Genomic DNA, 53,975 nt, shown 5'->3' with positions numbered 1-53,975 from the left:
ACCCGGGACCCGGCCACGGCCCTGGCCACGGCGGAACTCCCCCCGGGGGACGGGGACGCACGGTGAGGGTCACGCCCGGCGGGCGGACGCGGAGGTGAGCCGAAGCCGACGTCGAGGATCCGCGGCCTGACGTGAGCCGCCCGCCCGGCCGGTCACGAGGATCGGCCGGGCGGATTGCCGCGCGCGGCCGATCACGCCACGGTCCACGCGCGCGTGCGGCCGGCTTCGAGCCCCGCGCGCGTGGGGCTCGAAGCCGACCGGCGCCGCCGCCCGGTCCCTCGGTGGGACCGGGCCGCGCGCGCGTGAGGCTCAGCCCCGGGCTGCCAGCAGGTGGTCCATGGCCAGCTGGTCCAGGCGCTCGAAGGCCATCCCGCGCGCGGCGGCGGCCTCGACGTCGAACGTCTCGAACGCCGTCCGGTCGGCGAGCAGGGCCTCGAGGCCGTCCGCCGCCGTCGGCTGCGCCAGCTCGTCCAGCCGGGCCGCGCGCAGCGCCTCCTGGACCTCCGGGTCGGCGCGGAAGGCGGCGGCGCGCTCCTTGAGGATGAGGTAGTTGCGCATGCAGCCGGCCGCCGAGGCCCACACGCCGTCGAGGTCCTCGGTGCGCGGCGGCTTGAAGTCGAAGTGGCGCGGTCCGGCGTAACCGGCCGACTCCAGCAGGTCGACCAGCCAGAACGCGGCGCGCAGGTCACCGGCGCCGAAGCGCAGGTCCTGGTCGTACTTGATGCCGGACTGGCCGTTGAGGTCGATGTGGAACAGCTTGCCCGCCCACAGGGCCTGGGCGATGCCGTGCGGGAAGTTGAGCCCGGCCATCTGCTCGTGCCCGACCTCGGGGTTCACGCCGTACAGCTCCGGACGCTCCAGGCGCTCGATGAACGCCAGGGCGTGACCGACGGTCGGCAGCAGGATGTCGCCGCGCGGCTCGTTCGGCTTCGGCTCGATCGCGAAGCGCAGGTCGTAGCCCTGGGAGGTGACGTACTCGCCGAGCAGGTCGAATGCCTCCTTCATCCGGTCCAGGGCGGCGCGGACGTCCTTGGCGGCGCCGGACTCGGCGCCCTCGCGCCCGCCCCAGGCCACGTAGACCTCGGCGCCGAGTTCGGCGGCGAGGTCGATGTTGCGGATGGTCTTGCGCAGGGCGTAGCGGCGCACGTCGCGGTCGTTGGCGGTGAAGGCGCCGTCCTTGAAGACCGGGTGCGTGAAGAGGTTGGTGGTGGCCATCGGGACCTTCATGCCCGTGGCGTCCAGCGCCTGCCGGAAGCGCTTGATGTGGTTCTCGCGCTCGGTGTCGCTCGAGCCGAACGGGATCAGGTCGTCGTCGTGGAAGGTGACGCCGTGGGCGCCGAGCTCGGCCAGGCGCTGCACCGTCTCGGCCGGGTCCAGGGCGCTCCGCGTGGCGTCGCCGAAGGGGTCCCGTCCCTGCCAGCCGACGGTCCACAGGCCGAACGTGAACCTGTCCTCGGGGGTGGGCTGGTAGCTCATGCCGCGGCTCCTTGCTCGCTCAGAACTATTTCGTCATGCCGGTTTACAAATTAGTATGCTCACACGTCCTGGGAAGAGACAAGGTGCCTGCGACCACAGGCACGTGCCGCGCGGAGTAGGGAGAAACCCCATGTCAGCAGCCGAGGGGCCGCTCGTCGTCGGCGTGGATTCGTCCACCCAGTCCACCAAGGCACTGGTCGTCGACGCGGCCACCGGCCGGGTCGTCGCGAGCGGCCAGGCGCCCCACGCGGTCACCTCGGGAGCCGGACGCGAGAGCGATCCGCGCCAGTGGTGGGACGCGCTCCGCGAGGCGCTGCACCAGTGCGGCGAGCCGGCGCACGAGGCCGCCGCGGTCTCGGTCGGCGGACAGCAGCACGGTCTGGTCACCCTGGACGGCCGGGGCGAGCCGGTGCGGCCCGCCCTGCTGTGGAACGACGTGCGCTCGGCGCCCCAGGCGCGCCGGCTGACGGAGGAGCTGGGCGGGGCGAAGGTCTGGGCCGAACGCACCGGAAGCGTTCCGACGGCGTCCTTCACGGTCACCAAGTGGGCGTGGCTGGCCGAGCACGAACCGGAGGCGGTCCGTGCCACGAAGGCCGTGCGCCTCCCCCACGACTACCTGACCGAGCGGCTCACCGGGCAGGGCACGACCGACCGCGGCGACGCCTCCGGCACGGGCTGGTGGTCCTCCGGCAACGAGGGGTACGACGAGGACATCCTGGCGCGCGTGGGCCTGGACCCGGCGCTGCTGCCGCGTGTGGTGCGGCCGGGCGAGATCGCCGGTACGGTCCGCGACAGCCATGATCTGCCGTTCTCCAAAGGCACCCTGGTCGCTCCCGGCACCGGCGACAACGCCGCCGCGGCTCTGGGTCTCGGGATCCCCCCGGGTGTCGCGGTGATGAGCCTCGGCACCTCGGGCACGGTGTACGCGGTGTCCCGGCGGCGGCCCGCCGACCCGACGGGTACGGTGGCGGGCTTCGCCGACGCGCGCGGCGACTGGTTGCCGCTGGCCTGCACCCTCAACTGCACGCTCGCCGTGGACCGGGTCGCCACGCTGCTGGGTCTGGACCGCGAGGCCGTCGAACCGGGCACGGCCGTCACACTGCTTCCGTTCCTGGACGGCGAGCGCACCCCGAACCTGCCCCACGCCGCCGGGCTGCTGCACGGCCTGCGCCACGACACCACGGCCGGCCAGCTCCTCCAGGCCGCCTACGACGGTGCCGTGCACTCCCTGCTCGGTGCTCTCGACCTGGTGCTCGACGAGGACGCGGACCCCGCGGCGCCCCTGCTGCTGATCGGCGGGGGCGCCCGGGGCACGGCCTGGCAGCAGACCGTGCGCCGCCTGTCGGGGCGTCCGGTGCAGGTGCCCGAGGCGAAGGAGCTGGTGGCCCTGGGCGCCGCCGCCCAGGCCGCCGGGCTGCTGACCGGCGAGGACCCGGCGGCCGTGGCGCGGCGCTGGGACACCGCCGCCGGTCCGGTGCTCGACGCCGTGGAGCGGGACGAGGAGACGCTGGCCAGGATCGCCGGGGTACTCTCCGACGCGGCTCCGCTGCTGGAGCGTCCCACCCGCACCGACTGAGGACTGGCTCAGGCATGACCGCACCGCTGCACGAGGCCCGCTCCACGGGGCGGCGACGCGCGCTGCCCGACACGCAGCAGGGCATGCGCCGCCGCAATCTCGCCCGCGTCATGCACGCGGTGCGGGCCGAGGGCCCGCTGTCGCGCGCCGCCGTCGCCTCCCGGATCGGCCTGACCCGGGCCGCCGTCTCGACGCTCGTCGACGAACTCGTCCGCGCGGGACTGCTGGAGGAACTGGGGCCCGAACGGCCCGGCCGGGTGGGCCGGCCCGGCTCCGCGCTCGCCGTCAGCGGACGCGGGCCGGCCGGGATCGGAGCGGAGGTCGGCGTGGACCACCTCGCCGTCTGCGCCGTCGACCTCACCGGCGCGACCCGTGCACGAGCGATACGGCAGGGGGCGAACCGCGGCCGCTCCCCCGAACCGGTGATCGCGGAACTGACCGGACTGATCCGCCGGGTCGTGTCCGAGGCGGAGAACGAGGGGCTGTGGCCGGCGGGTCTGGCGGTGGCCGTGCCGGGTCTGGTGGCACGCGACGCCCGGACCGTGGTGCGCGCACCGAACCTCGACTGGCACGACATCGACCTCGGTGCGCTGCTGCCGGCGGACCTGGCGCCCACCGTGGACAACGAGGCCAACTTCGGCGCTCTGGCCGAACTCTGGCTCGGTGAAGGTGAAGGTGCAGGTGCAGGTGCAGGTGCAGGTGAAGGCAGACCGCGCGACTTCCTGCACGTGTCGGCGGAGATCGGCATCGGCGCCGCGCTCGTCGTGGACGGCGGGCTGCTGCGCGGGGCTCGCGGTTTCGCGGGCGAGCTGGGTCATGTGCCGGTCCGTCCCGACGGGCCCGCCTGCGTGTGCGGCGGTCGCGGCTGCCTGGAGCAGTACGCCGGTGAGGAGGCCGTGCTGCGGGCGGCCGGCCTGGAGCCCGGCCGGGACCGCGTGGGAGTGCTCGCGGGCCGTGCCGCCGAAGGCGACGAGAACGTCCGGCACGCCCTGCGGGACGCCGGGTCCGCGCTCGGGATCGCCCTGACCGGAGCAGTCAACCTGCTGGATCCGGAGAGCGTCGTGCTCGGCGGGGAACTGTCCGGGCTGGCGCCGTGGCTCCTGCCCTCCCTGCGGGACGAGCTGGCGCGGCGCACGGCCGGCCCCGCCTGCCCGGTGTCCGTGTCGCGGCTCGGCCCCGAAGGCCCGCTGCTGGGGGCCGCGCACTCGGTGGTGCGGGCGGTTCTGGACGACCCGGCGGCGTACGCCGGGCGGCCTTGAGATGTTCTGAGGCGGCATCGAGGGCGGTTCCCGCCCCGCACGCACCCCTCACCCGAGGCCCGCAATGCCCCGTACGGGTGAGGCAGTTGTCCACATCACCGGCCCTGTCCACGGCTTCGTGACGCTTTCCTCCGGCCACCCGCCGGGCGCCGTAACTTGATCGACGCGAGCCGCACCCAGCGCGGCCCGCAGCCACCCTGTCGATCGCACGGCACCGTCCGCCGGACCCGGAAGGACTCCGCATGAACCGCACGACACTCTGCCCCAGCAGGCGAGGCGTCCTCATGGGCGCCGCCCTGACCGCCGTCCCCTCCGCCTTGTTCCCGGGACGGGCCGCCGCAGCCGGGCCACGGACCGTCGACCACCCCGGATCCGCGTGGCACCCGGCGAGCCGGTCCAACTACACGCCGTCGAACCGTCCTCGGGGCCGTCCGGTGGACCACGTCGTCATCCAAGTCGCGCAGACGACCTACGCCGGCACCCTGCGGGTCTTCCGCGATCCGCGCGAGAACGTGTCCGCCCACTACGTCGTGCGGTCGTCGGACGGGCGGGTGGCGCAGTGCGTACGCGAGTCCGACATCGCCTGGCACGCGGGGAACTGGGACTACAACACCCGCAGTATCGGCATCGAGCACGAGGGGTGGGTGGACCGGCCCGGGTACTTCACCGACGTCATGTACGAGCGGTCGGCCCGGCTCACCGCGGCGGTCTGCGCCCGGTACGGCATCCCCCGCGACCGCGCGCACATCATCGGCCACCACGAGGTACCCGGCAGCGACCACTCGGACCCCGGCCGGCACTGGGACTGGAAGCGCTACCTCAGACTCGTCCGCGACCGCCCCTGACCTCGGGCCCCCGCGCTCCCGACCACCTCACGGCCCGGTTACGAATCGCTCAACCCCTGGTTGCGGCCCGGTGATCGAGCGACGATAGGGCCATGAGTCTGGCCCAGCGCGCCATGGAGCGCCTGCAGGCCTGGCCCGACCTCACGGCGGGCCCGGCGAGTTGCGGTACCGGACGGGCGCTCCGCTCCGTCCACGACGAGATCGTCCACTTCCACTCGGCCCGGGACGTCGATCTCCATCTCACGGACCGGGCCATACGGCGGTTCCACCACAACCTCTCCGGATCGAGCGCGATCCACCTGGTGCCGGGATCGGGCTGGGTGACCGTCCACCTCGACTGCGAGGCGGACGTCGACCTGCTGCTCAGCCTGCTGAGCATCGCCCTCAAGGCCCACCAGAGCCCGTCCGCCGACCGGGGGCCGCGGCTGGCCGGGTGCAACTTCCACAGGGTGAGGGTGCTCCCGCGGGACGCCGTCGCGGGCGGCTGAGCCTTGCCGGAGAAGGGGGAGGACATGGCGGACCCCGTCCACGCGGAGGACGTCAACGCGCAAGTCTGGGAGGCATACGGGGCACACCACCTGCGGCGGGGCACGGAGCTGCCGGAGGCGGAGCGGATCGACTGGGGCTTCGAGGGCGGCGGGCCGGGCACCGGCATCCTCGGGCAGCTGACGGGGCGTCGCGTGCTCGACCTCGGATGCGGCACGGCGCGGCACGCCGCCCACCTGGCCCGGACCCACGGCGCGCAGGTGGACGCGGTCGACAGCTCGAAGGGGCAGTACGAGCGGGCCCGCACCAGGTACGGCTCGGTGCCCGGACTGCGGCTGATCCTGGCCGACGCCGTGCAGCACCTGCACGCGGCGGAGCCGTACGACGTGGTCTACTCGGTCAACGCCGTGCCGTACATCGATCCGCACCGGCTGCTGCCCGCCCTGGCCGGTGCGCTGAAGCCGGGCGGCAGACTCTGCTTCACGGTGCTGCACAGCAACTCGGCCGGTGACGGGCCGTCGGACCGGGTCCGCGCGCGGCCCGAGACGCTGCGGCCGGCCGGCGGCGATGACGTCACGGTCCACATGTGGGTGCTCACACGGGAGCTGTGGACGGAGCTGCTCACCGAGTACGGACTGCGGGTGGAGCGGGTCGACGTCCTCGACACGCCGCAGGAGGACAACCAGGCGTCCTACCTGCTGTTCCAGGTGACCCGTCCCGTCCGTGTGTCCTCCCGGCCGCGCGTGGGCAAGCCGCCGCCCGCCCACGCGGCACTCGGGGTCGGTGCCGTGCTGCACGGTCCGCGCGGTCTGCTGCTGGGCCGGCACCGGCGCGGGACGTGGGAGCTGCCCGGCGGGACGGTGGAGCCGGGCGAGTCGCTGCGGGAGACGGTCGTGCGCGAACTGCGCGAGGAGACCGGGGTCGAGGCCCGGCCGGGGGACGTCCGGCTGCTGGGGACGCTGCTGGACGAGGTGGGCGGTGTGGTCCGGATGACCGTGGCGGCCGAGGTCACCGCCTGGCGGGGCGAGCCGGCGGACCAGCCCGGGGAGAGCGTGGGCCGCTGGCGCTGGTTCGCCCTGGACCGGCTGCCGGAGCAGTTGTTCGTGTGCAGCGCGCAGGCCCTCACCGCGTGGCGGCCCGGCCTGCCCGTCGACCACGCCCCGGCGCACTGGACGCCGTACGCCACCGGGACGGGCGACAGCTGACGCACCCGGAGGGGTGTGATTTTTCAGCCGTTCCCGCGTGGCCGCCGTCGAGCCGGCCCCGCCCGCCCCCCTGGTCTGGTGCACTGCCCCGGAAGGTCCCGACGGTCGACGAGGCATCAGGGGGCACGGTGGCAGGTCGTCACAAGCGGTACGGGGCAGGCAGATCGGTCCTGGCGTTCCTCACGGCGTTCGGTGCGCTGGCCGGTGCGGGCCTGGCGGGGGCGGCCCCGGCCGACGCCGTCCAGAAGCGCGCGCGGGTGGCGCCGGGCGTCACCTACGAGGAGTTCGACATCGACGCGGCCAAGGGGGTGGCGCACGCGCACGTGCTCAGGGTGGACCTCGCCCACCCGCAGGTGCGGGTGGACCTGCTCCACCCCGGAGCGGTGGCCTCCCGGGCGCAGGTCTCCCGGATGGCCGACGCCCAGGGGGCGGTCGCCGGTGTCAACGGCGACTTCTTCAACATCAGCGAGGCGCAGCACCCGGGCGTGGAGGTGACGGGGGCGAGCGTGGGGCCGGCGATCGCGGCGGGACGGAGCCTCAAGGCGGCGGTGCCGCAGGGGCAGCGGTTCGGACCCGCGCTGCCGCCCGGCACCACGACCGAGGACGTGTTCGCCGTGGACACCGACGGGCGGGCGCGTCTGGACCGGCTGGCCCTGGACGGCTCGGTCCGCACGGCCGACGAGCAACTCCCGCTCGGCGGGCTCAACCAGTACGCGCTGCCGGTCGGTTCCGTCGGCGCGTTCACCTCCGAGTGGGGAAGCGTCTCGCGCAAGCGCGCCACGTGCGGCACGGACACGGACCGGGCGGCGCCGTGCAGCACCGACACGTACGAGGTGACGGTCCGCGACGGGGCCGTGGTGTCGGCGGCCGACACTCCGGGTGGCGGGCCCATCGCCGCGGGGACCACGGTGCTGGTGGGGCGGGAGGCGGGCGCCCGGCAGTTGCGTGAGTTCGCCGTCGGCGAGGAGGTCGGGATCGAGCACCGTCTGGTGGCGGCCACGGACGGCGCCGCCTACCGCCTCGCGCTGGGCGGCTATCCGGTGCTCAGCGGCGGGAGTCCGCTGCCGGGCCTGGACGACACCACGTCGGCCGTGCGGACGGCCGTGGGGATCGCGGACGGCGGGCGGCGCCTGCTGCTGCTCGCGCTGGACGGGGCCGCCGCCCACCGCACCGGGCTGACGATCGCCGAGGTCGCCGGGACCATGCGGAAGCTGGGCTCGGACGACGCCTTCAGCCTGGACGGCGGCGGATCGTCGACGCTCGTCGCCCGGAGTGCGGGCGCGAGCGCCGTCTCGGTGCGCAACCATCCCAGCGGCGGTGCCGAACGGGCCGTGCCCAACGGCATCGGCGTGTTCTCCGGGGCGTGATGTCAGGGCCGCAGTCCGCTGACGATGTCCGCCGTCGCGGTGAGGCCGCTGTGGATGGTCGGGGCGATGCTGGTGCTGGCCAGGGAGAACCCGAGCAGCAGGCAGACCAGCGCATGGGAGACCTTCAGGCCGCCGTTGCGCAGGAAGATCACCGCCAGGATCGAGAGCAGCAGCACCACAGAGATGGAAATGGCCATCGTCGACTCCTCCGCCACGCCGCCTTGTCCGGTTCACGGCGTTCGGCCGCAAGTGTGGCGTAGCGGAGGGTTCGTCCGTGCGGCTGGCCTGTCCGCCGAACGTGTGGTGTCCCGGCGATCGCGGCGGCGCTACCGCCTGCGCCGGGCGTCCAGGAACGCCTCCAGTCCGGCGAGGTCGTCGGTGTTGAGGTGATCGACGCCTGCGGCCAGCAGCTCGCTCCACACGGCGTCGCGGGCGGGACCGGGCAGGTCGGGGGTCGCCCAGAACCGCACCCTCTGCCCGCGCCGGTGGGCGGTCGTGACGATGCCGCGCAGCTTGAGCCGCTCGGCGTCGGGAAAGGCGCCGACGCCCTGCCAGGTGAAGTTGAGCGTCCAGTTGTCGCTGACGAGCGGGATGAGCGAGGCCGGCGCCTGGCTGCCGAGGTCGGTGAGGCGGCCGTCGTAGAAGGCGCGCCGGACCGGCTGGGCCGCCAGGGGAGCGCGGGCCGCGCGGTCGCCGGAGACCACCACGGTGACCGGACCGGGCAGCACCCGCCCGTGGGCGTACGTGGTGAACAGGTGCCGGTGGCGCCGCAGATGACGGTCGAGCGCGAGGTAGGTCGAGGAGCCCTCGGTCTTGAGGTCGACGAGCAGTTGCAGGGAGCGGCGGTGACCGCGGTACACCGAGCCGTGGTGGGCCCGTACCCGGGCGGCGAGCGGGTCGAGGTAGAGGGACTCCAGGGTGCGGGAGGGGTCGAGGTCGGCCGGGTCGTGCGCGACGAGGAGCCGGTCGCCGACGAGGTGGATGTCGGCCTCGATGCTGCCGAAGCGGTGGTCGAGGGCGTCGAACAGGGGGCGGGGGTGCTCGTAGTCGTTGTGGGCGTGGGCGCGCCACAACGGGCGGGGCCGGTGCCGGTGTTCGCCGGCCAGGGCGTCGGCGGCGGGGAGGGCGACCGCGCCCGCGAGGGCGGCGCCGAGGGTGGTGAGGGCTCTGCGTCGGGTGGTGAGGGCCATGCTCTGCCTCCCTGGAAGTGCCGTACGGGAACCCTGTGAGTATGGGGTCCCGGGCGGCTCAACCAGCAGGCAGGTGCACAGAGTTGGCCGGTCTGCCGTCGTGTGTTCACTCGCCGGGCCGGGGGCGCAGCGAGAAGCCCGCCCCGGGTGGGGCGGGCTTCAGTGCTGCTGCCCGGGCTGGTGGCGGGTGCCGGCCGGACGGGGCTCAGGGGGCCTGGAGGTCGACCAGCGCGGCCAGGGCCTGCCGGTGGGCGCCGGCCGTGCCGTGGACGAGCGAGTCGGCCTTGGCGCGCTTCAGGTAGAGGTGCGCCGGGTGTTCCCAGGTCATGCCGATGCCGCCGTGCAGTTGCACCGCTTCCTCGGCGGCGTGGACGGCCACGGGTGCCGCGTAGGCCTGGGCGACCGCGACGGCGATGTCGGCGTCCTGGCCGGTCGCCAGGGCGTCGGCGGCGTTGCGGGCGGCCGCGCGGAGGTTGACGACCTCCAGCCACAACTGGGCGAGGCGGTGCTTGAGCGCCTGGAAGCCACCGACGGGCCGGTTGAACTGCTTGCGTTCCTTCAGGTAGCGGACGGTCTCCGTCAGCGTCCATTCGGCGAGCCCGAGCTGCTCGGAGGCGAGCAGCCCGGCACCGGCGCGCAGCGCACGGCGCACGGCGGGCTCGGCGTCGCCGAGCAACCTGCCCGGCGCACCGGCCAGTTCGATCGTGGCGAGGGGCCGGGTCAGATCGAGGGAGACCTGCGGGGTGATGCTCGCGGCAGCGGCGTCGACCGCGTACAGGCCGCCGTCGTCGGCGGGTACGAGCAGCACGTCTGCGACGGCGGCGTCGGCGATGCCGGTCAGTGCGCCGTGGAGCTGGCCGTTGTCGTGCCGCACGGTCCGGTGGGCGGCGCCCGGGGCGGTGCTCAGGGCGACCGCGAGGGCGCCGATCGCCGTGCCGGTGGCGAGGTCGCGCAGCAGGTCGTCCGCGCCGCAGGCGAGCAGCGCCTCGGTGGCGACGACCGCGCTCGTCAGGTAGGGCACGGGCGCGACCGCGCGGCCCAGTTCCTCCAGCACGACGGCGGCTTCCCGGTGGGTGGCGCCCTGGCCGTCGAGTTCCTCGGGCACCAGCAGGCCGGCCAGGCCCATGCCGTCGGTGAGGGACTTCCACACGGCCAGGTGGTGCGGGGTGTCCGACTCCGTGCGGGCGATGACGCCGGGGGCGTCGCAGTGGTCGGTGAGCAGACCGCGGACGGCCGCACGGAGCGCCTCCTCCTCCTCCGAGTACAGCAGATCGCTCATCGGGCCAGGTCCTTCCAGGCGACGTCCTTGTCGGTGCGCGGCTCGGGGGGCAGTCCGAGGACGCGCTCGGCGACGATGTTCAGCAGGACCTCGCTGGTCCCGCCCTCGATGCTGTTGCCCTTGGAGCGCAGGTAGCGGTAGCCGGCCTCACGGCCGGTGAAGTCGACCAGTTCCGGGCGGCGCATGGTCCAGTCGTCGTACAGCAGGCCCTCCTCGCCGAGGAGTTCGACCTCCAGGCCGCTGATCTCCTGGTTGAGGCGGGCGAAGGCCAGTTTCATGCCGGCGCCCTCGGGGCCGGGCTGGCCCGCGACGAGCTGCTGGCGCAGCCGTTCGGCGGTGAGGCGGGAGACCTCGGCCTCCACCCAGAGCTTCAGCAGCCGCTGGTGCAGGTCGTGGGTGCGCAGCTCGGGCCGCTCGCGCCAGGTCGCCGAGACGGGGCCGATCATGCCGCCCTCGCGGGGCAGGCGCATGCCGCCGATGGCCACGCGCTCGTTGTTCAGCGTGGTCTGCGCGACCTTCCAGCCGTCGCCGACCTCGCCGAGGCGCCGGGTGTCGGGAATGCGGACACCGGTGAGGAACACCTCGTTGAACTCGGCCTCGCCGGTGATCTGCCGCAGCGGCCGCACCTCGACGCCCGGGTCGGTCATGTCGCACACGAAGTAGGTGATGCCGCGGTGCTTGGGCACGTCCGGGTCGGTGCGGGCGATGAGGATGGCCCAGCGGGCCACGTGGGCGCTGGACGTCCAGACCTTCTGCCCGTCGACCACCCACGTGTCGCCCTCGCGCACGGCGCGCGTGCCGAGGGCGGCGAGGTCGGAGCCGGCGCCGGGTTCGCTGAACAGCTGGCACCAGACCTCCTCCCCGGTCCACAGCGGCTGCAGGTAGCGCCGCTTCTGCTCCTCGGTGCCGTACTGCAGGATCGTGGGCGCGGCCATGCCGAGGCCGATGCCGATGCGCCGCGGGTCGTTGTCGGGCGCCTTGGCCGCGGCGAGTTCGGCGTCGACGACGGCCTGCAGGGAGCGGGAGGCGCCGAGGCCGCCGAGGCCCTGCGGGAAGTGCACCCAGGCCAGCCCGGCGTCGAAGCGGGCCCGCAGGAAGTCGAGGCGGTCGGTGGAGGCCGGCGGGTGGGCGGCCAGGAACTCCCGGGTCTTCGCGCGCAGTTCCTCGGGGGTCATGCCGACTCCTCCATGACGACGGCGACACGGCCGGTGGTGCGGCCGTCGGCCACCTTCTGCACGGCGTCGGCCGCTCCGGCGAGCGGCACCCGCTCGCTGACCAGCGGCTTGATCGCGCCCCGGGCGGCCAGGTCGGTGAGCTGCTCGTGGCAGTGCCGGACGAGCTTGGGGTCCTTGGTGTTGTACAGGCCCCAGTGCAGGCCCAGGATCGAGTAGTTCTTCACCAGGGCGTGGTTGAGGGCCGGGCTGGGGATGGTGCCGCTCGCGAAGCCGACCACGACGATCCGCCCCTCGAAGGCGACGGTCTTGGCGGACTGGGTGTAGGCCTCGCCGCCGACCGGGTCGTAGATCACGTCGGCGCCGCGACCGCCGGTGGCCTCCTTGACGGCGGCGACGACGTCCTCGGAGCGCCGGTCGATCACGGCGTCGCAGCCCAGCTCGCGGGCGACGGCCGCCTTCTCGGGGCCGCCGACGACACCGATGACGGTGGCGCCGGCGGCCTTTCCGAGCTGCACGGCCGCGCTGCCGACCCCTCCTGCGGCAGCGTGGACGAGCAGGGTCTCGCCGGCCTCCAGACCGGCCCGGCGGTGCAGGCCGAACCAGCCGGTCTGGTAGCCGATGTGCAGGGCTGCGGCCTCGGCGTCGTCGAGGGTGTCGGGCGCGGGCAGCAGGGCGGCGGAGTCGGCGAGGGCGTACTCGGCGAACCCTCCGTGGGGCAGGGCCGGGTTGGCGATCACCCGGCGGCCGTCCTCGGTCTCGCCGCAGATCTCCACGCCGGGGGTGAACGGCAGCGGCGGCCGGATCTGGTAATGGCCGCGGCACAGCAGGGCGTCGGGGAAGTTGACGTTGGCCGCGCGGACCTTCAGCAGCACCTGACCGTCACCGGGGGTGGGCGGCTCCGCGTCCTCCAGGCGCATCACCTCACCCGGTTCGCCGTTCTCGTGCACGTGCCATGCCTGCATGCGGGGCCTCCACGGGGGACTGCTTCGTCTGACCGGGGTCGGTTCGCATACTAAGCGGTCGCTTGCTCATCGGGGAACAGCCTTCCGCGGAAAGGTGCCGCCGGGCGCCTGTCGCGTGCGTCACGGCCTCTTCGGCCGCGCCCGCACGTGCATCCGCTCCCCCTGCGGGCCGAACAGGCTGAGGAACTCCACGGGCCCCTCCCCCGTCGAGCCGAACCAGTGCGGCACCCGGGTGTCGAACTCGGCGGCCTCCCCCGCTGTGAGCACCACGTCGTGCTCGCCCAGCACCAGGCGCAGCCTGCCGGACAGCACGTACAGCCACTCGTAGCCCTCGTGGGTGCGCGGGTCGGGCTCCGGTCGCCGCTGCGGTTCCAGCACCTTGTAGGCCTGCAGGCCGCCGGGCTGCCGGGTGAGGGGCCAGTGGGTGCGCCCGCCCCTGACGATCGGTTCGGAACGCACCCGCGGGTCACCGGCGGGCGGGGCCCCGACCAGGTCGTCCAGGGCCACCTGGTGGGCGCGCGCGATCGGCAGGAGCAGTTCCAGACTGGGCTTGCGCAGACCGGACTCAAGCCGCGACAGGGTGCTGACGGAGATGCCGGTGGTCTCCGACAGCGCCGCCAGGGTCACCTCCCGCTCCCTGCGCATCTGCCGCAGTCTCGGGCCGACGCCCGCCAGTACCTCGTCCGTCGTCATGTGCGTATTGCAGGTTCGGCAAAGACGTTTGTCAATCCCGGGGGTCCGAGCGACGCTCGGCGGCGGAGGTGGTCACCATGACCGAGAAGTACGCAGTGGTCGTCGTCGGCGGAGGCGCGGCCGGCCTGTCCGCGGCGCTGGTGCTGGGCCGGGCCCGGGTCCGCACGCTGGTCGTCGACGCGGGCGAGCCGCGCAACGCGCCCGCCGCGCACATGCAGGGCTACCTGTCCCGCGACGGCATGCCGCCCGCCGAGTTCCTGGCCGCCGGGCGGGAGGAGGTCGCCCGCTACGGCGTCGAGCAGGTGCGGGACCGGGTGGTGGAGGTGGGACGGGACCGGGACTTCACCGTGGTCCTGGCCGGAGGCCGGACGGTGCGGGCCCGCCGCCTGGTCGTCGCCACCGGGCTCGCGGACGAGCTGCCCGACGTGCCGGGACTCGCCGAGCGGTTCGGCCGGGACGTGCTGCACTGCCCCTTCTGCCACGGCTGGGAGGTGCGGGACGAGCCGTTCGGGGTGCTGGCGGCGAGCCCGGCGAGTGTGCACCAGGCGCTGATGGTGTCGCAGTGGTCCAAGGACGTGCGGTTCTTCCTGCACCGGGTCGCCGAGGAGGAGCTGACCGACGTCGACCTGCGCCGGCTGTCCGCCGCCGGGGTGGAGGTGGTGCCCGGCGAGGTGGCGGGCCTGGTGGTGGAGGACGACCGGCTCACCGGCGTCCGGCTGGCCGACGGCACGGTCCATGCCCGTTCGGTGCTGTTCGCCGGGCCCCGGCCGGTGCCGCGGACGGGTTTGCTGGAGCGGCTGGGCGCCGAGCTGCACGAGACGCCCTTCGGCGCGTACCCGGTGGTCGACGCGACCGGCCTGACGACCGTGCCGGGCGTGTGGGCGGCGGGCAACGCGATCGGCTTCGCCGAGCAGGTCGTGCACGCGGCGAGCGGCGGCTACCGCGCGGCTGCGGCCATCGTCGGGGACCTGCTGATGACGGACCTCGACGCGGCCGTCCAGGGGTAGGGCCTGTCGTTTGGATCATGGCGCAGGGCATCGGCAGCACCTGTGAACGCCGGTGAGCGGGGCCTGGTGCGTGCAGCTGCAAGGCGGAGGAGGGAGTCGATGCGGAGCATCGGCGAGTGACGACAACGCGGCAGATGCGCGTGCCAGGCCCCGCGTCTGCGTCATGATCCAAACGACAGGCCCTAGGGGCACCCCTCGGCGCCCGCGGCCGCACCCGGCACCCCTGGTCGCACGTCGCACCCGGCACCCCTGGTCGCACCGCACCCGGTAACCGGGCCCGCTTCCCTACCCGCCACCGCACCCCGGCCTCCGGGGCTCCGGCCCGGCCAGGTCCGTCCCGGCCCTTCCCGTCCCGGCCGTCCGGGTGTAGACGTGGCTTCCGCGGTGCACCATGACTGCATGCTTCTGCATCGGCTCGCCCGAGTGTCCCAGGAGGTCGCCGCCACGTCCGCGCGGTCGAGGAAGACGGCCCTGCTCGCGGAGCTCTTCCGGGACGCGGAGGCGGAGGACGTGCCCATCGTCATCCCCTACCTGGCCGGGCGGCTGCCGCAGGGCCGGATCGGCGTCGGCTGGAAGGTGCTGGGCCGGCCGGTCGCCCCGGCCGCCGAACCCGGCCTGACCGTGCGGGACGTCGACGCCCGGCTGTCCGCACTCGCCGAGGTGTCCGGTCCCGGGTCGCAGGCCGAGCGCACCCGGCTGGTCGGGGAGCTGATGGGTGCGGCCACCGAGGCCGAGCAGCGGTTCCTGCTCGGGCTGCTCACCGGCGAGGTCCGCCAGGGCGCGCTGGACGCGGTGGCGGTGGAGGGCCTGGCCCAGGCGACCGGGGCGCCCCCGGCGGACGTACGCCGGGCCGTGATGCTCGCGGGCTCCCTGCAGTCGGTCGCCGAGGCGCTGCTGTCGGACGGGCCCGCCTCCCTGGAGCGGTTCCGGCTCACCGTCGGCCGCCCGGTGCTGCCCATGCTGGCGCACAGCGCCTCCTCGGTCGCCGAGGCGGTGGACAAGCTCGGCGCCTGCGCGGTGGAGGAGAAGCTCGACGGCATCCGGGTCCAGGTGCACCGGGACGGCGGCACGGTGCGGCTCTACACCCGCACGCTCGACGACATCACCGACCGGCTGCCCGAAGTGACGGCCGCCGTGCTGGAGTTGAAGGGCGAACGGTTCATCCTGGACGGCGAGGTGATCTCCTTCGGCGAGGACGGACGCCCCCGTTCGTTCCAGGAGACCGCGGGCCGGGTCGGCTCGCGCACGGACGTGGCGACGGCCGCCCGGGCGGTGCCCGTCTCCCCGGTCTTCTTCGACGCGCTGTCCGTCGACGGCCGTGACCTGCTGGACCTGCCGTTCACCGAGCGGCACGCGGAACTGGCCCGGCTGGTCCCCGAGCCGATGCGGGTGCGCCGCACGCTGGTCTCCGGCGCCGGCGACACCCCCGCGGCGGAGGAGTTCCTGGCCGCGACCCTGCGGCGGGGTCACGAGGGGGTGGTCGCCAAGGCGCTGGACGCCCCCTACAGCGCGGGCCGGCGCGGTGCGTCCTGGCTGAAGGTCAAGCCCGTCCACACCCTCGACCTCGTCGTCCTGGCCGCCGAGTGGGGCCACGGCCGCCGCAGCGGCAAGCTCTCCAACCTCCACCTGGGCGCCCGAACGGCCGACGGCGGTCTCGCCATGCTCGGCAAGACCTTCAAGGGCATGACCGACGCGATGCTCACCTGGCAGACGGAGCGCCTGCAGCAGCTCGCCGTCGAGACGAACGGCCACGTCGTCGAGGTCCGCCCGGAACTCGTCGTCGAGATCGCCTACGACGGCCTGCAGCGCTCCACCCGCTACCCGGCCGGCGTCACCCTCCGCTTCGCCCGCGTGATCCGCTACCGCGAGGACAAGCGCCCCGAGGACGCCGACACCGTCGAGACGCTCCTGGCGGCCCACCCGGAGGTGAGGCCGTGAAGCGCAGCGCCGGCCTGCTGCTGCACCGCCCGTCCGCGCGGGGCCGGGAGGTCCTGCTCGGCCACATGGGCGGCCCCTTCTACGCCCGGCGCGACGCCGGCGCCTGGACGATCCCGAAGGGCGAGTACGAGCCCGGCGAGTCCCCCTGGGCGGCCGCCCGCCGCGAGTTCGAGGAGGAGCTGGGACTGCCCCCGCCCGCCGGGGAGGCCGTCGCCCTGGGCGAGGTGCGGCAGACCAACGGCAAGACCGTCACCGCCTGGGCGATCGAGGCCGACCTCGACCCGGCCGGCATCGCGCCCGGCACCTTCCGCATGGAGTGGCCGCCGCGCTCCGGGCGGATCCAGGAGTTCCCCGAGCTGGACCGGGTCGCCTGGTTCGGTCTCGAACAGGCCCGTGCGGTGATCATCACGGCCCAGGCCGCGTTTCTCGACCGGCTGGCGGAGCACTCGCCCTGAGGAGGCACTCCCGCGTTGCGGTCCCCTCCGCCGCGCGGGAAGGTCGAGACACAGCGCGCACCGAGGGAGGTCGGCCATGCCCATCGCGACGGTGAACCCGGCGAACGGCGAGACGCTCAAGACGTACGAGGCCATGGGCGAGGAGGAGATCGAGCGCCGGCTCCAGCTCGCGGAGGCCACGTTCCGCACGTACCGCACGACGTCCTTCGAGGAGCGCGCCCGGCTGCTGCACCGGGCGGCCGACCTCCTGGAGGAGGACCAGCAGGACATCGCCCGGGTGATGACCACCGAGATGGGCAAGCCGATCCAGCAGGCCCGGGCCGAGGCCGCCAAGTGCGCCAAGGCCATGCGCTGGTACGCGGACCACGCCGAGGAACTGCTCGCGGACGAGCAGCCCTCCGACGCCGACGTCAAGGACTCGGGCGCCTCCCGCGTCCTGGTGCGCTACCGGCCGATCGGCCCGGTGCTCGCGGTCATGCCGTGGAACTTCCCGCTCTGGCAGGTGATCCGCTTCGCGGCTCCCGCGCTGATGGCGGGGAACGTGGGGCTCCTCAAGCACGCCTCGAACGTCCCGCAGACCGCCCTCTACCTCGAGGACCTCTTCCACCGGGCGGGCTTCACCGAGGGCTGCTTCCAGACCCTGCTGATCGGCTCGGCGGCGATCGACGACATCCTGCGCGACGAGCGCGTCAAGGCCGCCACCCTCACCGGCAGCGAGCCGGCCGGCCGCGCGGTCGCCTCCACCGCCGGGGAGATGATCAAGAAGACGGTGCTGGAGCTGGGCGGCAGTGACCCGTTCGTGGTCATGCCGTCCGCCGACATCGACCGGGCGGCGCAGGTCGCGGTGACGGCCCGGGTGCAGAACAACGGGCAGTCGTGCATCGCCGCCAAGCGGTTCATCGTGCACACGGACGTCTACGCCGCCTTCGCCGAACGGTTCACCCAGGGCATGAAGGCGCTGAAGGTCGGCGACCCGATGTCCGACGACACCGAGGTCGGACCGCTCTCCAGCGAGCAGGGACTGCGCGACCTGGAGGAACTGGTCGACGACGCGGTGCGCAGCGGGGCCCGGGTGCTGTGCGGTGGCGAACGGCCCGAGGGGCCGGGCTGGTACTACAGGCCGACGATCCTCGCCGGCATCGACCGCGAGATGCGCATCCACCGGGAGGAGGCGTTCGGGCCGGTCGCCACGCTGTACCGGGCGGCGGACCTGGACGAGGCGGTGCTGATCGCGAACGACTCGCCGTTCGGGCTGAGTTCCAACGTCTGGACGCGCGACGAGGCGGAGAGGGACCGGTTCGCCCGGGACCTGGAGGCCGGAGGCGTGTTCTTCAACGGGATGACGGCCTCGCATCCGGCGTTCCCGTTCGGCGGTGTGAAGCGGTCCGGCTACGGGCGTGAGCTGTCCGGGCACGGAATCCGCGAGTTCTGCAACATCACCACGGTTTGGCACGGTGCGTGAGTGATGCGGGGCTACGATCCCGTCTGTGAACCGCGAAGTGACTCTGCCTCTGATCGTCGACAACCGCGGGACCCTGCAGGTGGCTGCGGCGGATGTCAGCAAGCTGCTGCGCACGGTGGGGGGACGGTGGGTGCGGCTGGTGGAGGACGGGGAGTCCGGGCTGGACGAGGACACGGTCGCGGCTCTCACCATCGAGCTGGCGAAACTGGCCGACCGCATCGATGTGGCCTGTATCGCGCACAGCAGCGGAACCGCGACCTAGGGGTGGCCCGTGCGGGTGCGGTGGGGGCTCGTCGCTCGGTTCCCCGCAGCCCCTAGGGAACCTCGTTCAGGGTGCTCCAGAACATCGCCTCGTACCGCTGGAGCAGCCGGCCGTGGCGGTGCGCCGCGGCCTCGTCCAGTCGGTCATCGTCCAGGGCCGCCCGCACCGCGTCCGTCGCCAGGCGGTCCAGGTCCGGGGACGGTTGTGCGAAGAAGTCGAAGAAGGCGCACGCCTCGTCGGTGAAGCCGTAACGCTCGCGCAGTGCTGCGGCGATCGTGGCGCAACAGCCGCCCCACGCCGAGAAGTTGGCCGTCAGGGCCAGGACCGCGTCCGGTGGTGAGGCGCCGAGGGCCAGCCAGGACACGTAGGCCGGGTAGGCCTGGCAGCCGGGGAGCGGGGCGTACGACGCCTCGCGTTCCTCGTCCACGCCGCACGCCCGGCTGAAGGCGGTCAGCCGCTCCCCCGCCAGGACCTCGCCCTCGGCGAGTGCCGTGAAGAAGGCCGCGGCCCGCGGGTCCGTCGCCGCGGAGCGGTGCGCCAGATGCTCGAACGCACGGCGGTCGGCGGGGATCACCCAGCTCTGCTCCAGGGCCAGCGCGGCGAGGACGGAACGGGGTGCCGTGCCGTCGGCGATCCGGGGGACGAGCAGGTTGGCGCGCGGATCGGGCGCGAGCCGTGCGGTGGTGGCGATGAGCAGGTCCCGGGCCGGGTGCGTCATGGCGTCCTCCGTCATCCGTCCTCCGTCATCCGTGTGCCGCAACGAGCCTTGCACGTCCTCCCCGGTACGGAGTAGCCCGGCGCGAAGTCACCGTGCCCCCGGGCCATCGTGGGGTGACCACCCCCAGTGGTGAACCACCTTCTGGCCGGGGGGCGAAGGTCTCCCGGAAGGCGAAAGCAGGCATGGTTCATGGCGACTTTGTGCAGACCCTCGGTGTCCGTCCCTGAGTACGTGATCACGATGGAGGAGACGCTGGAGCTGGCGCGGCAGCGCCACGCCGGCCACCCCCAACTGCCGCTCGCCCTCCGGCTGATCGAGAACACCGGGGTGCGCACGCGGCGCATCGTGCAGCCCATCGAGGAGACCCTGAGGCACCCGGGCTTCGAGGAGCGCAACAAGCGCTACGAGGCCGAGGCCAAGGCGCGGGTGCCGGCGGTGGTCCAGCGGGCCCTCGACGACGCGGAGCTGCTCACCACCGAGGTGGATCTGATCGTCTACGTGTCGTGCACGGGCTTCATGATGCCCTCGCTGACGGCCTGGCTGATCAACGAGATGGGCTTCGAGCCGACCACCCGTCAGCTGCCGATCGCGCAGCTGGGATGCGCGGCGGGCGGGGCGGCGATCAACCGGGCCCACGACTTCTGCTCGGCCTACTCGGAGGCCAACGCGCTGATCGTGTCCTGCGAGTTCTGCTCGCTGTGCTACCAGCCCACCGACATGGGCGTCGGCTCGCTGTTGTCGAACGGGCTGTTCGGCGACGGCATCGCCGCCGCCGTGGTGCGCGGCCGGGGCGGCGAGGGCATCGCGCTGGAGCGCAACGGCTCGTTCCTGATCCCGAAGACCGAGGACTGGATCACCTACGACGTGCGGGCCACCGGGTTCCACTTCCTGCTGGACAAGCGGGTCCCGGGCACGATGGAGCCGCTCGCGCCGGTCCTCTCGGATCTGGCGGGCGAGCACGGGTGGGACGCGTCCGACCTGGACTTCTACGTCGTGCACGCGGGCGGGCCACGGATCCTGGACGACCTGAGCACGTTCCTGCGCGTCGACCCGCACGCCTTCCGCTTCAGCCGGGCCACGCTCACCGAGTACGGCAACATCGCCAGTGCCGTCGTCCTGGACGCGCTGCGGCGGCTGTTCGACGAGGGCGGGCCCGAGGCGGGAGCGCGTGGGCTGGTCGCCGGGTTCGGTCCCGGCATCACGGCGGAGATGGCGCTGGGCCGCTGGCGCGACGGGGACGGGGCGGGATGAGCGCCCCACACGTCGCCGCCCCCGGATCCGGGCGCGGCGAGGCGGGGGCTGCGGCGGAAGGGCTGCTCGTCCCGCCGGGGCAGGGCCGTGTCGTGCGGGCCCCCGCCCAGCACGTGACCTTCAAGGTGACCGGCGCGCACTCGCGCGCGGCCTCCTCCTTCGAGGTGGTGGTGCCGCCGGGCTTCGACGTCGGCGCCCATGTGCACACGCGCAGCGAGGAGTTGTTCTACGTGCTGGAGGGCGAGCTGGACGTGCTCGCCTTCGAGCCGCGGATCCGCACCCCCGACCACTGGCAGGAGTGGGAGTCCCCCGCCGGCGGGCGCGTGGTGCGGGCGACCCCGGGCACGGTGATCGTCGTGCCCCCGGGGTGCCCGCACGCGTTCGCCAATCCGACGGACGAGCCCGCGAAGATGTTCTTCCAGGCGAGCCCGCCGCCGGACCACGAGCGGTACTTCGAGGAACTGCTGCAGATCCTCGGCGCCGGCGGCCCGCCGGACCACACGGCGATCGAGGAGCTCCGGGCGCGGTACGACATCGAGCAGCTGACGCCGCTCAGGCACCGCTAGCGGATCGGCACACCGGCGAGGGTGCGGGCGATGACCAGGCGCTGGATCTCGCTCGTGCCCTCGAAGATGGTGTAGATGGCGGCGTCCCGGTGCATGCGCTCCACCGGGTACTCGCGGGTGTAGCCGTTGCCGCCGAGGATCTGGATGGCCTGGGCCGTGACCTTCTTGGCGGTCTCGCTGGCGAACAGCTTGGACATCGACCCCTCGGCCGCGGTGAACGGCTTGCCGTTGACGGCCATCCAGGAGGCGCGCCAGACCAGCAGGCGGGCCGCGTCGATCGAGGTGCGCATGTCCGCGAGCTGGAACGCCACGCCCTGGTTGTCGATGATGGGCCGGCCGAACTGCCGGCGGGTCGTGGCGTAGTCGAGGGCGACCTCGTAGGCGGCGCGGGCGGTGCCGACCGCCATGGCGCCGACGGCCGGGCGGGAGGCCTCGAAGGTGGCCATGGCGGCGTTCTTCACGCGCTCGCCGCCCTGCCGGGCCTTCTCGCGGGCGCGGGCGAGCCGTTCGTCGAGCTTCTCCTTGCCGCCGAGGAGGCAGGAGCCGGGGACGCGCACGTGGTCGAGGACGACCTCGGCGGTGTGGGAGGCGCGGATGCCGTGCTTCTTGAACTTCTGGCCCTGGGACAGCCCCTCGGTGCCCGGCGGGACGATGAAGGAGGCGTGGCCCTTGGAGCCCAGCTCGGGGTCGACGACCGCGACGACGACGTGGACGTTGGCGATGCCGCCGTTGGTCGCCCAGGTCTTGGTGCCGTTGAGCACCCATTCGTCCTTGGCCTCGTCGTAGACGGCCCGGGTGCGCAGGGAGGCGACGTCGGATCCGGCGTCGGGCTCGGAGGAGCAGAAGGCGGCGACCTTCACGTCGTCGGCGTCGCCGTACATCTGGGGGATCCAGGTGCCGATCTGCTCCTCGGTGCCGTTGGCGAGGACGCCGACGGCGGCCAGGCCGGTGCCGACGATGGACAGGGCGATGCCCGCGTCCCCCCAGAACAGCTCCTCCATCGCCATGGGGATGCCGAGGCCGGTGGGGTCGAAGTACTGCTGGGCGTAGAAGTCCAGGGAGTAGATGCCGACCTTGGCGGCCTCCTGGATGACCGGCCAGGGAGTCTCCTCACGCTCGTCCCATTCGGCGGCCGCGGGCCGGATCACGTCGGCGGCGAAGCCGTGGATCCAGTCGCGGACCTCCTTCTGTTCGTCGTTGAGCTCCATGGTGAACTCGGCCATGTCGTCCCCTCCAGCGGCGCACGTGCATGTTACTTGCGGTAACCGCAGTCTGTTACCGGCGGGTAGTCCGCGTCAACTCCCCTCTGCCCGGTCGGCACCCTTTCCGTGTCCGGAACACGCCCGAGTGCTAGTTTGCGCAGGCGTCATCGAAACACCACGGGTGGGGAGAGCACATGGACACCACACAGCGGACCGATCAGCAGCGGTCCGCCGACCGCCGGCGGCGCGAGCTGCTCGAGGCCGCCGACCGAGTGGTGCTGCGCGACGGCCCCCAGGCCTCGATGAACGCGATCGCGGCGGAGGCCGGGATCACCAAGCCGATCCTCTACCGCCACTTCGGCGACAAGGGCGGACTTTACGCCGCCCTTGCCAAACGGCACACCGACGCCCTGCTGGACTCCCTGCGGGCGGCGCTGGACGCCCCGGCGGACCGGCGACAGCGCGTCGAGGCGACCCTGGACACCTATCTCGCCGCGATCGAGGCACGGCCCCAGGTGTACCGCTTCCTGATGCACCCCGCCGAAGGCGGCCAGCCCGGGGACCCCGGGTTCGACGTCGGCAAGCACAGCGCGCCGCTGCTGCGGCGGATGGGCGAGGAGCTGGCCCAGGTCATCGAGGAGCGGCTGGACCTCGGGCCGGGCGGCCAGCAGCTCGCGCGGGTCTGGGGCCACGGGATCGTCGGCATGATGCACGCGGCCGGGGACTGGTGGCTGGGTGAACGGCCCTGCTCCCGTACCGAGTTGGTGCGCAGTCTGGCGGACCTGCTGTGGGGGCGCCTGGCGACCGTGGGCGACCGGCTCGGCGGCCCGGGGTTCTGACCGCGGCGCTCAGGCGTTCCAGGGCGCCCGCGCCACCTGCCGCATCAGCCTGCGGCGGCGCCGGCCGCTGAGGCGGTCGGCGTAGATCCGGCCGTCCAGGTGGTCGCACTCGTGCTGCAGGCAGCGGGCGAAGAAGCCCGTGCCGTGGACCGTGACGGGCTCGCCGGCCAGGGTGAAGCCCTCGACCACGGCGTGGTCGTGGCGTTCCGTGCCCGCTTCCAGGCCCGGCAGGGACAGGCAGCCCTCCGGACCGCGGATCACCACCCCGTCCGCCCGGACCAGGCGCGGGTTCACGACGTGCCCCAGGTGACGGACGTCCTCGTCGTCCGGGCAGTCGTAGACGAAGACCCGCAGCGGCTCGCCGACCTGGTTGGCGGCGAGCCCGACGCCCCGCGCGGCGTACATCGTGGCGAACAAGTCCTCCACGAGGCGTGCCAGTTCGGGGCCGAAGTCGGTGACCTCCTGGCAGGGCGTGTGCAGGACGGGATCGCCGTGCAGCGTGAGGGGTCTCACGCGGCCGCGGGCGCCGGGGATGGGGCTGTGTCGCATGGCGGCAAGAGTAAGGTCCTGTCGGTCCGCGCCTTGCGCACGAGTTCGCCGCAGTGCCGCGGTGCGGGAGTGCGAATGGATCTCGATAGGCTGAGGTCCACACCACGTGGCCGTCAGGCTTCAGGGCGCGGCGCGTACGCAAGGAGGATCGAGAACTGATGGCAGGCAACTCGGACCCGCTCTCGCCGCGGGCCAAGCTGGCCGTGACCGCGGGCAAGGCGGTCGCGGCGGCGTCCCGCGCCGCGGGACGCGGCAGCGGATCGGTGATCGGCGGCCGGGTGGCGCTCAAGCTCGACCCCGACCTGCTGGCCCGGCTCGCGCAGAACCTGGACGTGACGCTCGTCTCGGCGACCAACGGCAAGACCACCACCACCCGGCTCATCGCCGAGGCCCTGCGCGCGGCGGGACCCGTCGTGTCGAACGCCCTGGGCGCCAACATGCCGGCCGGCATCACCTCGGCGCTCGCCGGCGGCTCCGACGCCCGGTACGGCGTGATCGAGGTCGACGAGAAGTACCTCGCCGGAGTCGCCCGGGACACCGCGCCCAAGTGCATCGCGCTGCTCAACCTCTCGCGCGACCAGCTCGACCGGGCCGCCGAGACGCGCATGCTCGCCGAGAACTGGCGCGAAGGGCTCGCGGGCTCCAAGGCCGTGGTCGTGGCCAACTGCGACGACCCGCTCGTCGTGTGGGCCGCCTCCTCCTCCCCCAACGTGGTCTGGGTCGCGGCGGGGCAGATGTGGAAGGACGACGCCTGGTCCTGCCCGTCCTGCGGCGGTGTGATGCAGCGCCCGGGCGACGACTGGTTCTGCGGCGAGTGCGGCTTCCGGCGCCCGACGCCGAGCTGGGCGCTCTCCGGCGACCACGTCCTCGACCCGCACGGCTCGGCCTGGCCGATCCACCTGCAGCTGCCCGGCCGCGCCAACAAGGCCAACGCCGCCTCCTCGGCCGCGGTCGCCGCCGTGTTCGGCGTGCCGCCGCAGGTCGCGCTGGAGCGCATGTACCAGGTGCAGGCGGTCGCCGGACGGTACGACGTCGTCCAGTTCCAGGGCCGTGACCTGCGGCTCCTGCTCGCCAAGAACCCGGCCGGCTGGCTGGAGACGTTCTCCCTGATCGACCCGCCGCCCACCCCGGTCATCCTGTCCGTGAACGCGCGCGGCGCCGACGGCACCGACACCTCCTGGCTGTGGGACGTCGACTACACGCGCCTGACCGGCCACCCGATCTGCGTGATCGGCGACCGGCGGCTGGACCTGGCGGTGCGCCTGGAGGTCGCCGACCAGAACTTCCAGGTCTACGACAACCTCGACCAGGCCGTGGCCGCCTGCCCGCCGGGCCGGATCGAGGTCATCGCCAACTACACGGCGTTCCAGGACCTGCGCCGCCGCGTCGGCAACTGAGCACGAGACGTCAGGGGACTTTTGTGAGCGACAACCAACTGCGGGTCGTCTGGATCTATCCCGACCTGCTCAGCACCTACGGCGACCAGGGCAACGTCCTCGTCGTGGAGCGCCGGGCCCGGCAGCGCGGCCTGGACGTGGCCCGGCTGGACGTGCGCAGCGACCAGCCGATCCCGACCTCCGGCGACATCTACCTGATCGGCGGCGGCGAGGACCGGCCGCAGCGGCTCGCGGCCGAGCGGCTGCGCCGCGACGGCGGACTGACCCGGGCCGTGGAGAACGGCGCCATCGTCTTCTCGGTGTGCGCCGGCTACCAGATCCTCGGCCACGAGTTCATCAACGACCTCGGCCAGCGCGAGCCCGGCCTCGGGCTGCTGGACGTGGTGTCGGTGCGCGGCGAGGGCGCGCGGTGCGTCGGTGACGTGCTGGGCGACGTCGACGAGCGCCTCGGGCTGCCGCCGCTGACCGGGTTCGAGAACCACCAGGGCGTCACCCACCTCGGCCCCACCGCCCGCCCCCTGGCCCGGGTGCGGTTCGGCAACGGCAACGGCACGGGCGACGGCACCGAGGGCGCGTTCAACGACACCGTCTTCGGCACGTACATGCACGGCCCGGTCCTGGCGCGCAACCCGCTGATCGCGGACCTGCTGCTGAAGCTGGCCCTCGACGTCAACGCGCTGCCGCCGACCGACGACCGCTGGTACGAGGCCCTGCGCAACGAGCGCATCGCGGCCGCTCAGCAGCCCGCCTGAGCGCAACGCCGCAGCTCGTCCGAGGCACGCGTCAACCTGCGGGTCGACAGCCCGTATGACGGCCCATCCGCACAGGTGAGCGGGGTCGTCCAGCAGGCGGACGCGTGCTTCGGTCCGGGCCCCGGATGCCGCTAGGGTGGCGGGGATTCCCGCCGGACGACGTGGTCCGGTCCCCGGCCCACGTTGAGAAGGTATTCGGGCTATGCGCATTGGTGTCCTCACGTCCGGCGGCGACTGCCCCGGCCTGAACGCCGTCATCCGGTCCGTCGTGCACCGCGCCGTCGTCGACCACGGCGACGAGGTCATCGGCTTCCGGGACGGCTGGAAGGGCCTCCTGGAGTGCGACTACCTCAAGCTCGACCTGGACGCGGTGGGCGGCATCCTCGCCCGCGGCGGCACGATCCTCGGCTCGTCGCGGGTCCAGCCCTCCCACCTGCGGGACGGCGTGGAGCGGGCCAAGGGCCACGTCGAGGAGCTGGGTCTCGACGCGATCATCCCCATCGGCGGTGAGGGCACGCTGAAGGCCGCCCGGCTGATGTCGGACAGCGGGCTGCCCGTCGTGGGCGTGCCGAAGACCATCGACAACGACATCGCCGTGACGGACGTCACCTTCGGCTTCGACACGGCCGTGGGCGTGGCGACCGAGGCGCTCGACCGGCTGAAGACCACCGCCGAGTCCCACCAGCGGGTCCTGGTCGTGGAGGTCATGGGCCGGCACACCGGCTGGATCGCGCTGCACTCCGGCATGGCGGCCGGCGCGCACGCCATCGTCGTCCCCGAGCGGCCCTTCGACATGGAGGAGCTGACCCGGCGCGTCGGCGAGCGGTTCGCGGCGGGCAAGCGCTTCGCGATCGTCGTGGCGGCCGAGGGCGCCAAGCCGCGGCCCGGAACGATGGACTTCGACGAGGGCGGCACGGACATCTACGGGCACGAGCGCTTCGCCGGCATCGCCCGGCAGCTGTCCGTCGAGCTGGAGGACCGGCTGGGCAAGGAGGCCCGGCCGGTGATCCTTGGTCACGTGCAGCGCGGCGGGACGCCGACGGCGTACGACCGGGTGCTCGCGACGCGGTTCGGCTGGCACGCGGTGGAGGCCGTGCACCGGGGGGAGTTCGGGCACATGACCGCGCTGCGCGGGACCGACATCGTGATGGTGCCGCTCGCGGAGGCCGTGGAGACGCTGAAGACCGTGCCCGACGACCGGTACGAAGAGGCGGAGTGCGTGCTCTGAGCACGGGCTGATCCGCCCCAGGACACCGAACCGCCCCCGGTCGCAGTCGTGACCGGGGGCGGTTCTACTCTTGGGGCGGACAACTTGTTGCACACCCCCACGAAACAGGAGCCGGCGCAATGGATCACAGCGGGCACGGCACGACCATGGATCTGCCGCCGTTCACGCTGGGGCGAGGGCTGGAGTGGTCGGCGGACCCGTTCTTCCTCGTCGCCTGCCTCGTCGGCCTCGCGCTGTACGGGTGGGGTGTCGTCCGGCTGGTCCGGCGCGGGGACAAGTGGCCCGTGGGCCGGACCGTGGCCTACGCGCTGGGCGTGCTGAGCATCATGCTGATGATGTGCACGCAGCTCAACGACTACGGCATGGTCATGTTCAGCGTGCACATGGTGCAGCACATGGTCATCAGCATGGTCTCGCCGATCCTCATCCTGCTCGGGGCACCGATCACCCTGGCGCTGCGGGCGCTGCCCACGGCGGGGCGGGGCCGCAAGGGGCCGCGTGAGGTGCTGCTGATGTTCCTGCACAGCCGGTACATGCGGATCGTCACCCACCCCGCGTTCACGATCCCGCTGTTCATCGCGAGCCTGTACGGGCTGTACTTCACGCCGCTCTTCGACACGCTGATGGGCTCCGGGGCGGGGCACATCGCCATGATGGTGCACTTCCTCGCGGTGGGCCTGGTGTTCTTCTGGCCGATCATGGGCGTGGACCCGGGCCCCCACCGGCCGGGCTACCTGATGCGGATGCTGGAGCTGTTCGCGGGCATGCCGTTCCACGCGTTCTTCGGCATCGCCCTGATGATGGCGACCGAGCCGATGGTCGAGTCGTTCAAGAACCCGCCCGCCTCCCTCGGCATCGACGCCCTGTCCGACCAGAACGCGGCGGGCGGCATCGCCTGGGCGTTCAGCGAGATCCCGTCGGTGCTGGTGCTGATCGCCCTGCTGTTCCAGTGGTACGCCTCCGAGCAGCGCCAGGCCCGGCGCACGGACCGGGCCGCGGATCGCGACGGCGACAAGGAACTCGAGGCGTACAACGCCTACCTGGCCTCGCTGAACGCGCAGGGGCGCTGAAACCGGCTCGCGCAAGGCCCGTGCGCGCCGGGCGTCCGGCAGGCACCATGGAGGGACCGGACCACGAGGAGGGTGTCACGATGCCCGGTTCCACGAACGGTTCCCATGCGACGAAGACCATGGGCGTGCTCACCGTCGGCGGTCTCGTCGTCGTGACGGCCTACACGGTGGCGCTCGGGAGCAACGGCTGGCTGTGGTTCGGCTGGGTCGTCCTGGGCCTGATCACGCTGGGCATGGTGGTCACCACCCGCAGCACCTGAGGCTCACCGGCCCGTCAGCCGGCCCGCCGAGTGGACGCCCGGCTGGTACTTCGGGAGCCGGACGGTGATCTTCATGCCGGCTCCCTGCGCGGTCTCGATGACCAGGCCGTGGGCGTCGCCGTAGACCTGGCGGAGCCGGTCGTCGACGTTGGACAGGCCGATGCCGCCGGACGGGCTGGCCTCGCGCGCGAGGATGCGGCGCAGCAGTTCGGGGTCCATGCCGGCGCCGTCGTCCTCGATGACGACGAGTGCCTCGGCGCCCGCGTCCTGGGCGGTGATCCGGATGTGGCACCTGCCCGCGGGGACGGCCTTGCCCTCCAGGCCGTGCTTGACGGCGTTCTCCACGAGTGGCTGCAGGCACAGGAAGGGCAGGGCGACCGGCAGCACCTCCGGCGCTATCTGCAGCGTCACGGAGAGCCGGTCGCCGAAGCGCGCCCTGACCAGTGCCAGGTAGTGGTCGATGGCGTGCAGCTCGTCGGCGAGGGTGGTGAAGTCGCCGTGCCGGCGGAACGAGTAGCGGGTGAAGTCGGCGAACTCCAGCAGCAGCTCCCGGGCGCGCTCGGGGTCGGTGCGCACGAACGAGGCGATCACGGCGAGCGAGTTGAAGATGAAGTGCGGGGAGATCTGCGCCCGCAGCGCCTTGATCTCGGCCTCGATGAGACGGGTGCGGGAGCGGTCGAGGTCCGCCAGTTCCAGCTGCACCGAGACCCAGCGGGCGACCTCGCCTGCGGCCCGGACCAGGACGGCCGACTCGCGGGGCGCGCAGGCGACCAGGGCGCCGTGCACGCGGTCGTCGACCGTGAGGGGGGCGACGACCGCCCAGCGCACCGAGCAGTCCAGGTTGTCGCAGGTCAGCCGGAACGCCTCACCGCGGCCGGTGTCCAGTGGCCCGCCGAGGCGTTCCATGATCTCGCCGCGGTGGTGGGCGCCGTCCCCGTCCCAGACGAGGACCTGTTCGCGGTCGGTGAGGCACAGGGCGTCCGTGCCGAGCAGGGAGCGCAGCTTGCGGGCGGACCTGCGGGCGGTCTCCTCGGTCAGGCCGGCCCGCAGCGGCGGTGCGGCCAGGGAGGCGGTGTGCAGGGTCTCGAAGGTGGCGTGCTCGACGGGGGTGCCGAGTCCGGCGAGGCTGCCGCCCCGTGCCGTGCGCCGGCCGATCCAGACCCCGAGGGCCAGCACCGGCAGCACGGCGACGCACAGACCCGCCAGGAAGTCGCTCACGGCGTCACCTCGGTACGCAGTTCCTCGGGCAGGTGGAAGCGGGCCAGCACCGTGTTCGTGCCCGGCGGCACCCGGCCGGGGGTGGCCAGGGAGACCAGGATCATGGTGAGGAAGCCGAGCGGCACCGACCACAGTGCGGGCCAGGCGAGCAGGGCGTGCAGGGCGCCCGGGCCCGGGTAGCCCGTCATGGTCGCGGCGACCGCGAGGAGGGCGGAGCCGCCCCCGACCAGCATCCCGGCGGCCGCCCCGGGCGGGGTCAGCCGCCGCCACCAGATGCCGAGGACGAGCAGCGGGCAGAACGAGGACGCCGACACCGCGAAGGCCAGTCCCACGGCGTCGGCGACCGGCAGCCCGCCGACCAGGACGCTCGCCGCCAGGGGCACGGCCATGGCCAGCACGGTCCCCAGCCGGAAGTGCCGCACGCCACGGGAGGGCAGCACGTCCTGGGTGAGGACCCCGGCGACCGCCATGGTGAGCCCCGAGGCCGTGGAGAGGAACGCGGCGAAGGCGCCCCCGGCGACCAGCGCGCCCAGCAGGTCCCCGCCCACTCCCCCGATCATGCGGTCGGGCAGCAGCAGGACGGCCGCGTCGGGGTCTCCGGTGAGGGTGAGTTCCGGGGCGTAGAGGCGCCCGAGGGCACCGTAGACCGGGGGCAGCAGGTAGAAGGCGCCGATCAGGGCGAGGACCGCGACGGTGGTGCGGCGGGCGGCGACGCCGTGCGGGCTGGTGTAGAAGCGGACCACGACGTGCGGCAGGCCCATGGTGCCGAGGAACGTGGCGAGGATCAGGCCGTACGTGGCGTACAGGGGGCGTTCGGCGCGGCTCTCGGCCTGGGACGGGGACAGGTCGCCGCCGCCGTCGCGTTCGGCCTCGGGGACGGGAGCGCCGGCGGGGAACTCCAGGCGGGTGCCGGCTTCGATGCGGTGGGTGCCGGCGGGCAGGTCGAGGCGGCTGCCGGTGTGGGTGCGGCCGTCGACGGTGCCGGTGACCGTGACGGTCAGGGGGCGCTCCAGCTTCAGGTCGACGCCGTCGTCGACGCGGACGACGCGCTGCTCGCGGAAGGCGGCCGGTTCGCCGAAGGCGTCGCGCGGGGCGCCGTCGCCCTGCCAGGCCAGCACGAGGAAGAGGGCGGGGACCAGCAGGGCGGTGAGCTTGAGCCAGTACTGGAAGGCCTGGACGAAGGTGATGCTGCGCATGCCGCCCGCGGCGACGGTGGCGGTGACGACGACGGCGACGGTCACGCCGCCCAGCCAGTCGGGCGCCCCGGTCAGGACGGTCAGGGTGAGGCCCGCGCCCTGCAGCTGGGGCAGCAGGTACAGCCAGCCGACCCCGACCACGAAGGCCCCGGCGAGCCGCCGCACGGCCTGGGAGGCGAGGCGGGCCTCGGCGAAGTCGGGCAGCGTGTACGCCCCGGAGCGGCGCAGCGGGGCGGCGACGAACAGCAGCAGCACGAGGTAGCCGGCGGTGTAGCCGACCGGGTACCAGAGCATGTCGGGGCCCTGGACCAGGACGAGCCCGGCGATGCCCAGGAAGGAGGCGGCGGACAGGTACTCGCCGCTGATCGCCGCCGCGTTCAGCCGCGGGCCGACCGTGCGGGAGGCGACGTAGAAGTCGGAGGTGGTGCGGGAGATGCGCAGGCCGAAGGCGCCGACCAGGACCGTCGAGACGACGACCAGGGCGACGGCGGGGACGGCGTAGCCGGAGTTCATCGGGCGGGGCTCAGCGGTCTTCGACGAGGCGCACGAAGTCGCGTTCGTTGCGTTCGGCGCGGCGGACGTACCAGCGGGCGAGCAGGACCAGGGGCAGGTAGAGGCCGAAGCCGAGGACGGCCCATTCCAGGCGGCGGGCGCCGGGCAGGGCCGAGAACAGCAGCGGGAGCGGGCCGACGAGCAGGCCGAGGACCGCGACGACGGTGAGGGCGGCGCGCAGCTGGCTGCGCATCAGGGAGCGCACATAGGTGTGGCCGAGGGTGGTCTGCTCGTCGATCTCGGTGCGCGGCCGGTAGTAGGCGGAGGGCTGGGGGTGGCGTCCGCGGGAGCGCAGCCGGGCGTGCGGGGGGCTCTGGCGGGGCGGGCCGGTGACGACGACGCGGCGCTCGGTGTGGTCCTGGGGCACCGTCACGGCCTCCGCATCAGCAGGTCGCGCAGTTCCCGCGCGTGGCGGCGGCTGACCTGGAGCTCCTCGGAGCCGACGAGGACGCTGACGGTGCCGGTGTCGAGGCGGAGTTCGCCGATGTGGCGCAGGGCGACGAGGTGGCGGCGGTGGATGCGGACGAAGCCTCGGGAGCGCCAGCGCTCCTCCAGGGTGGACAGCGGGATGCGCACCAGATGGCTGCCGCGGTCGGTGTGCAGGCGGGCGTAGTCGCCCTGGGCCTCGACGTGGGTGATGTCGTCGACGGCGACGAAGCGGGTCACGCCGCCGAGTTCGACGGGGAGGTGGTCCGGGTCGGGTTCGTGCACGGGGATGCGCGGGGCGGCCCCGCGCAGCTCGGCGGCCCGGCGGACGGCCTCGGCCAGCCGTTCCTTGCGCACGGGCTTGAGGACGTAGTCGACGGCCTTGAGGTCGAAGGCCCGGACGGCGAAGTCCTCGTGGGCGGTGACGAAGACGACGAGCGGGGGCCGGGCGAAGCCGCCCAGCAGCCGGGCGAGGTCGAGGCCGTCCAGGCCGGGCATCTGGATGTCGAGGAAGACGACGTCGATCGCCTCGGGCCCACCGGGGCCGGACTCCAGGGCGCGGTTGATGCGGCGCAGCGCCTCGGTCGCGTCGCCGGCGCCCTCCGCGCTGCCGATGCGCGGGTCGGCCCGCAGCAGGTAGAGCAGTTCCTCCAGCGGGGGGCGTTCGTCGTCGACGGCCAGGGCGCGCAGCATGAACCCGGAGTGTAGGGGCGATCCCGGCGTGCGGACACGGGCCGGGGCGAACGTGTGCGGCGGCCGGGGGCCGCGCGCCGGGCCGGGGGCGGGCCCGGGCGGCGGTGGATACAGTGCCCGCATGAACAGCAGGTCCACGCCGTTCGACGAACTCGACCGGAAGATCATCACCGCGTTGATGGCGAACGCGAGGACGTCGTTCGCCGAGATCGGCACGGCGATCGGGCTGTCGGCCACCGCGGTCAAGCGCCGGGTGGACCGGCTGCGCGAGACGGGCGTGATCACCGGGTTCTCGGCCACGGTGAAGCCCTCGGCGCTGGGCTGGCGGACCGAGGCCTACGTCGAGGTGTACTGCGAGGGGGCGGCGCCCCCGCGGCGGCTCGCGGAGGTCGTGCGGGACTACCCGGAGATCGCAGCGGCGATGACCGTCACCGGCGGTGCGGACGCCCTGCTGCACGTGCGGGCACGGGACGTGGAGCACTTCGAGGAGGTGCTGGAGCGCATCCGCCAGGAGCCGTTCATCCGGAAGACGATCAGCGTGATGGTCCTGTCGCACCTGCTGCCGGAGAGCCCGGAGGCGGGGGCCAGCCAGCCGGCACCGGAATAGGCCGCGGGGCCGCGCAGCAGACGTGCGCTGACCAGCCCGAAGACGCAGCGTTCCTGCGTCGACGCGCAATCTTTGTTTCTTGTCGACCGCCGCCCTCAGTTCCTACCGTTGGGTCAACCACCCATTACGGAACGTGAGGAAGCGGAGGGACCCCTTCGTGCCCGACTCCCGTGTGCCGCGCCGGCGGCGCTACCTCGTCTGCGAGCCCAGACACTTCGCCGTGCAGTACGCGATCAACCCGTGGATGCACCCCGACGAACCAGTCGACGTCATCCGCGCCCTGGACCAGTGGCAGGCGCTGGTCGACACCTACCGCGCCCACGGCCATACCGTGGACATCGTGAAACCCGTACCCGGTCTGCCGGACATGGTCTTCGCCGCGAACGCCGCGGTCGTCGTCGACGGCCGTGTGTTCGGCTCGCTGTTCCACGCCCCGGAGCGCCGTCCCGAGTCCGTGCCCTACGAGGCGTGGTTCAAGACGGAGGGCTACGAGGTCTACCACCCCGAGTCGGTGTGCGAGGGCGAGGGCGACCTGGTGCCGGCCGGGCGGTGGATCCTGGCCGGGACGGGCTTCCGCACGACGCGGGAGGCCCACAGCGAGGTGCAGGAGTACTTCGGTGTGCCGGTGGTGAGCCTGACGCTGGTGGACCCGTACTTCTACCACCTGGACACGGCGCTGTTCGTCCTCGACGACGACAACATCGTGTACTACCCCGAGGCGTTCTCGCCGGGCAGCCGCGAGGTGCTGGCCCGGATGTACCCGGACGCGGTCGTCGCCACCCGTGCGGACGCGATGGCGTTCGGGCTGAACTCCGTCTCCGACGGACGCCACGTGTTCATCTCGCCCGGGGCGACAGGACTGGCCGCGCAGCTCGCCGACCGCGGGTACGTGCCGGTCCCCGTCGACCTGTCCGAGTTCCAGAAGGCCGGGGGCGGCATCAAGTGCTGCACCCAGGAGATCCGGGAGATCCGCCCATGACCGCACCCGTCCGCGCCGAGCACCAGCCGGGGACCCGTGGCTCGGAGGAGCTGATCCGCGCCGAGGAGCCGGTCCTGGCGCACAACTACCACCCGCTGCCCGTCGTCGTGGCCCGTGCCGAGGGCACCTGGGTGGAGGACGTCGAGGGCCGGCGCTACCTCGACATGCTGGCCGGCTACTCGGCCCTCAACTTCGGGCACCGGCACCCGGCGCTGATCGAGGCCGCGCACCGCCAACTGGACCGGCTGACCCTCACCTCGCGCGCCTTCCACAACGACCGGCTCGCCGCCTTCGCCGAGCGGCTGGCGGCGCTCACCGGCATGGACATGGTGCTGCCGATGAACACCGGCGCGGAGGCGGTGGAGAGCGGTGTGAAGGTGGCCCGCAAGTGGGCCTACGACGTCAAGGGCGTCCCGGAGGGCCGGGCCACGATCGTGGTGGCGGCGGACAACTTCCACGGCCGCACGACGACGATCGTCAGCTTCTCCACGGACGAGACGGCCCGGGCCGGTTTCGGGCCGTTCACACCGGGCTTCCGGGTCGTGCCGTACAACGACCTGGCGGCGATGGAGGAGGCCGTCGACGAGACGACGGCGGCGGTGCTGATCGAGCCGATCCAGGGCGAGGCGGGCGTCATCGTCCCGGACGACGGCTATCTGGCCGGCGTGCGCGAGCTGACCCGGCGCAAGGGGTGCCTGTTCATCGCCGACGAGATCCAGTCCGGGCTGGGCCGCACGGGCAGCACGCTGGCGGTCGAGCACGAGTCGGTGGTCCCGGACGTGCTGCTGCTGGGCAAGGCGCTGGGCGGCGGCATCGTGCCGGTGTCGGCGGTGGTCGGGCGCCGGGAGGTGCTCGGGGTGCTGCACCCGGGCGAGCACGGCTCGACCTTCGGCGGGAACCCGCTGGCGGCCGCGGTCGGCACGGCGGTGGTGGAACTGCTGGAGACGGGCGAGTTCCAGCGCCGGGCCGCCGAGCTGGGCGAGGTGCTGCGCGACGGTCTGACGGGCCTGGTCGGCAAGGGCGTGGTCGGTTTCCGCTCCCGGGGCCTGTGGGCGGGCGTCGACGTGGACCCGGCGCTGGGCACCGGCCGCGAGATCAGTGAGCGCCTCATGCGGGAAGGGGTCCTGGCCAAGGACACCCACGGCTCGACGATCCGCCTGGCTCCGCCGCTGACCATCACGGCGCAGGAGCTCACGGACGCCCTCGCGGCGCTGGAGAAGGCACTGGGATGAGGCCCGGCCGGGGAGGCAGGCCCCATTCCCTCCCCGGCCGGTTCCGGGCCGGCCGGGAAGGCCCGCCGGACGGTGGTCCGGAGCCCCGACCGGACCCGCCCGGGCCGCCCCCTGGCGCCGGAAGGGTGAAGATTGGGGCAAGAGGTGGTAGACCACTCTCAGCGACAGAGAGGTCGGCCGTGGGCGCACACGAGGAGTCCGGCGTTGCCCGGCATCGGTTCGACGTGGCCGACGCCGCGCCCCTGTTGCTCGATTCCCGGGGCGTGGTGACGGGCTGGACCGGCGACGCCCGGCGGCTGCTGGCGTACCCGGCGGCGGAGGCGGTCGGCAGGAAGCTGGCGGACCTGCTGACCGCCGAGGACGCACAGCGCGTGCCGGATCTGGTCGAGCGGTGCCGCAGGGACGGCGGCTGGGCCGGGCTGCTGACGGCCCGCCGCAAGGACGGCCGGCCGGTGCGGGTCGCGGTGCGCATCGCCTCGGCGGAGGAGACCCGCGGCACCTCGCGCTGGCTGGTGCTGTTGTCGGAGCTGGCCGGGGCGACCGGCTGGGACATGAGCCGCACGGTGCTGGAGCAGATGGTCGCCGACTCACCCGTCGGCATCGCGATCGTCGACACCGACCTGCGCTTCGTGTGGTCGAACACCGCCCTGGAGCAGTTCGGCGGCGGACCTGCCGCGAGCCGGCTCGGCCTGCGCTTCGCGGACATCCAGCCCGGCATGGACGCCCATGCGGTCGAGGCGCAGATGCGGCACGTGCTGGAGACCGGTGAGGCGGTCGTCGGCTACGAGCACATCGGCCGCGTGCGGTCGGCGCCGCTGCACGAGACGGCGTACATGCTGTCCTTCAGCCGCCTCGAGGACGACCGGGGCCGGCCGATAGGGGTGTACTACACGGTCGTCGACATGACCGAGCGGCACCGCGCCCGGCAGCGCCTGGCGCTGCTCGACCGGGCCGGGGAGAGCATCGGCCGCACCCTCGACCTCAACCGCACCGCGCAGGAGCTGGCCGACGTCGCCGTGCCCGGCCTGGCCGACTTCGTCTCCGTGGACCTGCTCGAATCGGTGCTCGGGGGCGCCGAACCGGCTCCCGGGCCGCTGGCGGACACCGGGGAGCCGGTGGCACTGCGCCGGGCGGGCTTCCGGTCCGCGCAGGAGGACCTGGTGGAGGCCGTCATCGCCGTCGGCGAGGTGGTGGAGTTCCGGGCCGGGACGCCTCCGGTCCGCTGCCTGGCCACCGGGCGTTCCTGGCTCGGGGAGCGGATCGACCCGCACGCCAGGGACTGGACCACGGAGGTCCCCAGCGGCCGGCCCGCCACGTTCCGGGAGCTCGGCCTGCACAGCGTGCTCACCGTGCCGCTCCGCTCGCGCGGCATCACGCTCGGCGTCACCACCTTCTTCCGCCGGGACCACCGCGAGCCCTTCGACGAGGGGGATCTGCGGCTGGCGGAGGACCTCGTGACGCGGGCGGCCGTCTGCGTGGACAACGCCCGCCGCTACACCCGGGAGCGGGACGCCGCGCTCGTGCTGCAGCGCAGTCTCCTGCCCCACCACCTGCCCGAGCAGGGCGCGGTGGAGGCGGCCGCCTGCTACCGGCCGGCCGACGAGCTGACCGGCCTCGGGGGCGACTGGTACGACCTGATCCCGCTGTCCGGCGCCCGGGTGGCGCTCGTCGTGGGCGAGGCGCCCGGCCACGGCATCGACGCCGCCGCGGCGATGGGACAGCTGCGGACCGCCGTACGGACCCTGGCGGCCCTGGACCTGCCGCCCGAGGAGGTGCTGGCGCACCTCGACGACCTGGTGGCCCGCACGGCGCGGGAGGACGGCACCGAGCCGGGCACGGCGGGCGCGCAATGCGTGGGCGCCGGGTGCCTCTACGTCGTCTACGACCCGGTGGACGGCGGCTGCACGATGGCCGCGGCCGGGCATCCCGCGCCGGCCGTGGTCCGCCCCGACGGCTCGGTGGTGTTCGTCGAGCTCCCGCAGGGGCCCTCGCTCGGGGTGGGCGGCCCGCCCTTCCAGGCGGTCGGGATGACCCTGGACGAGGGCAGCACGCTCGCCCTGCACACCGACGGGTTGCTGGCCCGGGGCGAGACCTGGGCGGTCGACGCCGGCCGGGAGCGGCTGCGCCGGGCGCTGGAGCAGGGCGGACCGCTCGACGCGTACTGCCGGACCGTGGTGGACGCACTGGTGCCGGCCCGCCCGCACGACGACGTGGCGCTGCTGATGGCCCGGACGAAACGTCTCGGCAGCGGTCAGGTCGCCGACTGGGAGCTGCCCTCGGACCCGGCCGTCGTCGCCGAGGCCCGCCGCGCGGCCACCCGGCAGCTGGCCCGGTGGGGCCTGGACGAGCTGGCCTTCACCACGGAGCTGGTGGTGAGCGAACTGGTCACCAACGCCATCCGCTACGCCACCGGCACCATCCGGCTCCGGCTGATCCGCGAGCGCGCCCTGGTGTGCGAGGTGTTCGACGGCGGCGCCACCGCCCCCCACCTGCGGCACCCGCGGACGACGGACGAGGGCGGGCGCGGGCTGCTGCTGGTCTCCCAGCTCACGCAGCGGTGGGGCACGCGCTTCGTCGGCGAGGGGAAGATCATCTGGGCAGAGCAGTCCCTCACGGATCTCCCCGATCTCGCGCCCTGACATCCGGGCGAGGTCTGTCCATGCCGTGCGAAACTGGGGTGATTGCGGCAGCAGTGAGGCGGTGGCCATGACGGAAACGGCGATCGACTTCTCCGCGGTGTTCCGGTCCCTGCCCGGCATGGTGGCCCTGCTGACGCCCCAGCTCGTGTACGCCGACGTCAACGAGGAGTTCGTCCGGGGCTCCGGCCGCTCCCGCGAACAGCTCCTCGGCCGCTACCTCTTCGACGTCTTCCCCGACAACCCCAACGACCCGGGCGCGACGGGCATGCGCAACCTTCAGGCGTCGCTGTACCGGGTCCTGGCGACCGGCGAGCGGGACGCGATGGCCCTGCAGCGCTACGACGTGGAGGACCCGCGCCACCCCGGCCGGTGGGAGGAGCGCTACTGGAGCCCGGTCAACACGCCGGTGCTGGGGCCCGACGGGTCGGTGGTGCTCGTCGTGCACCGCGTCGAGGAGGTCACGGAGCTGATCCGGGCCCGGGGCCGCTCCGACGGCCACCGCGACGGCCGCGCCCGGGTGCTGGAGGCCGAGCTGTACTCGCGCGCCCGTGAGCTGCAGGAGCTGAACGAGCGGCTGCGCATGGCGCACTCGCGGGAGCGGGAGGTGGCGCTGGCCCTGCAGGGCGCCATGCTGCCCGCCGGGCCCCAGACGCGGCACGACCACCGGGCCGCCGTCCGCTACCGGCCCGCCGTCGGGGCGCTCAACGTGTGCGGGGACTGGTACGACCTGGTGGACCTGGTCGGCGGCCACCGCACCGGGGTGTCCGTGGGCGACGTCGTCGGGCACGGGCTGGAGGCCGCAGGGGTGATGGGCCAGCTGCGCAGCGCGCTGAGCGCGGCCTCCCGGGTCGCCGCGGGCCCGGCGCAGGCCCTGGACGTGCTGGGGCGGTACGCGCACGTCGTCGAGGGGGCCGAGTCGGCGACGGCCGTGACGACCTTCGTCGACTTCGACCGGCAGACCATCACCTACAGCAGCGCCGGCCATCTGCCGCCGGTCCTGGTCCACCCGGACGGCCGTACGGAGTTCCTCGACCAGGCCACGGACACGCCGCTCGACGCCCGCCCCGACCCGATCCCCCGGCCCCAGGCCGCCACGGCGTTCACGGAGGGCGCGACGCTCGTGCTGTACACCGACGGGCTGGTCGAACGCCGGCGCGAGGACATCGACACCGGCCTGGAGCGGCTCGCCGACTCCCTGCGCCGCCACCGCGGCCTCGACCCGGAACTGCTGGCCGACACCGTCCTGCTGGAGCTGCTGCCGCCCGGCGGCGCCACGGACGACACCGCCCTCATCGTCATGCGGCTGTGACCGCGCCCCGGCATGACCGCAGCCGAGCCTGACGGCAGCAGGGCAGGACTACAGCCGGGCCTTGCCGTGATCCAGCAGCCGCACGCGGTCCACGTTCTGCCGGTCCTCGGGGTCCGCGCTGGGCTCGCCGGCGAACCAGGCGTCCAGGATCTCCCCGAGCAGCGGCTCGGACGTCAGGCGCAGGCTGAGCGCGAGCACGTTGGCGTCGTTCCAGCGGCGGGCCCCGTCGGCGGAGTAGGCGTCCGTGCACAGGGCGGCCCGCACACCGGGCACCTTGTTGGCGGCGATCGAGGCTCCCGTGCCGGTCCAGCAGCACACCACCGCCTGGTCCGCCGCGCCGTCGGCGACCTCGCGGGCCGCGGCCTCGGAGCACACCGCCCACTGCGGATCGTCGCCGGGGCGCAGCGCGCCGTGCGTCCGCACCTCGTGGCCCCGCTCGCGCAGCGCGTCCACGAGGGCCCGGGCGACGGGCTCGTCCATGTCCGAGGAAACCGAGATGCGCATGTCCGGCAGGTTACCCGCCGCTCCCCCGCACGGCACCGGGCGCGAGGCGGGCGGCGGGATCCCGACCGGACGGGGTGCCCGCGGCGCTCGGGGCGCCGGCCACGGGGTCCGCCGCGGCCGCATCGGCACCACCCCGGGGAACCCGTCCATGACTGGCCGTCAGTCAATCGGCGGAGGATCGGTGACGAGCCGTCGCACCAGGTGTCCGGCGGCTGCGCCTGCACCTACACTGGCACCCCACGACATGCCGGTTGACCTGCTGGAACGCGGTGGTCGAGGCCCCGCGAGAGTCGAGGAGCGCCCGCTTTGTTCTACTACCTGCTGAAATACGTGCTGCTGGGTCCGCTGCTGAGACTGGTCTTCCGGCCCCGGATCGACGGCCTGGAGCACGTTCCCGCGGAGGGCGCGGCCATCGTCGCCGGCAACCACCTGTCGTTCTCCGACCACTTCCTGATGCCCGCGATCCTCAAGCGGCGCATCACCTTCCTCGCCAAGGCCGAGTACTTCACCGGCCCGGGCGTCAAGGGGCGTCTGACGGCGTTCTTCTTCCGCAGCGCCGGGCAGATCCCCGTCGACCGCTCCGGCAAGGACGCGGGCCAGGCCGCGATCCGCGAGGGGCTCGGCGTGCTGGGCAAGGGCGAGCTGCTCGGCATCTACCCCGAGGGCACCCGCTCGCACGACGGGCGGCTGTACAAGGGGAAGGTCGGCGTGGCGGTGATGGCGCTCAAGGCCGGTGTGCCGGTCGTGCCGTGCGCGATGATCGGCACCTTCGAGGCCCAGCCGCCCGGCAAGGTCGTCCCGCGTCTGCACCCGGTCGCGATCCGCTTCGGCGAGCCGCTGGACTTCTCCCGCTACGAGGGCATGGAGAACGAGAAGGCCGTCCTGCGGGCCGTCACCGACGAGATCATGTACGCGATCCTCGCCCTGTCCGAGCAGGAGTACGTCGACCGGTACGCGGCGGACGTGAAGGCCGAGGAGGCCGCCGCCCGGCAGCGCAGGTTCCGGCGGTCACCGCAGAGCTGACCTCCGCCGTCGGCCGGTCCCCCGTGGAGGGGCCGGCCGGTTCGCGACATGAGCGTGGGGCGGCCGGGGATCCGGCCGCCCCACGTCACCTTGCGGGATTCCGCTACGGCTTCGGCGTGGCGTGCGGCGCGCACGTCACGTCCGCGCCGTCCAGCTCGCCGGTGAGCAGGTAGGCGTCGACCCGGGTGTTGATGCACGGGTTGGCCAGCCCGGTGACGCCGTGGGAGCCGGCGTCCTTCTCGGTGATCAGGCGCGAGCCCTTGAACCGCTTGTGCAGTTCGACGGCGCCCTCGTACGGCGTGGCGGCGTCACGCTCGGACTGGACGATGAGCACGCCGGGCAGGCCCTTGCCGGTCCTGACGTTCAGCGGCGTCTGCTGCTTGGCCGGCCAGGTGGCGCACGGCAGGTTCATCCAGGCGTTGGCCCACGTCATGAACGGGTGGTCCTTGTGCAGCCGCGTGTTGTCGCGGTCCCACCGCTGCCAGCTGGTGGGCCACTTGGCGTCGGCGCACTCGACGGCCGTGTAGACGGCGTTGCCGTTCTCCGAGGAGGCGTTGCCGACGGTGTCCGACAGGTCGGGGGCGGCCGCGTCGACGAGCGCCTGGGTGTCCCCGGCGACGTACTTGCTGAACACCGAGGCGACCGGCGCCCAGGCGGAGTCGTAGTACGGGGCGCTCTGGAAGAAGGAGATCAGCTCGGCCGGGCCGACGACCCCGCCGAGCGGCTCCTTCTTGGCGGTGGCGCGCAGCTTGAGCCAGTGCTGCTGGACCTCGGCGCGGGTGCCGCCCAGGTGGTAGGTCGCATCGTTCTTCGCGACCCAGTCCTGCCAGTCCTTCCAGCGGCTCTCGAAGGCGACGTCCTGGTCCAGGTTTGCCTGGTACCAGATCTTCTCGCGGGAGGGGTTGACGACGCTGTCGACGACCATGCGGCGCACGTGGCCCGGGAAGAGCGTGCCGTAGACGGCGCCGAGGTAGGTGCCGTAGGAGACGCCGAGGAAGTTGAGCTTCTTCTCGCCGAGGGCGGCGCGGATGACGTCGAGGTCGCGCGCGGTGTTCGGCGTGGTCATGTGCGGCAGCATCCAGCCGCTGCGCTCGTGGCAGCCCTCGGCGTACTCGCGGGCCAGCTTGCGCTGGGCGCGCTTGTCGGCCTCGGAGTCGGGCACCGGGTCGGCCTTGGGCGCCTTGACGAACTCCTGCGGGTCGACACAGGAGATGGGCGTGGACCGGCCGACGCCGCGCGGGTCGAAGCCCACGAAGTCGTAGGCCTTCGCCGCGTTGGCCCAGATCGGGTTCTTGTTCGTGACGCGGGTCGGGAAGCGCAGTCCGGAACCGCCGGGGCCACCGGGGTTGTAGAGGAGCGCGCCCTGCCGCTCGGCCTTCGTGCCGGTGTTGCCGATGCGGTCCACGGCGAGCTTGATCTGCTTGCCGTACGGCTTGGCGTAGTCGAGCGGCACGGTGACGTACCCGCACTGGATCGGCTTGGCCAGGTTCCAGTCGGCGGGGCAGTCCTGCCAGTCGATTCCGGCCTTCGCGGCACGCTCGGCGGCGATGGCGGCTCCCCGCGCCTCACGGTCCCGGCCGGGGCCACTGCCCGCGCTGGCGTTCGCCGTGGGCGCCGCGACGGCGCCGGCTATCAGCGTGGCCGTGACGAGCGCACCGGCCGAACCGAGCGCCGTCATACGCCTTGTCGGTCTCATACCCCTCAAGGGGGACCTCCCCGTACATCGTTGCGATCAGTACGGGGGATCCTCGCGGCTGTGAGGTGCCTGAGAACAGGGGCTGCCACCCTTCTTTGCCAATCCGATAAACGGAGAAGCGGTGCTGCTCTACGGACGGGTCCGGTCTAGGCGAGGAGCAGCAACGCCTCGTCGAGCACGCGCCGCAGGCGCAGGGCGTCCGGCGCGAGGGCGCTGACCAGCGCCGCGGGTCCGGCGAGAGGCATCAGGCAGGCCGTCTCGCCCAGCATCCGGGCCGTCACCGGCCGCGCGGTGAACTCCGGCCGGACGACGACGAGCTGGCCGACCGCGCGGTGGCCCGCGAGCACGGCGGGCCCGTCCCAGCCGCCCGGCGCACCGGGCCCGCAGCCCAGCTCCTGGTCCAGCACGGTCCGTTCGGCGATCCGCACGGTCAACCGGCTGTTCAGCCGCCCGGGTTGCTCACCCGCCCGCCCCAGCACCTGCTCCTCGCGCAGCACGAGCCGTGCGCCGGGGGCGAGGTCGGCGCGGGTGGTGACCCGCAGGTCGCTGCCGGCCACAGAGATCAACTGCTCCGGCAGCCAGTGCAGTTCACCCCGCTCGGCCACGGTGAGCCGGACGTCGTACCGCGCCTCGTCCTTGGTCTGCCCGGGCAGGGCGAGGGTGGCGGCGGCCGACCTCACGGTCAGCCGGGCCCCCTCGTCCACCCTGCCCTCCACGGTGAAGTGGTCCCCGCCCAGCGGCCCGCTCATCGCACCCACGACCACGACCCGCGCCCCGGGCCCGGGCGACCGGGTGCGGCGCAGGGCCAGGGGGCCGTCGCTCTCCAGGACGGGCAGCGCGGTCCCGCCCCGCCCGTCGTCACGGGCGACGACGCGGGCGACGGAGCGCACCCCGGTGCCGTAGGCGGTCATGCCGTCCACGCGGCGAGCCGGTCCCGCACCCACGCGGCCACCTCGGCCACTCCGGCCTCGCTCCGCAACGACTGCAGCACGACGGGCAGTTCGCCTCGCTGCGCCTTGGCGTCGGCGGCCATCCGGGCCAGGTCGGAGCCCACGTACGGGGCGAGGTCGGTCTTGTTGACGACGAGCAGGTCGGCGGTGGTGACGCCCGGGCCGCCCTTGCGCGGGATGTCGTCGCCGCCGGCCACGTCGATGACGAAGACCTGCGCGTCGACGAGGCCCTTGGAGAAGGTGGCGGTGAGATTGTCCCCGCCGGACTCGACGAGCACCAGGTCCAGCGGGCCGACCGCGTCCTCCAGCTCCTCGACGGCTTCCAGGTTCGCGGAGATGTCGTCCCGGATCGCGGTGTGCGGGCATGCGCCCGTCTCCACCGCGGTGATCCGCTCGGGCGGCAGCACGGCCTCCCGCAGCAGGAACTCGGCGTCCTCACGCGTGTAGATGTCGTTGGTGACGACGGCCAGGGACAGGTCGTCGCGCAACGCCCGGCACAGGGCGGCCACGGTGGCGGTCTTGCCCGATCCGACGGGCCCGCCGAGCCCGATGCGCAGGGCACGGCGGCGCCCGTCGGGACGCAGGGCGTCGGCGCCCACCGCGGACGGGCCGTCGTGGAGGTGGTCGAGGTGCATGGAGCGGCTCCCGCGTCGTTGTGCGAAGGGTGTGCTGTGCCCAGAGGAGTGGGCGGATCGGTCGGTGGGTCCGGCCGGCCGGCCGGTGGGGCCCGGGCGGGGGCGGGCTATGAGGCGAACAGCCGCATCGCCGCCGCCGCGTGCGCTTGCGCCCCCGTCTCCAGCAGGGGCGCCGACCCCGCCGGCAGCGCGTCGGCCCCCTCGTCGACGGCTCGGCGCGCCGCCTCCACCGCCCGGTCGACGACCAGGTCCAGCTCCGGCGCGAGCCGGGCCAGGACGCCCGTCGCGTCGAAGGGGTCCAGGCTGAGCAGCCGCACGGTCGCCGCCGCGGGCCCGCTGACACTCTCGTACGCGGCGCAGTACGCCGCGTCGGCCGGTCCCAGTCCCGCCGCCCGGGCCGCCACGCCCAGGACCACCGGCTGGTGCGCGCCCTTGGGGAACTGCCGTGCCAGGGCGTCGAGTTCGGCGGCCGGCCAGGTGGCCCGGGCGGCCCGCAGCAGCTGCCGCCCCAGCTTGCGCGCGGCGCCCCGCAGAGCGGGTGAGGGCGTACGGGCGTCGGCCGCGGCGTCCAGTGCCACCGGGTCGAGCCCGAGCGCGGCGGCCGCCGCGAGTCCGGCGGCCGTCAGGCCCGCCGTGTGCAGCCGTCCCCGGCAGAACTCCCCGAGGCTCACCGCGCCTTTGATGCGCCCGGCCCCGACGGCGGCCTCGGCGCCGCCGGAATGGGCGTGGCCGCCGGCGGGGAAACGCCCGTCGGCCAGGATCAGCAGCGTCGCACGCGACATCGGTCCACCCCGGCCCGTCAGAAGAGGAAGTAGCGCTGGGCCATCGGCAGTTCCGCCGCGGGCACCGCCTCGACGAGTTCGCCGTCGATGTGCACGGCGAAGCTGTCGGGGTCGATCCGCACGTCGGGCCGGGCGTCGTTCTGCCGCATGTCGGCCTTGGTGACGCCGCGCGTGGACTCGATCGGCACGAACGGCTTGCCGAGTCCCAGCCGTTCGGGCAGGCCGTCGTCGAGGGCCAGGGGCGCGACGAAGTTCAGGGAGTTGGCGGCGGGCGCCCGGCCGATCGCGCCGAACATCGGACGCGGCAGGATCGGCTGCGGTGTGGGGATCGAGGCGTTCGCGTCGCCCATCTGCGCGTACGCGATCTGCCCGCCCTTGAGCACCAGGTGCGGCTTGACCCCGAAGAACGCCGGCTCCCACAGCACCAGGTCGGCCAGCTTGCCCGTCCGGACGGACCCGATCTCCCGGGCGAGGCCCTGGGCGAGGGCGGGGTTGATCGTGTACTTGGCGATGTAACGGCGCACGCGGTGGTTGTCGGCCTGCCCGTCCCCGGGCAGCGGTCCCCGGCGGCGCTTCATCGCGTGGGCCGTCTGCCAGGTGCGCAGTACGACCTCGCCGACCCGTCCCATGGCCTGGGAGTCGGAGGAGATGATCGAGATGGCGCCGAGGTCGTGCAGCACGTCCTCGGCCCCGATGGTGGACGGCCGGATGCGCGACTCGGCGAAGGCCAGGTCCTCGGGGACCGCGGCGTTGAGGTGGTGGCACACCATCAGCATGTCGAGGTGCTCCTCGGCGGTGTTCACGGTGAACGGCCGCGTCGGGTTGGTGGAACTGGGCAGCACGTGCGGCTCGGAGACCACGGTCATGATGTCCGGCGCGTGCCCGCCCCCGGCGCCCTCGGTGTGGTAGGCGTGGATACCGCGCCCGGCGATCGCGGCGAGCGTGTCGCCGACGAAACCGGCCTCGTTGAGGGTGTCCGTGTGGATGGCGACCTGGATGCCGGTCCGCTCGGCGACGGTCAGCGCGGCGTCGATGACGGCCGGGGTGGAGCCCCAGTCCTCGTGCAGCTTCAGGCCGAGCGCGCCGCCCCGGATCTGCGACAGCATCGCCTCGTGGGAGACGGTGTTGCCCTTGCCGAGCAGCCCGATGTTGAGCGGGTACGCCTCCATGGCCTCCAGCATCCGCGCCAGGTGCCAGGGGCCCGGTGTGACGGTGGTGGCCTTGGAGCCCTCGGCCGGTCCGGTGCCGCCGCCGACGAGGGTGGTGACGCCCGAGGCGAGGGCTTCGTCGGCGATCTGCGGGCAGATGAAGTGGACATGGGCGTCGACGGCCCCGGCGGTGAGGATCCGCCCGTTCCCGGCGATGATCTCCGTCTCCGGGCCGATGACCAGGTCGGGGTGGACCCCGTCCATGGTGTCGGGGTTGCCCGCCTTGCCGATGCCGGTGATCCGTCCGTCGCGGATGCCGACGTCGGCCTTGACGATCCCCCAGTGGTCGATGATCACCGCGCCGGTGACGACGGTGTCGGGGGTGCCCTCGGCCCGGGTGGCGCGGGACTGCCCCATGGATTCGCGGATGACCTTGCCCCCGCCGAACACGGCCTCGTCACCGGCGATCCGGGGCCCGCCGCAGCGGTCCTCCTCGATCTCCACCAGCAGGTCGGTGTCGGCGAGGCGGATCCGGTCGCCGGTCGTCGGGCCGAACAGGTCGGCGTACGCGGCACGCGAGATCTCAGGCATCGAGGGCACCTCCGGTCTGCCCGCGCAGGCCGGGCACGATGCGGGCACCGGCGAGCGGGACGAGTTCGACCTCGACGGGGATGCCGGGCTCGAAGCGCACGGCCGTACCGGCGGCGACGTTCAGCCGCTTGCCGCGCGCTGCGGCACGGTCGAACTCCAGACCGGGATTGGCTTCCGCGAAGTGGTAGTGGGAGCCGACCTGGACGGGCCGGTCGGCGGCGTTGAGGACGGTGAGCCGGGTGACCTCGCGGCCCTGGTTGTAGGCAATCGGCCCGTCGGCGAACAGGATCTCTCCGGGGATCACTGCGGCGCCCCGTCAGACGATCGGGTCGTGGACGGTGACGAGCTTGGTGCCGTCCGGGAAGGTGGCCTCGACCTGGACGTCGTGGATCATCTCCGCGATCCCCTCCATGACGTCGTCCCTGGTCAGCAGTTGACGCCCGGAGGACATCAACTCCGCGACGGTCCGGCCGTCACGCGCTCCTTCGAGGATGTGCGACGTGATGAGGGCGACCGCCTCGGGGTGGTTGAGTCGCAGGCCGCGCTCCCGGCGCCGGTGCGCCACGTCGGCCGCCACATGGATGAGCAGTCGCTCCTGCTCGTGGGGGGTCAGCTGCACGTCCCACCTCACCGTCCTCGCTCCGGACCGAGCGGGGTCCGGTTGCCGCCGCCACGGGGCGACGAGCCGGGTGGCGTGCGCGGCAGGCTAGTTGGACCGCGTTTCGGGCGCGTTAACCGAGGTGTGCTCCGTCGGTGGCGCGGGGGGCGAGGTGGGCTCCACCGGCGGCGGCGGACGGGTCGGGCATGCTCATCAGCGCCCGCAGTCCGTCCCGGAGGATCTCCACCGGCGCCGGGCCGAACAGGGACTGCTGGGCGATGAAGCCGAGCACCGAGGCGATCATCGTGCGGGCCACGTGGTCGGGTGCGACGTCCGCCCGCATCATCCCGGCCTCCTGGTAGGCCGCGACGATCCTGCCCCAGGACGCGCGGACCGAGCCGTAGCCCTCCCGGAGCAGGGCGGCCAGCTCCTCGTTGCGCAGGGTCTCCGTCCAGACCTGGATGACGAGCCGGGGGAAGGCGGGCCGGCCGTCGACGACCAGGGACTCGCGGGCGCCGAGCGTCCTGCCGAGCACGGAGGCGACGAGCTCGTCGGGGGGCGGCGGCGGGGTCAGCCGGGCCGCCTCCTCGAAGGCCTCCCGGACGGAACCGAGGACCTCGGCCACGATCGCGCCGATCAGCTCCTCCTTGCCGCTGAAGTAGCGGTAGACGGCGCCGGCCGAGAGGTCGACCTCCTTCAGCACGTCCTGCATGGACGTGGCGTGGAAGCCGTTGCGGGCGAAGCAGAGGGCCGCGCCGTCGAGGATCTGGCGGCGGCGGGCGTCGAGATGTTCCTGGGACACGCGGGCCATGGTCCCCAAACTAAAACGAATATTCATTCTTGACAAGACGCGCCCCGCGGAGGACGGTGGGGAACAAGCAAAACGAACGATCCTTCTTTTTAGCTCGACCCGTTGTCTCATCTCGGCTCCACACCACTGCGCTTCCGCAGACGTCCCCCAGGAGACACCCATGTCCTCCCGTACACGCCCCCTGATCGCGGTCGCCGTCCTCGTGCCGGTCCTCGCCGCCCTGGCCCTGTGGGCCTTCGCCTGGCCGGCCGCCCGTATCGCCCCCCGCGACCTGCCGCTGGGCGTCGCCGGCCCGACCGTCGCGGCGGCCCAGGTCGAGCGGCAGCTGGAGCAGCACGAGGGCGCCTTCGAGATCCACCGCTACGCCGACGGGGCCGCCGCCCGGGACGCCATAGAGGACCGCAGCGTCTACGGCGCGGTCGTGGTGACGCCCCAGGGGCCCGAACTGCTCACGGCGTCCGCGGCCGGGCCGGCCGTCGCCCAGTTCCTGGAGCAGGCCGTGGCCCAGCGGGCCTCCGCCGAGGGCACCCGGGTGAAGGTGGTCGACGTCGTGCCCACTCCGGCGAGCGATCCCCGCGGCGCGGTGCTGAACGCCGCCGTGCTCCCCCTCGCCCTGGCCGGTATCGCGGCCGGTGCGGTGGTGACCCTGCTGGGGCTGCGCGGCATGCGTGCCGTGACGGCACTGCTGGTGGCGTCCGCACTGGTGGGCGCGGTCGGGGCGGTGATCGCGCACAGCTGGCTCGGGGCCCTCGCGGGCGACTGGTGGGTGGAGGCTTCGGTGCTCGGCCTGTCCACCCTGGCCGTGGGCGCGGCCGTCGCGGGGCTCGCCGCCCTGGTCGGCCCGGCCGGCACGGGCATCGGGGCAGCCCTGGTGATGCTGATCGGCAACCCCTTCTCCGGCGCCACGACGGCCCCGCAGATGCTCCCGGAGCCGGCCGGGGCGATCGGCCAGTGGATGCCGCCCGGTGCGGGGACCTCGCTGCTGCGCTCGGTGGCCTTCTTCGACGGCTCCGCCGCGACCGGACCGGCGCTCACCCTGACGTGGTGGGCGGCGCTGGGGCTCGGGGCCGTACTGCTCGGCAACGCGCTGCGGGCCCGGAGGAAGGACAGCGCCCCCACCGGCGGCTCCCGGGACCTCGCGACGGTCGGCTGACCGCGGCCGCCGCCCCGGGCGACGGCACCCGAACGACCGTGCACCCCCGCTGTAGCGGACGGGGGTGCACGGTTCTCTGCTGTCGGGGCGCACGCCGACCGCTCGCCCCGCCACACCGGTTCCGGACTCCCCCGGCTCTCCCCGCGCTCCGAGCGGAGGCGGAGTTGACCGGCCGTTACCTCGAGGTCGCCGACGACCCGTCGGACCGATCAACCCGGCGCAGCGCGGCGGCACCTGCCGCGGACCGCACGCGGCCCGGATGCCGGTGGCCGAGGCGGCCGCACTGCGCGACACGCTCACTCCGATGCACCAAAGGCCCGAGGCGGAATTGAACGCCGCGACGCCGGCGCGGGCTCCGGGCGTGCTGGCCGGCGAAGCGCGCACGGCCCGCGTCACCCTTCCGCCGCAGTCGGCCAGTTGAGGCGGGTGGGCATCCCGTGGAGCCCCGGTCGCCGGAGCGTCCGGCTCCGAGTTGAAACCGACCAAACGACGTACCCCTGTTAGGAGTAGACGCGCCTGCGGATTTCGGGTGGCCGAACTTGCGCAGCGGACCTGGCCGGTGGGCGGAATCGGACATTCCCTTGCTGGTCGGACCGTCCACGGAGGGGTGGACACCGGCTCGAACACACACGTGTCCACCCGAACGGGTGAGTGGTGAGTAACAACACAAATCCTCGGTTCCGTTGGGATTTCCGGACAGCGATGAGTCAAGATCCCTGACTGACGACAAGCCCCCGCCGCAGCGGCGGGGCGATCCGGGCGGACGCCGAGTCCTGCCGCCGCCCGGATGACCGGTCGACAGGAGTGGATCGGCAGGAGTGGAGGACCCGAGCACGACGGGTCGCCGGGACGGTCACGCCATGACCGGGTCCGAGCAGCCCTTGGGGTGAAGCCGCGTCAGCGGCCGGGCAACTTCGCCAGCCCGAATCCGACAGGTCATCCTTCACAGGCGGCTGACGAAGGGTTGCGCATGACTGCGCTCAATCGTGTCCCGTCGCTCATGGCCCGTGCCGGTACGGCCTCGGCTCTCACCATCGCCGCCGTCGGCGGCTCGATAGTGGCGCCCGGCTTCTCGTCCGAGGCCGCGGCAGCCACCCCGGCGACCAAGGCACTCCAGATCGCGGCCTCGAAGAAGGGATCGCCGTACAAGTACGGGGCCACCGGTCCGCACCGGTTCGACTGCTCCGGGCTGACGCTGTACTCGTTCAAGAAGGCGGGCAAGAAGCTCCCGCGCACGGCCGCCCAGCAGTACAACAAGACGCGCCACATCTCCGCCAAGAGCCGCAAGGCCGGGGACCTGGTGTTCTTCCACTCGGGCAAGAACGTGTACCACGTCGGTATCTACGCGGGTAAGAACAAGCTCTGGCACTCCCCGAAGACCGGGGACGTGGTGCGACTGCAGAAGATCTGGACCAAGAGCGTCTGGTACGGGCGCGTGAAGTGATCCCTCCGGCGTGCGGCGGCGTCCTGACGCGCCGCCGCACGCCGGGGCGTGAAGCGGGCCCGGATGGTTACCCGTGCGGGTATGGCCGAGCACCGCCCCTGCACCGCTCGCAACGAGACACCGCTGCAACGAGCGGACAGGAACTTCGTCGAGCTGCTCCAGGAGCTGCGCGTCACCCAGACGGGCGTGCAGATCCTGTTCGCCTTCCTGCTGTCCCTGGCCTTCACCGCACGCTTCGCCGACCTCGACGGGGTCCAGCGCGTCACCTACGTCGTCACGCTGCTGCTGGCGGTCCTGGCCGCGGCACTCTTCACGGCGCCGGCGGCCCTGCACCGCTCGCTGTTCCGGCAGGGCGCCAAGCCGCGCATCGTGCAGGTCTCCTCGCGCCTGGCGACCGTCGGCCTGGCCGTGCTGGTGTTCGCCTTCAGCGGCTCGGTGCTTCTGGTGGTGGACGTGACGACCGGCCGCTGGGGCGGCGTCGGGGCGGGCGCGGCCACGTTCCTGGTCTGCGCCGGCCTGTGGGGGCTGCTGCCGCGGCTGGTGCGGCGCTCGGGACTGCGGGCGGAGGCCCGCGCCCCCGCTCCCCGCGAGGACGCCGGGGATCCGCCCCGGCCCGCCCCCGCCGTCCCCGGGCCCGGGCGGCGCACGGTGGCGCAGCCGACGCGGCGCATCGGGCCGCAACGCCGGGAGGCCCCGGTCAGGCGCCGCTGAGCGGCCGGGCTGGCGTGCCGAGGGAGAGCGGAGGGGTTCAGGGGGCCAGAGAGCGGCACGGGACGCAAGGGACGGTTCCGGAGCCTCAGCAGGGAGGTACAGGGGCCGGGGTCGGGAGAGGGCAGTCGGGGGACGTCGGAGACGGGGCAGGTCCGGACCTGGAGAGACCGGCCGGAGCCGGGGAAGGATCGGACCGGACGAGGCCGGGTTCCGGGGTGGTCGGGACCGGGCAACGCCGGAACCGGCGTCCTACTGTTCCTGCGGGCCTGCGGACGGTACCGACTGGGCCGGGATGACCCAGGGCAGCTCGATCGAGATGGTCTTGCCGCCCTCACGGGTCGGGCGGATGCGGAGCTTGCCGCCGCACTCCGCGGTCAGCCACCGGATGATGACCAGGCCGCGGCCGTTGTCCTGCTGGACGGCGGCGGGCAGCCGTCTGGGGAAGCGCGGGTGGCTGTCGGTGACGCCGATGGTCAGCTGCTCGTCCCGGTCGAGCTCGACGTCCACCGTGAAGGTGGGCGACTGGCCGAAGGTGTGCTGGACGGCGTTGGTGGCCAGTTCGGAGATGATCAGCCGGACCGTGTCGGACACGTCCGTGTCCGCCGGCAGGCCCCACTCCGCCAGCGTGTCCACCACGTAGGCGCGCGCCGCGGAGACCGAGGCGGGATCGCTCGGCAGAGTGACGGATGCTTCCAGATGGTCTGCCATGGCGACGTCGTCCCTTTCCCACGGGACCGCAGCCCGACACAACGCGGATGGTTCGAGTACGGTCCCGGACTGGTGCTTCGTCGCCAGGGTGCCACCACAACACCCCCGTAGGACGGCGATCCACCAAGATATGCATATATCTGTCGCTCAAAGCGGTGAACTCTGCGACGGGAGACCGGATGCGGATGGCCCGTAAGGAGTAAGGAGAAGCCCATGCAGCACGGCCCCGCGGTGCGTCGGCGGAAACTGGGCGCCGAACTGCGAGCCCTGCGCGCGTCGGCGGGACTGACCAGCGGTGAGGCGGCCCGGCTGGTGGGCTGGCACCAGTCCAAGGTCAGCCGGATCGAGACCGGCACGAGCGGGGTCAAAGCCGCCGACGTGCGGTTACTCCTCGACGCCTACGGGGTGGCCGACTCCCCACTCCGCGAACTGCTCACGGTGCTGGCCGGCTCCGACGACAGCGGGGGACGGCACCACTGGTGGCACGCCTACCGCGGTGTACTGCCCCCGACCTACCGCGACTTCATCAGCCTGGAGTCCCAGGCCACCGCGATGCGCACGCTGGAGACCACGGTCGTCCCGGGCCTGCTCCAGACGCCCGAGTACGCCCGCGCGGTGACCAGGGCGGCGGTGGGGAACGTGCCGGAGGACCGGCTCGACACCCTCGTGGAGGTGCGCCTCGCCCGGCAGGACGTGCTGCGCGCCGACCCGCCGCTGGAGCTGAGCGCCGTCCTGGACGAGGCGGTGCTGCGGCGGGAGGTGGGCGGCCCCGGGGTCATGGCGCGGCAACGGGAACGGCTGGTGGAAGCGGCGCGGCTGCCCCACGTACGGCTGCGGGTGCTGCCGTTCGCCGCCGGGGCGCATATCGGGGTGACCGGGCCTTTCGTCATCTTGTCATTTTCGAGCACTTCTGATCTGGACGTGGTTGTTCTCGACCACTTGACGAGTAGCCTCTACCTCGAACGGAAAGAAGACCTCAGGGCCTACACGGAGGCCTTCAACTCCCTTCTGATCCACGCCCTTTCGCCCGAGGATTCGTTGGATTTCATCGCCGGGACAGTCACCGGCGCGTAAGGAGGCACCATGCGTGCACTGCCTCGTCATGTCCCCTCGAGTCGCGACCTGCACGGTGTGCGGTGGCTGCGCAGCAGTCACAGCACCGGCGCGAACAACTGCGTCGAGACCGCGTGTCCGGACACCCCGCCCTGGGCCGGACTGCTCGCCGTGCGCGACTCCAAGGCCCCGGACGGGCCCGCGCTGCTCTTCTCACCGCAGAGCTGGGCGGGATTCACCGCCGCCCTGGACCGTCTTGTGAAACCCCTCTGATCCGTCCCATCAGTCGAAGCAGTCGGATTCAGTCCGTCCTCGTGCGGCGCACGGCCGTGTCACGCCGACTCATGGCCGCGTCCCGCCGATCAGTCGTACAGCGCGTTCGATCTGTTCACCGGTCAAGTCCGCGCGGGCGGTCAGCCTGAGCCGGGAGATGCCGTCGGGCACGGAGGGAGGACGGAAGCAGCCCACGGCCAGGCCCGCCGCGCGGCACGCGGCCGCCCAGCGCACCGCGTCCTCGGCCGAGGGCGCCCGCACCGAGACCACCGCGGCGTCCGGACGCACCGCGTGCAGACCCGCGGCAGTCAGGCGTGCGTGCAGTTCGCCCGCCACCGCGCGGGCCCGCGCGGCCCGCTCCGGCTCGCGGCGCAGCAGCCGCAGCGCCGAGAGCGCCGCGCCGGCCGCCGCGGGGGCGAGTCCCGTGTCGAAGATGAACGTCCGCGCCGCGTTGACCAGATGGTCGACGACCCGTGCGGGGCCGAGGACGGCGCCGCCCTGGCTGCCGAGCGACTTGGACAGGGTGACCGTCGTGACGACGTCGTCGGCGCCCGCGAGCCGCGCCGCGTGCGGCG

At 73.3% G+C, this 53,975-nt stretch carries 56 protein-coding genes and 1 riboswitch (2 of these 57 only partly in view); of the genes, 31 read left to right on the top strand and 25 right to left on the bottom strand.

Annotated features, from left to right (window positions below; translation table 11 throughout):
• Positions 1-66, top strand: the final stretch of a protein-coding gene (locus tag ACFYWG_RS06300) for an SWF or SNF family helicase (RefSeq protein ID WP_389199653.1). The gene continues 1,194 nt to the left of window position 1, outside the view; only the last 66 of its 1,260 coding nucleotides appear in the window; the start codon falls outside the window, past its left edge; it ends in the stop codon at positions 64-66.
• Between the two features lie 243 nt (positions 67-309).
• On the opposite strand, the gene xylA is transcribed toward ACFYWG_RS06300, so the two are convergent.
• Entirely contained in the window at positions 310-1,476 is a 1,167-nt protein-coding gene (xylA, locus tag ACFYWG_RS06295) for a xylose isomerase (RefSeq protein ID WP_376326254.1), read from the bottom strand.
• A 130-nt stretch (positions 1,477-1,606) separates the two neighbouring features.
• Here xylA and xylB point away from each other — a divergent pair, with 130 nt between their 5' ends.
• The 6 genes from xylB to ACFYWG_RS06265 all read left to right on the top strand — a co-directional run bounded on the left by xylB (position 1,607) and on the right by ACFYWG_RS06265 (position 8,214).
• Positions 1,607-3,052, top strand: a complete 1,446-nt coding sequence (gene xylB, locus ACFYWG_RS06290; RefSeq protein WP_383504490.1) for a xylulokinase — start codon at positions 1,607-1,609, stop codon at positions 3,050-3,052.
• Between the two features lie 14 nt (positions 3,053-3,066).
• Positions 3,067-4,311 carry an ROK family protein gene (locus tag ACFYWG_RS06285; protein ID WP_389199650.1) on the top strand — a complete coding sequence of 415 codons (1,245 nt, stop codon included), beginning with the start codon at positions 3,067-3,069 and terminating at the stop codon, positions 4,309-4,311.
• A 242-nt stretch (positions 4,312-4,553) separates the two neighbouring features.
• Entirely contained in the window at positions 4,554-5,156 is a 603-nt protein-coding gene (locus tag ACFYWG_RS06280) for an N-acetylmuramoyl-L-alanine amidase (RefSeq protein WP_389199648.1), read from the top strand.
• A gap of 92 nt (positions 5,157-5,248) precedes the next feature.
• On the top strand, positions 5,249-5,644 hold the full coding sequence (locus tag ACFYWG_RS06275; RefSeq protein ID WP_376326246.1) for a luciferase family protein: 396 nt from the start codon (positions 5,249-5,251) through the stop codon (positions 5,642-5,644).
• 24 nt (positions 5,645-5,668) lie between these two features.
• Positions 5,669-6,847 carry an NUDIX domain-containing protein gene (locus tag ACFYWG_RS06270; protein ID WP_389199645.1) on the top strand — a complete coding sequence of 393 codons (1,179 nt, stop codon included), beginning with the start codon at positions 5,669-5,671 and terminating at the stop codon, positions 6,845-6,847.
• A gap of 128 nt (positions 6,848-6,975) precedes the next feature.
• Positions 6,976-8,214, top strand: coding sequence for a phosphodiester glycosidase family protein (locus ACFYWG_RS06265; RefSeq protein ID WP_389199643.1), 1,239 nt, complete (start codon positions 6,976-6,978; stop codon positions 8,212-8,214).
• A 2-nt stretch (positions 8,215-8,216) separates the two neighbouring features.
• Here the strand turns inward: ACFYWG_RS06265 and ACFYWG_RS06260 are convergent, their stop codons facing one another.
• The 6 genes from ACFYWG_RS06260 to ACFYWG_RS06235 form a co-directional block, all read right to left on the bottom strand.
• Entirely contained in the window at positions 8,217-8,411 is a 195-nt protein-coding gene (locus ACFYWG_RS06260) for a hypothetical protein (RefSeq protein ID WP_333929917.1), read from the bottom strand.
• Positions 8,412-8,540: 129 nt separating this feature from the next.
• Positions 8,541-9,404, bottom strand: a complete 864-nt coding sequence (locus ACFYWG_RS06255; protein WP_389199640.1) for a phosphatidylinositol-specific phospholipase C/glycerophosphodiester phosphodiesterase family protein — start codon at positions 9,402-9,404, stop codon at positions 8,541-8,543.
• 205 nt (positions 9,405-9,609) lie between these two features.
• Positions 9,610-10,683 carry an acyl-CoA dehydrogenase family protein gene (locus ACFYWG_RS06250; RefSeq protein WP_389199638.1) on the bottom strand — a complete coding sequence of 358 codons (1,074 nt, stop codon included), beginning with the start codon at positions 10,681-10,683 and terminating at the stop codon, positions 9,610-9,612.
• Positions 10,680-11,858, bottom strand: a complete 1,179-nt coding sequence (locus ACFYWG_RS06245; RefSeq protein ID WP_389199636.1) for an acyl-CoA dehydrogenase family protein — start codon at positions 11,856-11,858, stop codon at positions 10,680-10,682. Before ACFYWG_RS06245 ends, ACFYWG_RS06250 begins: the two co-directional genes overlap by 4 nt.
• Positions 11,855-12,820: an NADPH:quinone oxidoreductase family protein gene (locus ACFYWG_RS06240; RefSeq protein WP_383504463.1), complete on the bottom strand. Its 966-nt coding sequence runs from the start codon at positions 12,818-12,820 to the stop codon at positions 11,855-11,857. The genes ACFYWG_RS06245 and ACFYWG_RS06240 overlap by 4 nt, the downstream gene beginning before the upstream one ends.
• 120 nt (positions 12,821-12,940) lie before the next feature.
• Positions 12,941-13,513: a helix-turn-helix domain-containing protein gene (locus ACFYWG_RS06235; protein ID WP_389199634.1), complete on the bottom strand. Its 573-nt coding sequence runs from the start codon at positions 13,511-13,513 to the stop codon at positions 12,941-12,943.
• Between the two features lie 77 nt (positions 13,514-13,590).
• On the opposite strand from ACFYWG_RS06235, the gene ACFYWG_RS06230 reads away from it, so the two are divergent.
• The 5 genes from ACFYWG_RS06230 to ACFYWG_RS06210 all read left to right on the top strand — a co-directional run bounded on the left by ACFYWG_RS06230 (position 13,591) and on the right by ACFYWG_RS06210 (position 18,637).
• On the top strand, positions 13,591-14,520 hold the full coding sequence (locus ACFYWG_RS06230) for an NAD(P)/FAD-dependent oxidoreductase (RefSeq protein WP_389199632.1): 930 nt from the start codon (positions 13,591-13,593) through the stop codon (positions 14,518-14,520).
• 399 nt (positions 14,521-14,919) lie between these two features.
• Complete coding sequence (locus tag ACFYWG_RS06225; RefSeq protein ID WP_383504457.1) at positions 14,920-16,458, top strand: ATP-dependent DNA ligase; 1,539 nt, start codon at positions 14,920-14,922, stop codon at positions 16,456-16,458.
• Complete coding sequence (locus ACFYWG_RS06220; protein WP_389199629.1) at positions 16,455-16,913, top strand: NUDIX domain-containing protein; 459 nt, start codon at positions 16,455-16,457, stop codon at positions 16,911-16,913. The genes ACFYWG_RS06225 and ACFYWG_RS06220 overlap by 4 nt, the downstream gene beginning before the upstream one ends.
• Before the next feature lie 76 nt (positions 16,914-16,989).
• Positions 16,990-18,375 (top strand): NADP-dependent succinic semialdehyde dehydrogenase, encoded by a 1,386-nt coding sequence (locus tag ACFYWG_RS06215; protein ID WP_389199627.1) that lies wholly within the window; start codon positions 16,990-16,992, stop codon positions 18,373-18,375.
• 25 nt (positions 18,376-18,400) lie between these two features.
• Positions 18,401-18,637: a DUF6213 family protein gene (locus ACFYWG_RS06210; protein WP_333929907.1), complete on the top strand. Its 237-nt coding sequence runs from the start codon at positions 18,401-18,403 to the stop codon at positions 18,635-18,637.
• Between the two features lie 52 nt (positions 18,638-18,689).
• Here ACFYWG_RS06210 and ACFYWG_RS06205 read toward each other — a convergent pair whose 3' ends face one another.
• Positions 18,690-19,370, bottom strand: coding sequence for a transcriptional regulator (locus ACFYWG_RS06205; RefSeq protein WP_389199625.1), 681 nt, complete (start codon positions 19,368-19,370; stop codon positions 18,690-18,692).
• A gap of 174 nt (positions 19,371-19,544) precedes the next feature.
• On the opposite strand from ACFYWG_RS06205, the gene ACFYWG_RS06200 reads away from it, so the two are divergent.
• Complete coding sequence (locus tag ACFYWG_RS06200) at positions 19,545-20,606, top strand: type III polyketide synthase (protein ID WP_389199623.1); 1,062 nt, start codon at positions 19,545-19,547, stop codon at positions 20,604-20,606.
• Positions 20,603-21,172: a cupin domain-containing protein gene (locus tag ACFYWG_RS06195; RefSeq protein WP_389199621.1), complete on the top strand. Its 570-nt coding sequence runs from the start codon at positions 20,603-20,605 to the stop codon at positions 21,170-21,172. The genes ACFYWG_RS06200 and ACFYWG_RS06195 overlap by 4 nt, the downstream gene beginning before the upstream one ends.
• On the opposite strand, the gene ACFYWG_RS06190 is transcribed toward ACFYWG_RS06195, so the two are convergent.
• Positions 21,169-22,395 carry an acyl-CoA dehydrogenase family protein gene (locus ACFYWG_RS06190; RefSeq protein WP_376326221.1) on the bottom strand — a complete coding sequence of 409 codons (1,227 nt, stop codon included), beginning with the start codon at positions 22,393-22,395 and terminating at the stop codon, positions 21,169-21,171. The genes ACFYWG_RS06195 and ACFYWG_RS06190 overlap by 4 nt on opposite strands.
• 173 nt (positions 22,396-22,568) lie before the next feature.
• On the opposite strand from ACFYWG_RS06190, the gene ACFYWG_RS06185 reads away from it, so the two are divergent.
• Positions 22,569-23,213 carry a TetR family transcriptional regulator gene (locus ACFYWG_RS06185; RefSeq protein WP_383504438.1) on the top strand — a complete coding sequence of 215 codons (645 nt, stop codon included), beginning with the start codon at positions 22,569-22,571 and terminating at the stop codon, positions 23,211-23,213.
• Positions 23,214-23,222: 9 nt separating this feature from the next.
• On the opposite strand, the gene def is transcribed toward ACFYWG_RS06185, so the two are convergent.
• A complete protein-coding gene (gene def / locus ACFYWG_RS06180; protein ID WP_383504435.1) occupies positions 23,223-23,762 on the bottom strand; it encodes a peptide deformylase in 540 nt (179 codons plus the stop codon).
• 158 nt (positions 23,763-23,920) lie between these two features.
• On the opposite strand from def, the gene ACFYWG_RS06175 reads away from it, so the two are divergent.
• From ACFYWG_RS06175 to ACFYWG_RS06155, 5 genes are all read left to right on the top strand, one after another.
• Positions 23,921-25,159 carry a MurT ligase domain-containing protein gene (locus tag ACFYWG_RS06175; RefSeq protein WP_376326217.1) on the top strand — a complete coding sequence of 413 codons (1,239 nt, stop codon included), beginning with the start codon at positions 23,921-23,923 and terminating at the stop codon, positions 25,157-25,159.
• A gap of 23 nt (positions 25,160-25,182) precedes the next feature.
• The gene (locus tag ACFYWG_RS06170; RefSeq protein ID WP_333929899.1) at positions 25,183-25,911 is read left to right on the top strand and encodes a glutamine amidotransferase; all 729 of its coding nucleotides are present in this window, start codon (positions 25,183-25,185) and stop codon (positions 25,909-25,911) included.
• Between the two features lie 202 nt (positions 25,912-26,113).
• Positions 26,114-27,139, top strand: a complete 1,026-nt coding sequence (locus ACFYWG_RS06165) for a 6-phosphofructokinase (RefSeq protein ID WP_383504430.1) — start codon at positions 26,114-26,116, stop codon at positions 27,137-27,139.
• Positions 27,140-27,258: 119 nt separating this feature from the next.
• Entirely contained in the window at positions 27,259-28,209 is a 951-nt protein-coding gene (locus tag ACFYWG_RS06160; protein WP_376326213.1) for a cytochrome c oxidase assembly protein, read from the top strand.
• A gap of 80 nt (positions 28,210-28,289) precedes the next feature.
• Positions 28,290-28,469, top strand: coding sequence for a hypothetical protein (locus ACFYWG_RS06155; protein ID WP_383504426.1), 180 nt, complete (start codon positions 28,290-28,292; stop codon positions 28,467-28,469).
• A 3-nt stretch (positions 28,470-28,472) separates the two neighbouring features.
• Here ACFYWG_RS06155 and ACFYWG_RS06150 read toward each other — a convergent pair whose 3' ends face one another.
• The 4 genes from ACFYWG_RS06150 to ACFYWG_RS06135 are packed head-to-tail and all read right to left on the bottom strand — an operon-like array spanning position 28,473 to position 32,554.
• The gene (locus ACFYWG_RS06150) at positions 28,473-29,687 is read right to left on the bottom strand and encodes a sensor histidine kinase (RefSeq protein WP_376326210.1); all 1,215 of its coding nucleotides are present in this window, start codon (positions 29,685-29,687) and stop codon (positions 28,473-28,475) included.
• Positions 29,684-31,396 (bottom strand): cation acetate symporter, encoded by a 1,713-nt coding sequence (locus ACFYWG_RS06145; protein WP_383504423.1) that lies wholly within the window; start codon positions 31,394-31,396, stop codon positions 29,684-29,686. The genes ACFYWG_RS06150 and ACFYWG_RS06145 overlap by 4 nt, the downstream gene beginning before the upstream one ends.
• Positions 31,397-31,406: 10 nt before the next feature.
• Positions 31,407-31,802, bottom strand: a complete 396-nt coding sequence (locus ACFYWG_RS06140) for a hypothetical protein (protein WP_376326407.1) — start codon at positions 31,800-31,802, stop codon at positions 31,407-31,409.
• A gap of 2 nt (positions 31,803-31,804) precedes the next feature.
• Entirely contained in the window at positions 31,805-32,554 is a 750-nt protein-coding gene (locus tag ACFYWG_RS06135) for a LytR/AlgR family response regulator transcription factor (protein ID WP_389199615.1), read from the bottom strand.
• 121 nt (positions 32,555-32,675) lie between these two features.
• Between ACFYWG_RS06135 and ACFYWG_RS06130 the strand changes: the two genes are divergently transcribed.
• From ACFYWG_RS06130 to ACFYWG_RS06110, 5 genes are all read left to right on the top strand, one after another.
• Positions 32,676-33,161, top strand: coding sequence for an Lrp/AsnC family transcriptional regulator (locus tag ACFYWG_RS06130; RefSeq protein WP_376326204.1), 486 nt, complete (start codon positions 32,676-32,678; stop codon positions 33,159-33,161).
• Positions 33,162-33,318: 157 nt separating this feature from the next.
• Entirely contained in the window at positions 33,319-34,140 is an 822-nt protein-coding gene (ddaH, locus tag ACFYWG_RS06125; protein ID WP_383504417.1) for a dimethylargininase, read from the top strand.
• Positions 34,137-35,372 carry an ornithine--oxo-acid transaminase gene (rocD, locus tag ACFYWG_RS06120; RefSeq protein WP_383504414.1) on the top strand — a complete coding sequence of 412 codons (1,236 nt, stop codon included), beginning with the start codon at positions 34,137-34,139 and terminating at the stop codon, positions 35,370-35,372. Before ddaH ends, rocD begins: the two co-directional genes overlap by 4 nt.
• Positions 35,373-35,551: 179 nt before the next feature.
• On the top strand, positions 35,552-38,011 hold the full coding sequence (locus ACFYWG_RS06115) for a SpoIIE family protein phosphatase (RefSeq protein WP_385421630.1): 2,460 nt from the start codon (positions 35,552-35,554) through the stop codon (positions 38,009-38,011).
• 67 nt (positions 38,012-38,078) lie between these two features.
• A complete protein-coding gene (locus tag ACFYWG_RS06110; protein ID WP_385421632.1) occupies positions 38,079-39,320 on the top strand; it encodes a PP2C family protein-serine/threonine phosphatase in 1,242 nt (413 codons plus the stop codon).
• Between the two features lie 48 nt (positions 39,321-39,368).
• On the opposite strand, the gene ACFYWG_RS06105 is transcribed toward ACFYWG_RS06110, so the two are convergent.
• Positions 39,369-39,824, bottom strand: coding sequence for an RpiB/LacA/LacB family sugar-phosphate isomerase (locus ACFYWG_RS06105; protein ID WP_376326196.1), 456 nt, complete (start codon positions 39,822-39,824; stop codon positions 39,369-39,371).
• A 306-nt stretch (positions 39,825-40,130) separates the two neighbouring features.
• On the opposite strand from ACFYWG_RS06105, the gene ACFYWG_RS06100 reads away from it, so the two are divergent.
• Complete coding sequence (locus tag ACFYWG_RS06100) at positions 40,131-40,847, top strand: lysophospholipid acyltransferase family protein (protein ID WP_376326195.1); 717 nt, start codon at positions 40,131-40,133, stop codon at positions 40,845-40,847.
• A 103-nt stretch (positions 40,848-40,950) separates the two neighbouring features.
• Here ACFYWG_RS06100 and ACFYWG_RS06095 read toward each other — a convergent pair whose 3' ends face one another.
• The 8 genes from ACFYWG_RS06095 to ACFYWG_RS06060 all read right to left on the bottom strand — a co-directional run bounded on the left by ACFYWG_RS06095 (position 40,951) and on the right by ACFYWG_RS06060 (position 48,058).
• Positions 40,951-42,543, bottom strand: coding sequence for an alpha/beta hydrolase (locus ACFYWG_RS06095; RefSeq protein WP_383511321.1), 1,593 nt, complete (start codon positions 42,541-42,543; stop codon positions 40,951-40,953).
• A gap of 146 nt (positions 42,544-42,689) precedes the next feature.
• Positions 42,690-43,454 carry an urease accessory protein UreD gene (locus ACFYWG_RS06090; protein ID WP_389200721.1) on the bottom strand — a complete coding sequence of 255 codons (765 nt, stop codon included), beginning with the start codon at positions 43,452-43,454 and terminating at the stop codon, positions 42,690-42,692.
• Positions 43,451-44,128, bottom strand: a complete 678-nt coding sequence (gene ureG / locus ACFYWG_RS06085) for an urease accessory protein UreG (protein ID WP_383511319.1) — start codon at positions 44,126-44,128, stop codon at positions 43,451-43,453. Before ureG ends, ACFYWG_RS06090 begins: the two co-directional genes overlap by 4 nt.
• A 107-nt stretch (positions 44,129-44,235) precedes the next feature.
• The gene (locus tag ACFYWG_RS06080) at positions 44,236-44,910 is read right to left on the bottom strand and encodes an urease accessory protein UreF (RefSeq protein ID WP_383511317.1); all 675 of its coding nucleotides are present in this window, start codon (positions 44,908-44,910) and stop codon (positions 44,236-44,238) included.
• Between the two features lie 17 nt (positions 44,911-44,927).
• A complete protein-coding gene (locus tag ACFYWG_RS06075; RefSeq protein ID WP_385421034.1) occupies positions 44,928-46,649 on the bottom strand; it encodes an urease subunit alpha in 1,722 nt (573 codons plus the stop codon).
• Positions 46,642-46,953: an urease subunit beta gene (locus ACFYWG_RS06070; RefSeq protein ID WP_376326187.1), complete on the bottom strand. Its 312-nt coding sequence runs from the start codon at positions 46,951-46,953 to the stop codon at positions 46,642-46,644. The genes ACFYWG_RS06075 and ACFYWG_RS06070 overlap by 8 nt, the downstream gene beginning before the upstream one ends.
• Positions 46,954-46,965: 12 nt before the next feature.
• Complete coding sequence (locus tag ACFYWG_RS06065) at positions 46,966-47,268, bottom strand: urease subunit gamma (protein ID WP_376326186.1); 303 nt, start codon at positions 47,266-47,268, stop codon at positions 46,966-46,968.
• A gap of 112 nt (positions 47,269-47,380) precedes the next feature.
• The gene (locus ACFYWG_RS06060) at positions 47,381-48,058 is read right to left on the bottom strand and encodes a TetR/AcrR family transcriptional regulator (RefSeq protein WP_383511312.1); all 678 of its coding nucleotides are present in this window, start codon (positions 48,056-48,058) and stop codon (positions 47,381-47,383) included.
• 160 nt (positions 48,059-48,218) lie between these two features.
• Between ACFYWG_RS06060 and ACFYWG_RS06055 the strand changes: the two genes are divergently transcribed.
• The 3 genes from ACFYWG_RS06055 (at position 48,219) to ACFYWG_RS06045 (ending at position 51,366) form a co-directional block, all read left to right on the top strand.
• Complete coding sequence (locus ACFYWG_RS06055) at positions 48,219-49,211, top strand: ABC transporter permease (protein ID WP_389199606.1); 993 nt, start codon at positions 48,219-48,221, stop codon at positions 49,209-49,211.
• Between the two features lie 754 nt (positions 49,212-49,965).
• A riboswitch (cyclic di-AMP (ydaO/yuaA leader) is annotated at positions 49,966-50,178 on the top strand.
• A gap of 3 nt (positions 50,179-50,181) precedes the next feature.
• Complete coding sequence (locus ACFYWG_RS06050; protein ID WP_333929876.1) at positions 50,182-50,655, top strand: C40 family peptidase; 474 nt, start codon at positions 50,182-50,184, stop codon at positions 50,653-50,655.
• Positions 50,656-50,736: 81 nt separating this feature from the next.
• Complete coding sequence (locus ACFYWG_RS06045; RefSeq protein ID WP_385421041.1) at positions 50,737-51,366, top strand: DUF6328 family protein; 630 nt, start codon at positions 50,737-50,739, stop codon at positions 51,364-51,366.
• Positions 51,367-51,615: 249 nt separating this feature from the next.
• On the opposite strand, the gene ACFYWG_RS06040 is transcribed toward ACFYWG_RS06045, so the two are convergent.
• Entirely contained in the window at positions 51,616-52,074 is a 459-nt protein-coding gene (locus tag ACFYWG_RS06040) for an ATP-binding protein (RefSeq protein ID WP_383501314.1), read from the bottom strand.
• A 213-nt stretch (positions 52,075-52,287) separates the two neighbouring features.
• Here ACFYWG_RS06040 and ACFYWG_RS06035 point away from each other — a divergent pair, with 213 nt between their 5' ends.
• Both ACFYWG_RS06035 and ACFYWG_RS06030 read left to right on the top strand, forming a co-directional pair.
• Positions 52,288-53,148 (top strand): helix-turn-helix domain-containing protein, encoded by an 861-nt coding sequence (locus tag ACFYWG_RS06035; protein ID WP_385421043.1) that lies wholly within the window; start codon positions 52,288-52,290, stop codon positions 53,146-53,148.
• 9 nt (positions 53,149-53,157) lie between these two features.
• Positions 53,158-53,400, top strand: coding sequence for a DUF397 domain-containing protein (locus tag ACFYWG_RS06030; RefSeq protein ID WP_376326176.1), 243 nt, complete (start codon positions 53,158-53,160; stop codon positions 53,398-53,400).
• 69 nt (positions 53,401-53,469) lie between these two features.
• Here the strand turns inward: ACFYWG_RS06030 and ACFYWG_RS06025 are convergent, their stop codons facing one another.
• Positions 53,470-53,975, bottom strand: the end of a protein-coding gene (locus tag ACFYWG_RS06025; protein ID WP_389199602.1) for an 8-amino-7-oxononanoate synthase. It continues 622 nt past the right edge of the window; the window shows 506 of its 1,128 coding nt (coding positions 623-1,128); its start codon lies off the right edge, out of view; it ends in the stop codon at positions 53,470-53,472.

The sequence above is a fragment of the Streptomyces sp. NPDC003456 genome, assembly GCF_042878735.1.
GTDB lineage: Bacteria > Actinomycetota > Actinomycetes > Streptomycetales > Streptomycetaceae > Streptomyces.
This window is presented reverse-complemented; position numbering and strand designations above follow the sequence as displayed.

Excerpts from the sequence above, each read along its gene's own strand:
- ACFYWG_RS06045 (WP_385421041.1), top strand. The coding sequence starts at position 50,737 with ATGGCCGAGCACCGCCCCTGCACCGCTCGCAACGAGACACCGCTGCAA.
- ACFYWG_RS06285 (WP_389199650.1), top strand. The coding sequence starts at position 3,067 with ATGACCGCACCGCTGCACGAGGCCCGCTCCACGGGGCGGCGACGCGCG.
- ACFYWG_RS06205 (WP_389199625.1), bottom strand. The coding sequence starts at position 19,370 with ATGACGGAGGACGCCATGACGCACCCGGCCCGGGACCTGCTCATCGCC.
- ACFYWG_RS06190 (WP_376326221.1), bottom strand. The coding sequence starts at position 22,395 with ATGGCCGAGTTCACCATGGAGCTCAACGACGAACAGAAGGAGGTCCGC.
- ACFYWG_RS06035 (WP_385421043.1), top strand. The coding sequence starts at position 52,288 with ATGCAGCACGGCCCCGCGGTGCGTCGGCGGAAACTGGGCGCCGAACTG.
- ACFYWG_RS06275 (WP_376326246.1), top strand. The coding sequence starts at position 5,249 with ATGAGTCTGGCCCAGCGCGCCATGGAGCGCCTGCAGGCCTGGCCCGAC.
- ACFYWG_RS06225 (WP_383504457.1), top strand. The coding sequence starts at position 14,920 with ATGCTTCTGCATCGGCTCGCCCGAGTGTCCCAGGAGGTCGCCGCCACG.
- ureG (WP_383511319.1), bottom strand. The coding sequence starts at position 44,128 with ATGCACCTCGACCACCTCCACGACGGCCCGTCCGCGGTGGGCGCCGAC.
- ACFYWG_RS06105 (WP_376326196.1), bottom strand. The coding sequence starts at position 39,824 with ATGCGCATCTCGGTTTCCTCGGACATGGACGAGCCCGTCGCCCGGGCC.
- ACFYWG_RS06235 (WP_389199634.1), bottom strand. The coding sequence starts at position 13,513 with ATGACGACGGACGAGGTACTGGCGGGCGTCGGCCCGAGACTGCGGCAG.
- ACFYWG_RS06255 (WP_389199640.1), bottom strand. The coding sequence starts at position 9,404 with ATGGCCCTCACCACCCGACGCAGAGCCCTCACCACCCTCGGCGCCGCC.
- ACFYWG_RS06155 (WP_383504426.1), top strand. The coding sequence starts at position 28,290 with ATGCCCGGTTCCACGAACGGTTCCCATGCGACGAAGACCATGGGCGTG.
- rocD (WP_383504414.1), top strand. The coding sequence starts at position 34,137 with ATGACCGCACCCGTCCGCGCCGAGCACCAGCCGGGGACCCGTGGCTCG.
- ACFYWG_RS06055 (WP_389199606.1), top strand. The coding sequence starts at position 48,219 with ATGTCCTCCCGTACACGCCCCCTGATCGCGGTCGCCGTCCTCGTGCCG.
- ACFYWG_RS06160 (WP_376326213.1), top strand. The coding sequence starts at position 27,259 with ATGGATCACAGCGGGCACGGCACGACCATGGATCTGCCGCCGTTCACG.
- ACFYWG_RS06195 (WP_389199621.1), top strand. The coding sequence starts at position 20,603 with ATGAGCGCCCCACACGTCGCCGCCCCCGGATCCGGGCGCGGCGAGGCG.
- ACFYWG_RS06185 (WP_383504438.1), top strand. The coding sequence starts at position 22,569 with ATGGACACCACACAGCGGACCGATCAGCAGCGGTCCGCCGACCGCCGG.
- ACFYWG_RS06145 (WP_383504423.1), bottom strand. The coding sequence starts at position 31,396 with ATGAACTCCGGCTACGCCGTCCCCGCCGTCGCCCTGGTCGTCGTCTCG.
- ACFYWG_RS06040 (WP_383501314.1), bottom strand. The coding sequence starts at position 52,074 with ATGGCAGACCATCTGGAAGCATCCGTCACTCTGCCGAGCGATCCCGCC.
- xylB (WP_383504490.1), top strand. The coding sequence starts at position 1,607 with ATGTCAGCAGCCGAGGGGCCGCTCGTCGTCGGCGTGGATTCGTCCACC.
- ACFYWG_RS06240 (WP_383504463.1), bottom strand. The coding sequence starts at position 12,820 with ATGCAGGCATGGCACGTGCACGAGAACGGCGAACCGGGTGAGGTGATG.
- ACFYWG_RS06260 (WP_333929917.1), bottom strand. The coding sequence starts at position 8,411 with ATGGCCATTTCCATCTCTGTGGTGCTGCTGCTCTCGATCCTGGCGGTG.
- ACFYWG_RS06110 (WP_385421632.1), top strand. The coding sequence starts at position 38,079 with ATGACGGAAACGGCGATCGACTTCTCCGCGGTGTTCCGGTCCCTGCCC.
- ACFYWG_RS06175 (WP_376326217.1), top strand. The coding sequence starts at position 23,921 with ATGGCAGGCAACTCGGACCCGCTCTCGCCGCGGGCCAAGCTGGCCGTG.
- xylA (WP_376326254.1), bottom strand. The coding sequence starts at position 1,476 with ATGAGCTACCAGCCCACCCCCGAGGACAGGTTCACGTTCGGCCTGTGG.
- ACFYWG_RS06250 (WP_389199638.1), bottom strand. The coding sequence starts at position 10,683 with ATGAGCGATCTGCTGTACTCGGAGGAGGAGGAGGCGCTCCGTGCGGCC.
- ACFYWG_RS06090 (WP_389200721.1), bottom strand. The coding sequence starts at position 43,454 with ATGACCGCCTACGGCACCGGGGTGCGCTCCGTCGCCCGCGTCGTCGCC.
- ACFYWG_RS06245 (WP_389199636.1), bottom strand. The coding sequence starts at position 11,858 with ATGACCCCCGAGGAACTGCGCGCGAAGACCCGGGAGTTCCTGGCCGCC.
- ACFYWG_RS06030 (WP_376326176.1), top strand. The coding sequence starts at position 53,158 with ATGCGTGCACTGCCTCGTCATGTCCCCTCGAGTCGCGACCTGCACGGT.
- ACFYWG_RS06280 (WP_389199648.1), top strand. The coding sequence starts at position 4,554 with ATGAACCGCACGACACTCTGCCCCAGCAGGCGAGGCGTCCTCATGGGC.
- ACFYWG_RS06165 (WP_383504430.1), top strand. The coding sequence starts at position 26,114 with ATGCGCATTGGTGTCCTCACGTCCGGCGGCGACTGCCCCGGCCTGAAC.
- ACFYWG_RS06270 (WP_389199645.1), top strand. The coding sequence starts at position 5,669 with ATGGCGGACCCCGTCCACGCGGAGGACGTCAACGCGCAAGTCTGGGAG.
- ACFYWG_RS06060 (WP_383511312.1), bottom strand. The coding sequence starts at position 48,058 with ATGGCCCGCGTGTCCCAGGAACATCTCGACGCCCGCCGCCGCCAGATC.
- ACFYWG_RS06050 (WP_333929876.1), top strand. The coding sequence starts at position 50,182 with ATGACTGCGCTCAATCGTGTCCCGTCGCTCATGGCCCGTGCCGGTACG.
- def (WP_383504435.1), bottom strand. The coding sequence starts at position 23,762 with ATGCGACACAGCCCCATCCCCGGCGCCCGCGGCCGCGTGAGACCCCTC.
- ACFYWG_RS06135 (WP_389199615.1), bottom strand. The coding sequence starts at position 32,554 with ATGCTGCGCGCCCTGGCCGTCGACGACGAACGCCCCCCGCTGGAGGAA.
- ACFYWG_RS06215 (WP_389199627.1), top strand. The coding sequence starts at position 16,990 with ATGCCCATCGCGACGGTGAACCCGGCGAACGGCGAGACGCTCAAGACG.
- ACFYWG_RS06200 (WP_389199623.1), top strand. The coding sequence starts at position 19,545 with ATGGCGACTTTGTGCAGACCCTCGGTGTCCGTCCCTGAGTACGTGATC.
- ACFYWG_RS06080 (WP_383511317.1), bottom strand. The coding sequence starts at position 44,910 with ATGTCGCGTGCGACGCTGCTGATCCTGGCCGACGGGCGTTTCCCCGCC.
- ACFYWG_RS06075 (WP_385421034.1), bottom strand. The coding sequence starts at position 46,649 with ATGCCTGAGATCTCGCGTGCCGCGTACGCCGACCTGTTCGGCCCGACG.
- ACFYWG_RS06130 (WP_376326204.1), top strand. The coding sequence starts at position 32,676 with ATGAACAGCAGGTCCACGCCGTTCGACGAACTCGACCGGAAGATCATC.
- ACFYWG_RS06230 (WP_389199632.1), top strand. The coding sequence starts at position 13,591 with ATGACCGAGAAGTACGCAGTGGTCGTCGTCGGCGGAGGCGCGGCCGGC.
- ACFYWG_RS06095 (WP_383511321.1), bottom strand. The coding sequence starts at position 42,543 with ATGAGACCGACAAGGCGTATGACGGCGCTCGGTTCGGCCGGTGCGCTC.